The following is a 57,671-nucleotide window of genomic DNA, read 5'->3' as shown; positions in this document are numbered from 1 at the left end:
TCGTGCGCTGAAGCCATCAGATAAGCGCGGGTTGCACGTGTGCGGGTGGATTCGCTGGAATTGGCAAAAGCCTGCTCGACGAGGCGAATCGCTGTGCGTGCATCCTCGGCGAAATCCGGGTCACTATAGGTCTGCAACCAAGAATGGTAGGGGTGCTGCGCGTGATTGTGCTGGGCAATAGCCTCGCCGATCTCTGCATACAACCAGAAGCACGGCAGCACTGCGGCCACACCGACGGCGTAATCATCGGTAAACGTGCGGGCGACCAAAAAATCGGTGTAGGCCGCGGTAATCGGGGAGGGGTCCACCTTCGGGACGTCGAACGAGCGGTGTAACTCAGCTTCGACGGTCAGGCATTCCTGCGCCGCCTTCGCCCACCAGACTTGCTCGTCTGCGGTCGGCGCGATCGTCGACAAGCGAGCTAACGCGCGAGAATACAATTCCAAGTACAACGCATCTTGTGCCAGGTAGAATAAGAAATCGTCTTCAGAAAGCTCGCCGCTGGTTAACGCACTAATGAACGGCAAATCCATGATCTGGCGCCAGAGTGTGCCGGTCTTTTCCCACAGCTGGCTGGTGTGTGGGCCTTGTGCAGCAATGGCTGGAGCCGGTGTATCGTCGTTAAGCGGGAAAGTCCACGGTGTGGTATCCGCGTTAGCGGCGAAACGGCGCAGCTGATGGAAGTGATCCACCGGACCATTTCCCTTGCCGACGCCGAGTGCATCGGCAGCGGCAATGGCTTCGTGTAACCATTGCGTGGACCATTCGAGCGCGTTGTGTAGAGTCTCACCACCACCTAAGCGGGTAGCCAGGGCAGAAGACAAGGAACATCCGGTGCCATGTGTGTTTTTTGTGTCGACCCGGACTGCCGGAACGCGATGTACCGAGCCATCGCTGCTGACGGCCGCGTTATCAGCGATCGAACCATCCAGATGGCCGCCTTTCACAATGACGTTGACATCATGCGTTTTTGCAAACCTCTGGGCTTGTTCCACAGCAGCGTCGAAATTGGTAGCTTCGTCGTCTTTGACGAGCACGGCGAGTTCTTTCAGATTCGGCGTGATGACATCAACATGCTTGCAGAGCTCACGCACTTTGGCTTCGGCCTCGGACTGCAGCAACCGGTCACCGGAGCTAGCAACCATGACCGGGTCTAAGACCACTGTGATGTTACTACGGCCGCGTAGCCATTCAGAGACAGTATCAACGGTATCACTGTCGCCGAGCATGCCGATCTTCACGGCATCAAGCTCGACGTCATCAGTCACGCTAGCGAGTTGTTCGCGAAGAAAATCCTGCGGTGGGGTGTGAATACTACGTACACCCTGAGTATTTTGTGCTACCAGTGCGGTGACTACAGACATGCCGAAGCCACCGGCGGCGGCGATAGATTTGAGATCAGCGTGAACGCCGGCACCACCTGTGGGGTCGGTGCCAGCGATGGACAAGATACGAGCATTCGTCTTCATGTCCTCTAGACTAGCGAAATTCGTGGCGAATACTAGCCCGAAATCTTAGACAGATTCTCCATCCACGATCACTAGCTCGAGCTGCTAGCAGGAATTACTAGCCCTGCACGCGCTTGGTGTCTTTGACCTCGACTGGCTGTTCGTCATCGTCAGCGGTGGCCTTGCCCAATTTCAGCAAAGCGTTACGCCCGTGGCGCTGTTGTTCGGTGATCTCTAAGTTACCGCGGTTGCGGGAGACGACGTTGCTGGTCCAGTTCAACACCGTGAACAGGCGATTGCGCACACCGGTCAAGAACTGGGCGTGGACAACCAGCCACATGAGCCAGCCGATGAATCCGGTGATCTCGCTATTTTCCATCTTCACCACGGCGTTGCCGCGGTTGATGATAGCCATCGAACCTTTGTCGAAGTAGTCGAAGGCTTCCTTCGGATCCTGCTCAGAGTTGTCGCTGGTCTTAGCATCGATAAGCTTGGCGACGTGCTTACCGGTCTGGATCGCAACCTGGGCGACGCCTGGCAAGCGGTTCAACGACATCATGTCACCGATGAGGTAAACATTGTCGTACTCACCGACGGTGAGATCTTCGTTGACGGATACGCGGCCACCGCGGTCGAACTCGACGTCAGCCTGCTGTGCAACCATCTTGCCCAGTGGGGAAGCCTCGACACCGGCGGACCAGACCTTGGTGGGCGATTCAATGGTGTGCACGGAATCGTCGGTCATGTTCTTGTAGACAACCTTGTCGTCATCAACCTCGGAGACCATTGCGTTCAGGCGTACCTCGATGCCCTGCTTTTCCAAGGTGCGCTGCGCCTTTTTACCCAGCTTCTTGCCGAATGGCGGCAATACTTGCGGCGCGCCGTCGAGAAGAATGATCTTGGCGGATTCTGGCGAAATATTCTTGAAGGTGCCTTTCAAGCCACGCTTCGACAATTCTGCCAACTGACCAGCCAACTCAACACCAGTTGGGCCGGCGCCGATGATGACGAAGGTCAGTAAACGAGCACGCTCTTCTGGATCATCGGTCAACTCAGCGCGTTCGAACGCACCCAACAGGCGCGAACGAATCTCGAGGGCATCGTCAATGCTCTTCATTCCTGGTGCATACTGTGCGAAGTGGTTGTTGCCAAAGTAGCCTTGGTTGGAACCGGCGGCGACCACCAGGGAATCGTACGCAAAATCCTTGATGATATCGCCTTGGGAGGCAGTGACGGTCTGCTTTTCGATGTCGATGGCGGTGACCTCACCCCGGACCACGTCAACGTTGTTCTGCTTGCGCAACAGCTGACGGGTGGAAGGAGCGATCTCACCGGCGGAGACCAGGCCGGTCGCTACCTGGTAAAGCATTGGCTGGAATAGGTGGCTGTTGGTGCGGTCGATCAGGGTGATATCGACATCGGAATGAGCCAACCCCTGGACCGTGTTCAGGCCACCGAAGCCGGAGCCAATGACGACGACATGGTGACGATCACCTGCGGGACGGTGCGCTTGCGACATAGATACCTCTTCGTAGAAGTTGAGCAGTGTATTTGGATAAGTACACAGTTAAATATACGCCTATACAGTCTAGTGGCCAGAAACACTTTGCTAAAATCATTGGGACTTATTAATTCCGCCGTCGCCCAGACGCGTTTGCAAGGAGAGTGTGTGCACGAGCAACAATTGGCTCATCTTGCAGCGATCGATGCGCAGGCATGGCCGTCTATTGCCACAGTGCCAGGCGGATCACTATTGCCACTGCGTGCGCGAATTGCGGAGGCACATTTTGCGAAAGCTTGCCGCAACGCTGGGTTGGAATTGGACCCAGGCGCCCGACCCGACTTGATCATCGATCAGGAATCCTTGTTTGCACGCGTCGCGCAAGCAGGGTGGCTTGGATTCGTCGAATCATATTTGGCAGGAGAGTGGCGTACACCGGATTCCGCGGCACTAGTCAAAGTACTGACTCGGTTGCTCGCTACTGGCTATGCGCCACGCGGTAAGGTGCAGGTGCCTGTTGCACCGTATGACGGCGGACAGATCCCCGCGGACTTGGTGCGACTGTATTCCGATGAAAAAACCAGTAGTTTTGCCGGAATCTTTTCGACGGGCGTGGCGACGACGGTGCGGGATTCGATGACGAGTTACGTCCCAGCACAGCATGGTAATCACGGGCCCAAACACCATTTCATCGACATCACTACGATCTCGGAACCACAAGATGTCGAACGCGAAGATTTTCATGATTCCCAAGCACGCGCCGCGCAATTTTTGCTCAATGACCTAGGAGTAACAGCGTCAAGCCATCTTTTAGAATTTCCTGCCAACGGCTCCGTGCTTGCAGAAGTTGCTGGTCGACGTCGAGCGGTCGTCGATACGCTTAGCAATGATGCGGAGCATCTGGCAGCACTTCGCGATGATCTCGTGCTAGCCGGGGTAGAGGATTTCGTGCACACCCAGCACATTTCGAACCCGTTGCCAACACCGAGTGACTGGCAGGGCCGCTACGACGCCATCGCGTGCATGGAGGCATTCGAATACCTGTCGCGGACGGACCGCGTGTATCTCTTGCGGCACGCGGGGCGATTGCTTGCACCTGGCGGCAAACTAGGATTGCAAACTCTGGTCGCCACCGACGGTATGACAGCGTCTGCGCGCAATGCGCTACTAGCATTACGCGCGTATATCTGGCCTGGCTTGGATTATCTTGATACCACCGGCCACCACAAGTTATTCGACCAAAAATCGGGATTGCTTATTATTAAACAGACCCATTTTGGTTCGCATTACCGCAAATCGCTGCAGTTGCAGCGCAGTTTTTTCGAAGGCCACATGCGGGAAGCGGCGGCGAGCGGCTTCGATGTGGTCTACCGGCGTCTATGGGTATTTCAGCTGGCACTCCGCGAGACTTTGTTGGATCTAGGAATGCTCGATGCCGTGCAATTTACGGCGACCCACCGGCACCGCCGCGGGCGCCGTTAGCCAGTAACTGACGCGCCGCCCACGGACGCATCAGTGCTAACAGCTTCTACCAAAGCTATTTCTAGCGAGCTTCTAGCAAGCAGTAGATTAGTGCAGTGCTAATTCGCTCCACGGAGACTGCTTGGAGGCTAGGGCGCCGGCAGTCGATGCCATCATCCGTTGCTGTAGACCATCGACCTGCCCACTTTCACATAGACGGCCGACGAGGAAACCATCACCGAAATCACGCCAATCGGTGTGGTTGTTTTTCGCTTTGTCAGCGCCCACCGCCGCGAATTCATTGGCGTCGTCCTCAGTCAATAGTTTAGTGGCAAAGCCCATGGCTGCCAGACGTACGCCTTGCGCGATGCGCCAACCCGCTAATGAGCTGGGCAAAGTTTTCGGCAAAAACAGGTCAATGTCTTCGACCAACAGCAATTTCGCTAATTGTGCAGCGGTAGACGACACTGCTTTGTCGATATCTTCGCTAGTGTGCTCGGGCGCAGCTGCCTTGGCATATTTGCTTCGTAGGGCAGTGGTGATTTTCTCGAGCCCGTCAGCTCGGCGCTTTTCCACATCCCAATTGCGGACCTCTTGTAGCTCATCGAGGATCACGCGGTAGGCTTCGTGATCAGGTTCGTCGAGGTATTTCCCGATTGCAGTGCGCAAACTAGCCGCATCAGAAACATGGTGTTGGTTTTCCAAGTGCTGCCAAATTTCTTGCACGCGCTGCTCGTCGTAGGTAGCCGGTGCATCCAGAGGAATCTTGCTGCCCACCAGATACGGCGCCTGCAGCGACCATCCGAGGCGCAGATCGTCGGCAAGCGTACCCGTTACCGCAACGGGAAGCTGCTGTGCATTGGCCTGCATTGACGAAAAGATCTCTTCGTAGCTGTTGGACTTAATCGGGGGGAAAGTCTCGGTGTGCAAGGGAAGTTCTACCCATGGTGAGTCAGTGGCAGTGAGCAGGGCAGCAGCATTATGGAAGATAAACCGGAAGTGGTCACCAATCGTGCTGGCCAGCATGGCTTCGCCGTAGATCAGTGCCGCAACGTATTCTTCCCAGGTGTCGTACGTACGCGCGATACCGAGCACACACTTGACGATGATCGGGCGGACTTCGCTAGGCTTAATGAACCCGGCACCTGCCCCCAAGTTGAGTTGGCGCACCGCAGCAGCAAAATAGAACCCTGCCATACTGTCAGGCAGTCGTTGCGGGATCAACAGTTCCGCATCCGGGTTGAGCAGTGGTTTCAATAACCGCTGCGCCTCTTTTTCCAAGGTGGCGAAAGGGATTTCCGGCAGTGCGCCCGATAATTCATTAACCAGCACGCTGGTTTGGCCAGCGCGCTGTTCTAGCGGCAATTCACGGATCTCCTGCAGGATCTCCCGACCAGCCTCGTAGGCTTTGTCATGGGTGCGTTGCGAGGCCTGCTGCGCAGATTTCAACAGGTCTTCGCGGCTGTTAATGTTCCAGGCCTTGGACAAAAATTGCGCTAGTTGCGGATTTGCAGTGGCCTTGACGATCTTGCCCTCGTCGTCACGCTCGATTTTTGGCATGGCTGGCAGCGGCCCATCCGGAGCGATATTTGGACGCAAAAAATACGGTGCGACGACCGACCAGCCGCGGCGCAGCATTTCGTCTTGCACACCGGATTTCTTGATCTCGAAATCGAAACCGCGGGCCTGGGCTTTCGCGAGGTAATCCTCGTAGCTGGAGGCTTCGGACAGGGCAAGTGCGTCAATCTTTGGTTCAGCCATGCCTGTCATCATACCTGCGGCAATGGCATCCGTTTGCGGTTTTGACTTAGCTTATAGTTTCGATCAAGTAGTAGGTACCGATAATGAGAAAGACCGCTCCGGGCAGAAATTTCAGAGCAGGATGGTGCGCAGCTGGGATACGAGAGGCGGTTTTCATAACTACGGACATAGCTGAAAAGACCGCGAGGCTGACCAAGAGCAAGATCCCCAGCATACTTGCCTTGCCGCTCACTCCAGAGTAGTGGTTCATGAGTGGCGTGAAAAAAGAGCTGAAAAACACCAAGGCTTTTGGGTTCGAGAGATTCGTAATCAACCCCAAGCGGAACGCGCGGAACCAGACCGGGGCATGCTGGGCTGATGCTGTTGTTGATGTTGTTGATTCAGTCGCTGGTGTTGTGGGTGCAGCAGGTGTGGAGCCTGCTGGAACACGCAAGTCGGCAACACTCGATTCCGGTGAGGAACTGTTGACCATGGTGGCTTGTGTAGCCGCACGGCGTGCAGAAAGAACGCCTTTGATTGCGAGTAGTCCGAGCACGATCAGGACAGAGGATCCAAGCACAGGCAACATGACCGATAACGCCGGAATGGCCGTCAACAACGCTGTAATGCCGGCCAGTGACAATATCGACCAGGTAGCTACGCCAATGGTAGCGCCTGTAGCAGTAGCAAAACCGGCCCGATGACCATGCCGGGATACCTGTGTACCGATCGCGACGATATCAGGGCCGGGAAGTGCCATGACCGCAGCCCAGCTGAGAATATCTGTAAGCAAAAAAGCCCTCGATCCTCGAAGTGACATAATGTCAATTATCGGACATTTATAGAGGGCGATTATCGCTCGGCCGTTTTGGCAAAACTCAGCCGGATATCCACCGTGCCGGTTTCGGCAATCTTGGCGGCAATCAGATCCGGCGAATGCACTTCAAAGTCTTCGCGGTTGATCTCCACTTCGCCGGAGATGATCAGCAGATCTCCATCACGCAGTGCTTGGAACTGTGCCTCGACAGGTTCCGTGTGCTCCTTGATCGTGAGCTCGCCAGCCACAGTGACCTCGCCCGCGGTGCCATCTTCTGGCACCTGTGAGACATCCACCGGCTCGGTCAGTGTGAACGTGGACGTCGGGAACTTGCTGGTTTCAAACAGTTTGTCTTTCATGTTGACGTCCCGGACGTCCCGATCGGTCGTCAACTGGTCCATATCAACTTCCACAGTGGCTGATTCCAGCGTGGAGTTGCTAATTTTTGCTTGCCCAGTGACATAACCTGTGGAGCCAGAAGTCACCCGTTCATCGCCCGGCAGTATCTCCGAAAAGGTAAAACCCACCGAGGTAATATTCGGGTTCTTTCCTTCAACGACTTCCCAGTTGCCATCCACCGGAGTCGATGCGGCTGCTGCACCCGAATCACTTAAGGGTTCGGTCTTGACCCCGGGGCCGGTAATGATCCGGTACATCAGCGGGACCACGCTGAGAAGCGCCAAAAGGACAATGAGCGCGACGAAAATCACGATGATAGATTTACGGCGTTTCATGGGAGATTTTTTCATCATTACCTCAACTTCTCAATCGAACGCGCCAAATCAATTAACTCCGTGCATAGCTGCCCGAGCTCATCTGCAGAAGCATCCTCTGCCGCAGCCCACGCTATATCTTCCGCCGCACAGCGCAATTGAAACAGCGAATCATGCAGCATATCAGCTTTAGCTTTGCTCAATATTACGGCATCGGGAGCAATTTCCGTGCCGGATAAATTTTGACGTTGCTCGTAGGCCCGCTGCTTACAAGAACTACTGCAATACTTACGCGGACGCCCACGGCCTTGTGATGCAACCTCTCCGCCGCACCACTGGCATGGTTGAGGGCGAGTTTGTTGGTAGACAGACACAGACACCCTGTTCATTTTAGTCTATTGACGAAAAGAACCGCCAAAAACCGAAAAGTTCAGAAAAACATCGAAAAGCTGAGAAAAAATACAGAAAGATTTGGCAGGCAAGTAATATCCACAGAGCGGGAACAAATCAGTGTGTTTGTGCGTTATAGTGGTAGATCGTTATCCTGACGAGTCTTTGGCACTGTGTGGTGCCACAAGATTTGTTGATGCCCCCGGAATAATATAAGGATGTGTCCCACAATGGCAGATCGCGTATTGCGCGGCAGCCGCATGGGTGCCGTCAGCTACGAAACTGACCGCGACCATGACCTGGCACCACGCCAAATGGTGAAATACCGCACCGAAGACGGCGAAATTTACGAAGTGCCTTTTGCCGACGATGCGGAAATCCCCGAAGAGTGGCTGTGCAAAAACGGTAAATGGGGAACGCTAGTAGAAGGCGAAGGTGTCGAATCCAAGCCGGTCAAACCTCCTCGTACCCACTGGGACATGCTGTGTGAACGTCGCAGCATCGAAGAACTCGACAAATTGCTCGAAGAACGCATCGAACACCTGCGTAAGCGCCGCCGTACCGCAGCGAAACTGCTGAAAGAGCAAAAAGAACAGCAGGAAGCCGAGGGCAAGTAACCGTAAGTAACCGTCCGCTTGTGAGAGCTCACTGTTGAGAACCTGCGGCACAGTAAAGGCGCCAGCCCCACCCACTTATCAGTTCGTGGGGCTGGCGCCTTTGTGAATTCTAGTCCCTTTGTGCAATCTGGCGCGTTTTTGCAAACAGGCCACCGTATCTAAGCCTTTTTACGGCACTATTTGTAAAAAGGGCACAGTAAATAAAAAGAACACAGTAAATAGCGCGCAATCTTGGGTGAACGAAACTTCGGTGAGGTTAGCGCACTATCTTGTTAGCGCACTATCCTCTAGCGCAGTTGCTGTTTTACCTGTGCAGAAAAGTCCTTGAGCACTGCAGAGAATTTTCGCGCCGACGACGACACACGTGCTGGTGCCTGCGCCAACGAAGATTCGTGGAATTCGTGTGTCGCCAACGAAGCCACCGCGGAGCCCAGTTCCCGCACCTGTTTACTACGGTGCGCAACTCCCCACTTGGTCACCTCTGCTAGCGAATCCGTCACGAACGAACCATCGAGCTTGGATTCGCCATATTCCCGCTCGGTGAACGTGATAGGAACTTCGGCAATGACATACCCTGCCCGAATAGCGCGGCGAGCCAGATCGACTTGGAAAATATATCCGGCATTCGACAGCTCCTCGAGATCCAGTGCCTCGAGTACTTCCCGACGATAGGCCCGGTACCCGGCAGTCATATCAGACAGTCCAGCACCGAGGGCCAGGGAAATATACATATTGCCGCCGCGCGAGAGCCACTCACGATTTTTCGGCCAGTTGACTACTTCCCCGCCAGGTATATAGCGGGAGCCAATTACGGCGTCTTCCCCATTGTCGATAGCATTTAATAGCAGGTAGAGCTGTTCTGGTGCATGCGAGCCATCGGCATCCATTTCACACAAGACCTGATAGCCACGCTCCAGGCCCCAGTCAAAACCAGCGACGTAAGCGCCACATAATCCGCCTTTACCAGCGCGGTGTACCACGTGCACGTGGTCATCGGTGTTGGTGAGTTCGTCGGCAAGTTCACCCGTGCCATCCGGCGAATTATCGTCTACGATCAACACATCAACCTCAGGCTGTGCCGTGCGCAGGCGACCTACAATACGAGGTAAGTTTTCTTTTTCGTTGTAAGTCGGAATGATCACGAGAGTTTTCGCAGACGGTGCAGCGGACTCAGCCATGTCGGGTTACTCCTTCATGCGACGACGTATCACAGCAAGACTACCCAATACTACTCCAACTAAAACGAATGCCAGCTCAAGGACCTGCCCAAACCGTACTGCAGGGGTAACTCCCGAGCGCAGCGGCAAAGTATCGACGAGATGATTCGCCTCGAAAATTTCGGTATCAGCCAGGACTTTTCCTGCTGGATCAATCAGGGCAGATACCCCACTGGTGGCCGGCACGACCATTGCACGGTCGGTTTCAATCGCGCGCATACGCGACATCGCCAGTTGCTGGTAAGTCATGTCCGTAAAGCCAAAGGTTGCGTTATTGGTCGGGGAAGTCAGAATACTCGCGCCATTGTCAATCGAGCGCCGGAATGCCTCATCGAACGCGACCTCATAGCAGGTGGCAACACCCACGGCGAGATTGCGCTGACTTGTGGTCAGATCGACGGGTTCATCCGAGTCCCGTGCATTGGGCACATCAGTAGCACGGCCAGTGGGAATGTGCAGCACACCGTTGCCATTGCCGGGTACGAAATTACCGGCCATTTCCGCATATTCAGAAAGCTTTTCGAAGAAACTGCGCATCGGCAAAGTCTCGCCAAATGGTTGCAGGTAGACCTTGTCGTGGAACTCCCCTGGCGTCATCGTCGGTTGGCCACTCTGAGCATCTCTGTCAGGCAAAAACGTCTGCATGGTGTTATACGGATCGCCATCCCGGCGGGTAATTGTTCCGACGACAACCGGAGTATCAACAGCATCGACCGCACTGGCGATGACATTGTAGGCATCGCGGTCACTAAACGGATTCACATCAGAGGAATTTTCTGGCCAAATTACTAGATCCAGGTCTTGCTTTTCGGCAGCGAGTTTTTTGGTTTCGCGAACGTGATTATGCAATACCGCACTGCGTTGCGCGGCAAAATCCAGGCCCAAGCGCGGAACATTGCCCTGAATTGCCGCCACGTTGATGCTGTCGAAGGTGTTGTCCGGCCGATTAAGCTGGAAAGTCGCGACTACCCCGCCGAGCAACGGCAGAATAACGATCACGACGCTTGTCACCCGCACACTGGTCACACGAGCGTTGGTACTAACAGTCGTTAACAACTGCGTGGCACACAATTGTGCAACACCAACCCCAATCAGCACCGCAGCAACCGTGACCAGGGCCGGACCACCCCACTGTGCGAGTCCCGCGAGTGGCCCGTCAACCTGGCCCCATGCCAGACGAACCCACGCGAAGCCACCAAACGGCAACGAGCTGCGAGCAAACTCGATCGCCAAGTACCAGAATGGAAACGCCAGAAAACCCCATGGTGAGCGTGCCAAGGCGATGCCACCCAGACCAGTCAGGATCGCATAGAGCGAACATGCCACGGCCAAAGCAATATAGGGTGGATTGCCGACGAACTCACCGATCCAGGGTAGCAAGAGCAGGTAGCAGGCCATGCCATGAACGAATCCCAGCAATGCACCCTGTGCCATCGTGGGGCGCGTCTTAGTAGACTGCGGCCATGGAAGCAGAGCAAAATAGAATAAACCAGCTGCGAAAATACCGGCGGGCCACCAGCCGAGTGGTTCATAAGAAGTAAAAGCTGCAGCGCCTGAGACTGCAGCCAGAATTAAACGGAGAATGAGAGCAAGCATCGAGTTCTAGTTATCCGAGTTCTTGTTGCCAGATTCGTCGCTGGCCCCGGTGTTCTTATCGTGTTCGTGGCGCTTGTCCTTGTTATTACTGTCGTTGTCATCGCTGTCTTTGTCTTCGTTGTCATCGCTATCGGTGCTAGCGTTTTCTGAGTTGTTGCTGCCGGTAGCAAAATCCTCCGGACTCATTGACTCTGCCCATTGACGCAATTCATCTTCGTTAAGCACGCCATCGCTTGTCGGCGCCGTCGTATCAGAGTCAGTACTAGTCGACGAACCACGAGTACGGCCGTCAGCGAAACCAAAGGTGCCATAACTAGCATGCTTACGCCCTGTCGGGGAAGCTTCAAAGAAACGAACACCAAACTTTTCGACGCTGCGTTGCATCCGCCCCAGCAAAAACCCTCGAATAATCGGCCGGGTTAGCGGAAACACCAGCAAAAGGCCAAGCAACGCTGTTGCAAAACCCGGCACCGCGAGCAAGAAGGCCCCAGCTAAGGTCAAACCTATATCACCAGCGGATTTCCCTGCTTGGCGTAAATCCGGGGCAGCGTGCGAATCGTCGGCAAGCGACTCATCGCGTTGCGCCCGCAAACGTTGCACCAACGACGCTTGGGTCGCTGCGATGCGGCGAACCTCGATACGCGTGATGACGATTCCCAAAACCACCGTGGCCAACAACGCCACCATCGCCCAACCGAAACCAAGGAGACTAGCGACCGCCCAAAAAGCCAAGATTTCGGAAAGTATATAGAAAAAGAACATCACTACTGGCATGTCCACTACCCTACCGGGAAGCTGCTAGCTGCCAATAGCCACCACGCCGCGGTTAATTGCACCAATTGCCTGTCCGGCCATGCGCTTAATATCACCGCTATAGCCAGTCTTTGCGACCTGCTGCAACAGGTCGATGACTTGTCTACACCAGCGGACAAAATCACCAGGCGTCAGCTCAGCGCCGGATTCAGCGGCTGCGGCCAGACAATACCCGAGCGGAGCACCCGCACACCACTGGTGGATCGCGATGCTAAAACCAGGCTCTGGTTCCCGAGTATTCGGGAGACCGTGTCGGGCCTCGTCGGCAATGAGCTCCTCCCACAAACGCATGGTGTGCTCCATCGCAGTGGTCATCTCATCAGTCACGCCTTCGAATACCTGCCCACCAGTGGCGCGGCGGTTCTCAAAGGTGCACATTGATACCACCCCGGCTAGTTCTGCTGGGTCGAGATTCTGCCAAATCCCGCGCTTGAGACACTGCGCAACTAACAAATCCGAAGCATTATGCACTTGGGCAAGCTTCTCGCCCTCCGCACTCACTGTGGGTTCACCGTCGATAACGTCCACGTAGTCAAGTTCAGTGAGCAGATCGACGATGCGCCGCAGCATATCACCGAGGGTTTCTGTGGCCTTATCAACGGTGTCCTGCAGCCGCTCAAGTTCGCCTTTCCGGCGCACATATTTTTGCGCTAGCTGGGTGAGTTGTTCGCGCTCCAGCGCTGGCCAAGCATGAGCCGGGTGTTCTTTCATCGCTGTGCGAATCTTTGTGATGCGTTGCGTATCGCGCACCCGCGCGCGCAGTTTCATCTTCTTCGGGCGCGGGTATTTTTCTTTCGCGAACTTGTCGACGACAACGTGATTGTGTCGCCGGGGGTTTTTCACAGCTTTCGGCGGTAGCTTCATGCGGCCTATGATCGCTGGTGGATTCTCAAAGCCAGTGGAATCAATACGCGCCGACCAGCCTTTTTCGGTGGTGATCCATGGACGCGGGTCAGCAGTCTGATTAGCAGGAGTATTGACAACTGCCAAGACCGGCCGTTTCTTGCTTGGTAACGCAATCACGTCACCGATCTGCAGCTTCGCCAAAATGGCGCGGGTTTCGTCATTGCGTTCTTCCTTAGCCCGGGTTTTCGCAGACTTCTCTTCTACGCTGAGCCGTTTCCGCAGTTCTACGTACTCGGATAGCAAATGTGCGGGATCTTCGTCGTCAGTCGAAGGCGGTGCAAAGGCCGCGATTGCGTCGTTAAGCTGTTCTCGTAGCTTGTCGACACGATGGACTGCGCGTTCGATCTCGCGGGTTTCTTCCACCACCGAACCGTCAGCTTGATACTGGGCAAACGACTTTTCCAACAGGCGTAATGCATCGTCCATGCCCAAGTTATTGAGCAGGTTGATGGCCATGTTATAACCGGGCTCAAACGTGGAAATCAGCGGATAGGTGCGGGTTGAGGCAAGCCCCGCCACCTGTTGCGGATCCATCGCCGGTGCCCACTGCACGATCGCATTACCAATCGTGTCGATACCGCGTCGACCCGCACGGCCAGTGAGCTGAGTGTACTGGCCAGGGGTAAGGTCTACGTGAGCTTCACCGTTAAATTTTATGAGTTTTTCTAGTACGACACTGCGCGCCGGCATATTGATGCCGAGTGCAAGCGTTTCAGTAGCAAAGACCGCACGTACCAGGCCGCGGACAAACAATTCTTCCACAATATGCCGGAAGGCAGGGAGCATGCCCGCGTGGTGAGCAGCGAAACCTCGAATCAGTGCTTTGCGCCACTGTGAAAATCGCAGAATCTCAAGATCTTCCTGTGGGATTCCTTCCACACCGGTATCGATGACTTCCGCGATGGTGCGCTGTTCATCTTCGTTGGTAAGCACCATTTTTAAGCGCAAGCACTGGTGCAGTGCACCGTCACAGCCCGCCCGGGAGAAGATGAAAATAATTGCCGGCAACATATTTTGTCCCTGCAAAATACGCAGAACCTCTGGCCTGCCTAGCGGACGGTACTTATCCTGTGGGCGGACAATACCGCTGCGAGACGAACTCGAGCCTTTTGCAGAGCGGGAACGAAATCCTTGTCCAGCCTGGAAATCGGCCCTGCCATCATCGGCATCGCCCGCTTCTAAACGCGCAACACGGCGCTGCAACTCCGGATTGACCTTTGCAGCTCTTTCCGCAAAATCATCGCCCGCAATGCCCGATCCAGGCGCAAACAGTGGGTAGACCTTCTGTCCGAGCAACATCCATTGTTCAAGAGGCACAGGCCGGGTATCCGAAACGATCACTTCGGTATCTCCGCGGACAGCAGAAAGCCAGCGGCCAAACTCCTCTGAATTCGAGACCGTAGCCGATAGGCCAATGATCGAGATATGTTCTTCGAGGTTCAGGATGACTTCTTCCCACACCGCGCCGCGGGCTTGATCAGCCAGGAAGTGGATCTCATCCATCACGACGTGTGTGAGCCGATCAAGAGCTGGAGACTTCGCATAAATCATGTTGCGCAAGACCTCGGTGGTCATCACGACGATTTCGGCATCTGGCTGAATTGAGACGTCACCAGTGAGTAATCCCACAGCATCTGGGCCGTGGACGTCGACGAGATCATGGAATTTCTGGTTGCTGAGTGCCTTGATTGGTGTCGTGTAGAAGCACTTTGTCCCGCGGGATAGCGCCAACGACACCGCAAATTCACCAACAACGGTTTTTCCTGCCCCAGTTGGAGCACAAACAAGAACGCCTTGGCCGTTTTCGACGGCCTCGCACCCTTGAATCTGGAAAAGATCGAGCTCGTAATCCAATTGACTGCGGAAGGTCTCAAAATGGGTGCTCATCATAATTCCCCAGGCTACAAAATATCGTCGAAGCTAGAACCGTGACCCCGCGAATTGTGCATGCTGCGTTGCTGCTGCGAATATTGCTGTGTTGGCTGGCTTTGCCCCGCAGCCCGTTCGGGCGTGTGCTCTGGAACACTCTGCGCGGAGTGCGGTGCGTACACACGAGGCGAAGTTCCGCTGTCGGAAGAGACAGATTCCGGCTGTGCAACGGGGCCTGACACACTAGCCCGTTCGGGATGATAATCCAGCGGAGAAGCTTCCTCATCGGACAGTCCGGACCAGTCTGCTTCGTTTTTTGCACGGCGTTTGTCGTTGATTCGGCAGAACTGGAAGGCCAACTCAACCAGCAAAATAATCGCTATGGCCAAAATCGTCAGCGAATATGGGTCTTGTGCTGGAGTGATAAGCGCAGAAAAAATGAAGATCGCTACGATGGTGTGCCGACGCTTCGTTCGCACTGTCTCGTAGCGCAATACCCCCACTAGATTGAGCATGACAATGACCAACGGGATTTCAAAGCTGACGCCGAAAATGACCATGATCGCGACCACAAAGCTGAAATATTCTTGCCCGGTCAGCGCTGCGGTTTGGAAATCGGAACCGATTGTCAGCAGGTAGTTCAGCCCGATTGACAGCGAGAAGTATGCCAACACGGTTCCAGCTAGAAACAGCACCACCGCGATGGTGACAAAGCTGATGGTCCAACGGCGCTCATTACGCAATAACCCGGGAGTGATGAACTTCCAGATTTGGTACAGCCATACCGGAGCCGCCAACACTGCGCCTGCTAGCGCGCCGATCTTCAGGCGTAGCATAAACATTTCCATCGCACTCGTCGCCAACAGACGACACTCCCCCGAGGAAGTGAAATCTGCCCGAAGTTCCGGGTCAACGCCACAGTAGGGGCCACGCAAAATTTCACCCAACGGCGGGATCGGGCCAGGGGCATTTTGGTACCAAATAAATCCTATGACAGCACCAGAGATCACGGCCAACGTGGAAATGATGACCCTTCGGCGAAGCTCCTTCAGATGTTCCACCAACGACATATCGCCGGTTGGGGATTTTTTCTTCCTCTTGGAGTTTTTCCGCATGGAACGCAGCCGTGATACTAGTGTGGTACCGCCGCGTACGGCACGCGCAGAACGCCCGGGCTGGGGCGCTTCCGGGCGTGATGATCCGGCAGCAGCCGGTTGTGAATGGGGATGCGGTGACGTCATAAGCTAAACCAGTTGAACGAAGCGCGGTATCAGTGCAACCATGAGGCAGCTACCGGCGGCTAGTTAGTTTTGCGACCGTGGCTGGTTTTGTGGTTTATTCCAGAAATCTTCAGCGTCCATCCGTGGCTGTTGTTGGTGCTGCGATGGCTGCTGAGGTTGGGCACCCTGTTGGCTAATCGCCTGCTGCGGCTGCTGAGTCTGTTGCGCCTGCTGATTCCGACCATTCTGGTACTCGGCATCGTCGTTGCTCATTTCGCGCATTTCCGATTTCAAAATACGCGTAGAACGGCCTACCGAACGCGCCAAATCTGGTAGCTTCTTAGCGCCGAATAGCAACAGGATGATGACCAAGATCAACAAAATTTGGGTGGGGCTGATACTCATCAATCGCGCCTTTCTCAACGTCACAGCTATCGCGTTCATTGAGTGCAATAGCCGGGCGAGTCATTAAGATTTATCCGTATCAACCATACTATAACGCTGCAATGCCGCCTGGGCTTGTGCACGCACCGCGTCGGCAAGTTCATCCGGGGCTAGCACACGCAGATGATCAGCGTGGCTCAATGCGAAACGCGCAAACCACCCGGTGCTACCCACCGGCATGGTGGCACGGACCCAATCATGTGTGTCACCGTCTACTTCGTCTTCCCGCCGCATGTCATATTCGTCCAGCATCCATAATGCATCCGGGGCGATTGCAACTGTAGCCCTGGTGGAATCACGGAATCCGAATGGATCATCGCTCGAAAAATCCAATTTTGCTGCACGCGGCCGCGCCGTTTCTGCCAAAATTTCCACGTTGCGCATGCGGTCAATTCGGAAATTGCGGTGCTCGCCATAATCTTCCACATAAGCGGTTAAATAGGCGGCATCACCGCGGATAAAAATTCGAGCAGGATCAACCGTGCGGGAACTCGTGCTGTTTGACGAGGCTGACCAGTAGTCAAAGCGCACACGCTTTTTCGTGCTCAACGCCTGTGATAGCTGAGATTGCGTGTCTTCGGTAGCAGAAGAATGCTCGATAATGCTGTCGTAGATGGCACGCGAACGATCATCCATAATCGAGCGTAGTTTTTCAGCTGCTGACACTACTGCGGAACGATCCACCAGCCCTGGCATCGTTTCCAGCACTTCGACTGTGAGCAACAGCGCCCCGGCTTCCGTCGGTGTCAGCCGCAGCGAGGAATCCATTCCTTGATCATCGTGAATAACGACGCCGGTGGTCAGTTCGTAGCTCAAATCAATGAGATCCTGCGTCTGCGAGCTGATTCCGCTGCAGTGCAAACGGCCCAGCGCCCGTACCAATTCATCCGGAGTCAATCCTAAGTCTTTAGCTGCCTCAAAAATACTGCGGTCTGGGTGTGCCTTAAAGTAGGGCACTAAATTCAACGATTGCACTAATGCCGCGAGTTTTTCTGGTGAATCTGTGTGCTTCGTCTTTTTCATCCCTGACTCGCTTTCTGCAATAACTGGTAGACCTGCTCGCGAAGATCCATAGGGGCTTCCACGACCGCTTCTGCGGCATACGCAGCACACGTGCGCAACAACCAGTCACGATCTGCTCCGGTGATGGTCACAACTAGATCCCCACCGTTGAGATCCCCACCGTTGTCTGGAGCTTCACGCACCGACGACGCCGCTTGTTCTAGTGGCGGCGCAGCTTGGCGACGGGTGCGAATCGTCGCATTCACGGTATCTCGTGCGGCGAATGTTTTCTCTACGATCTCGCGCAGTGAACCGCTAGGTTCGGTGTGCGTGGCAGCCTGGCGAGAACGACGAATATCACTGATGCGGGTGGACCGAAAAGAACGCTCTGCCTGCCGGTCCACGTCCCATCCGACAACATAAAGACGGTTCCGACGCGGCACCAGGCCCCACAAATCCATGGTGCGGCGCTGTGGCTGCGCACCAGAATGGTGCTGATAATAAAAACTTACCCGTAATTTATGCGCTACCCCGGTTAAAATTGCCCGTAGTACTTCAGGGTCCAAACGGGTGATGTCGTTGTCAGCGATGAATCCTGCACCCGGGCTAATATCGCGGTGCGCACCTGATGCCGCGAGCTTCGTCCAACCAGCAGTGCTGAGTGCACCCAAGCCGCCCTCGCGCCCGACCTCGCTCGCAATTCCCAGCACGGTAGCCTCCTGGGGGCTAAAAGACACCTCCGGCAACCGGTAGGACTCCGGGTTCAGCCGGTACGTCGGACCATCCGCGCCGTCACCGGCAGAACTATCGATGTACACCCCGGCGCGTGCCAGCGTCGCAACATCGCGCTGCAATTGCACACGGAAGCTATGCTTATTTTCGTGGTAGCCGGCGACGTTGGCGTGAATCCAATCTGCACTGCGGTCTGGGTTGCCACCAGATTGTGCGGCACCCTGCAGCGCAAAAGTAAGGTTCGTCAGCCGCTCTACAGCCGCATCGTAGCGCGGACCGGTCTCTCTGCGCGGGGCGGGCGTTGCAGCTGCTGCCATGGTGATTACTCCGTATCGTTGTCGCCCCTGTTCATCAAAGCAAGCAATTCCTCGAGTTCGGGGCTGTCAGTAGCGAATGGATCACCAAAAGTATATTCCAGCCGAGCCGGTTCTGTGATCTTCATCCGAGACCAATCCACAGCAAACTCGGTCTCGGTTTCCCGCGCCCGGTCCAAAAATTTTCCACGCTGGTGCGCGCGAGTGGTGGCCGGCGGGGTATCCATGGCCGCGGTAATCGCCTCATCCGTCGTCCATCGCTCTACCCTGCCTTTATCCTGTAAGACCTGGAAAATTCCCCGACCAGGGCGGATATCGTGCATGGCGAGGTCAATTTGCGCGAGCTTCGGATGCGACCAATCATCACCGAGCCGGGCCCGGTAGTGGTCAAATAATTCTTTTTTGATTACCCAGTCGAGCTCACGATTGACCTGAGAGAAATCTTGCGACTCCAGGGCGTCAAGTGCCCGGCGCCAAAGATCGACGACACGGTGCATTTCGCTGGTGGCTGAGCCTCCATGTCCAGCATCGTCCAGATAATCGTCGCGGATTTCCAACCAGTCAGCCGCGTGGGCGCACAATGCTTGTTGGATTTCCAACGCGGTTACGGTCCCGCCGTTTTTTAAGCGGAGTTGCGTGCGACCACTCAGATCACGGGAAATCTCGCGGATTTGTCCGATCGGATCTGCCAGCTCGAAGTCCGGAAGCTCGCGTTCAGCTTCGATCATTTCCAGCACTAGCAACGCGGAGCCTACTTTTAAGGCAAACGTCGGCTCGGAGAGGTTGGTATCGCCGCCGATGACGTGCAAACGCCGGTAGCGTTGCGAGTCCGCATGAGCCTCGTCGCGGGAATTAATCATTGGACGCGCCCGGGTGGTCGCCGAGGATACGCCTTCCCACACTTGATCCGCTCGCTGTGAAAGTACGAAGCGTGCTGGGTGTTCATCGGTTTCTGGCTCAATCAAGCCAGCCCCACAGATCAATTGCCTGGTCACCATCAACGGTTCCAGTGCCCGTCCGATCGCTCGGAGCACCATGGACCGAGAAATCAGATAATTCTCGTGGCATCCGTAGGAGTTGCCGTGCGAGTCTAGGTTGTTTTTGAACAAATAAATATGCTTGCCGACGCCGTCGCGCAGAAGTTTCTGCTCTGCACGCTGAGCCAGCTCATCGAGAATGCGGTCGCCGGCACGCTCATAATTCAATAACTGGGTGATGCTGTCGCATTCTGCGGTGGCAATTTCCGGGTGGGCTCCCATGTCCAAATACAACCGAGAACCATTCGTGCTAAAGATGTTTGAACTGCCGTGTTCGTCTACAATCGGTTCAAAAAGATAACGCGCAACCTCAGCTGCCTCCAGCGTATGGGTGCCGTTGGCTGCAGTCGCGGTAATCCCGTATTCGGTTTCCACGCCCATGATGCGTCGGGTAAATACGGAATTCACTGTCCACCCTTTTGCACGTAGGAACGGACGAATTCTTCTGCGTTTGCCTCCAACAAGCCATCGATTTCATCGAGAAGATCATCGGTGCCAGAGGTAGAAATTTGTGCTTGGCCACCGACGAAATCGTCGTTGTCGGTACCATCATCGCCTGTGGAATGAGCAGTGTGTGAAGCTTGTGCACTGGAATTGTGTTGTGGGTTCGTGGCCATAATAATTCTCTTTCGTCTTTGTCGTTGTGCTGTGTATCTGTGCTGTGTATCGTTTTGGCGTTTGGCGCAGGTGTGCGCCGGTGCTTGGATACCGGTATTTCCAACAAACGTTAGCCGGTTTTTTGTACGCGGTTGAGCCGTCGAGCCGCTTCGGGCGCATTTGCTGAGCTGCTGATGATCTCTTCAGCTGCTGCTTTATTCAATCCGGTGAGATCCGTCAGGTCCACAAAGACCTCGCCGCCGGGGCTTTCTGCATCAGCGAAATGCAGTTCCTGCCAGTTTGCGGCTACCAACTCATCGGTGAAGCGTTCGATCATGCGTCCGCGGGTCCAGGCTCGTGACTCTGCAGGTGGCGTTGCCATCGCAGCATTGATGTCATCGTCGCTGGCTAACGTTCGCATCCGGCCTTTTCGCACCAGCGCGTGGTAGAGAGACTTCGCGGGGTCGACATCGGTGTATTGCAAGTCAATGAGCGCGATTTTCGGATCATTCACCGCGACACCACGGTCGAGGTAGCCCTTGATCAACGCGTATTTTGCGGTCCAATCCAGCAGGTGGGAAGTCGACAGCGGATCGTCGGCAAGCAAATCTAGGACTTCTTCCCACAACTCCAGCACTGTCGTGTCGACCGCGGACGGACCGGTAGCGGTGTGCTCTGTGGCAACTTCCCGCACACGATTGAGGTATTCACGCTGGATCTCAATTGCTGTGGCTTCGGAACCGTCGGCCAGCGTGATTTTATGGGTCAGACTCACATCATGGCTCACCGCAGAAATCTCAGCTACCGGATCCGCCGGGCGCAAATCAGTAAAGCGCACGCCCGCGTCAATAGTATCCAAGACCAACGCCGTGGTCCCTAGTTTCAGAAGCGTTGCGGTCTGCGACATATTCGCATCTCCGGTGATCACATGCAGGCGGCCGTGAGTCTCGGCATCGGTGTGCGGCTCATCGCGCGTATTGATCAAACCGCGGTTCAGTGTGGTTTCTAAAGAGATTTCCTGCTCGATATAATCCGCGCGCTGCGAAATTTGGAACCCCGGGGTTTCGCCACGCTGCCCCAGCCCAACGCGGCCGGCACCGATCATGATGATGCGGGTGACAAAAAACGGGATGAGACCGTCTGCAATGTCGGCGAAATCCGTGGTACGTGGGTACAAGTAGTTTTCGTGCGAACCATACGACGCGCCCTTGCCGTCCACATTATTCTTGTAGATTTTCAACGGTGGACACGCGCCGTGATTGGCTAGGGCCGAAGTGCCGCTTTCGGTAAAAGTTGCCACGTCATTGATGGCTTGCAACGCGATGCGGTCGCCAGCTTGGTCGTAGATCATGGCCTGCCAGGCATCACAGCATTCTGGCGACGAGTACTCGGGGTGGGCGTGATCGACGTAAAAGCGCGCACCGCTGTGCGTCACGACGTTCGCCACGCCTAAGGTCTCCGGATCCACCATGGAGCCGGTTCGGTAACGCTGCCGATCACCACCGCGGGTGTCACGGGTGGGATGCTCAGCGGCAAAATCCCAGCGCGACCGGGTTCCAATATTCCGGAGTGCGTAGCTCACCACGGCATGCGTGGAGGTCACAATTGGGCTGAGCTTGGGCTGCGTTGGCGTGGAAATACCGTATTCGGTTTCGGTACCCATGAACCGATGAAAATTTTTGGTGCTGTTCATTTTCCTTATTCCGGCCTATCAGTTTCTGGCAGAACGGTGGCTCCGACGACTACTCCGCGGGCAGCGTCCCGATTGGCTATGCCAGGCTCCGCGCGGAGACTACAGACTGTGATAGCTTCACGATACGGTTCCATTCTTCCGGATTCGCCGTATTTGGCAGATCCTCGCTCTCATCTTGTTCTGTGCGCACCGCTTGTTGAATATGCCGTAGAGAAATACCGTGCTCTCCAGCGGAACCGGAAGCGATATAATCCTTGATCGCGAGTTTTTTCGCGCGATCGACCACGTTGGCAATCAAGGCTCCAGAGACGAAATCACCGTAGTGCAATACCGTGGTGCTGCCATCGCGAAGAGTAAGCTCCACGAACGGGCGTGGGGCATACAACGCGTCCACCGCTCCGTCGATAAGCACAGTGAGCGGATCGGTGTGCGGGACGCCTTCGTGCAGATAGCGGCTGATAATATCTGGCGCTTCTTGCTTACTAGGGCGCGAGATGCGCACCTTGATATCCAAACGGCCTGGCCGCAGCAACGCGGGATCGATAAGCTCTTCCCGGTTGGTAGCACCGACCACGATGACGTTATCGAGGCCTTCCACCCCATCAATTTCGGTAAGCAGCTGCGGCACCGCTGTGGTTTCGATATCCGAGGACACGCCAGTACCACGGGTCCGGAAAATCGATTCCATTTCGTCGAAAAAGACAATCACCGGTGCCCCGTCAGAGGCCAGCTCGCGGGCACGTTCAAAAATTAATCGGATAACGCGTTCGGTTTCTCCCACGTATTTATTGAGAAGCTCCGGACCCTTGACGTTTAAGAAATACGATGCCGAGCCATCCCCGACGCGTGATGCCAGCGAATGCGCTACTGCCTTAGCAATCAAGGTTTTACCGCAGCCCGGCGGGCCATACAGCAGCACGCCTTTTGGCGGGTGTAATTGATAATCGCGGTAGAGTTCCGGATGATCAAATGGCATCTCGACGGCATCGCGGACTTGCTCAATCTGAGCATCCAAACCACCGATATCGTCGTAGGTGACATCAGGGATTTCTTCTAGAGCTAGTTGGGTTACTTCGGCCTGCGAAATGCGCTCAAAAGCAAACCCAGACTTGATGTCGGCCAGCACACTGTCGCCGGCACGAACGCTTCCAACCAACGGCGTTGCCAAATGAATCACGTGTGTATCGCCCTGCGGCGTAGACGCTAAAACGCGGACGTCTCCGTCTCCATCTGCATCGCCATCGACGAACTCACTAACGCGCATCACAACACCATCGGAAGTAAAACCGCAATCTTCAACGATGACACTTGCCTCACCCAGCCGGACTTGCGCGCCGGCGGGGATTTCGTGTTCCAGCAGTGGCGAGACGTTGACGCGTAAACGACGCGTCGAGGTAAACACGTCGGCTTCCCGCCGGTTACCTGGGGCGTAGCGCAAAAACACTCCATACGTGGACACCGGCTCTTGCAAAGCGTTGAGCTCAGTGGTCAGCTGGGCCAATTTATCGCGTGAAGACTTCAGCAGAGTCGCTAGTTTTTCGTTCCGTTTGCGCAACTCGCGCACGTCGCGGCGAAGCTGTAGCTGTGGGTCCGGGGTTGTCTTCGTCATACGACTGACCGAACCTCCCTTCTGCAGATATGGTGCATAAAGTTGTGCACTTAACGGTTGTGTCGCGCTAATCTGGTTCCCGACCACTGTGAATTTCTAGAAGTGAATTTCTAGGAATTTCTGGGCCGCAACCATGTGTTTCTTTAGGCAAAGCCTAACAAACCAGGCTAGGAATGGCTACGTTAAGGCAAGCTAGTACGCGAAAAGTTAGCGTCGCGCCTTGCGTTTGGGCCGTGGCGGTACGACTCCATCGGCAAGCCGCCTGGTCATGATCAGAAACGCGGTGTGTGCATTCATACGATGTTCTGGCCGTGTCGCTAGCCCTTCGACCTTCCAGTCACGCACCAGTGATTCCCATGCGCGTGGTTCGGTGAAGCATTGTTGCTCGCGAATACCTTCCATGACCTTCATCAATTGCGGGACTGTGGCGACATACGTAATGAATACTCCGCCCGGCACCAACATCTTCTTTACTGTGGTGAGCATTTCCCAAGGCTCCAACATATCCAGCACGATGCGATCTACTGGGCCGTCGGTATCTTCTGGCGTCAGCTCCTGGAAGTCACCTAACCGCGGGCTCCACCATTCAGGCTGTTCACCAAAATATTCTTTGACGTTGTCAATGGCGTAGCCAATATGATCTTCGCGCAACTCGTAGGAGTACACGTGGCCTTCCGGGCCTACTGCACGGAGTAACGCCATCGACAGCGCACCAGAGCCTGCACCAGCTTCCAAGACCTTTGCCCCACGGAAAATATCGCCCTCGATGAGGATTTGAGCGGCATCTTTCGGGTAAATTACCTGCGCGCCGCGCGGCATCGACAGCACATGGTCCACCATCAAATGGCGGAACATCAAAAACTGGCCACCCATCGTCGAGGTGATCACCGAGCCTTCATCCATGCCGACGATATCGTCGTGTTCGATGATGCCTTGGTGCGAGTGAAACTTGTTGCCCTCTCTAAGGTACAAAGTAAAGTGTCTCCGCTTCGCATCGGTGAGCTGTACGCGATCACCGTATTTAAACGGACCAGAATATGCCATTAAGCAGCCTTTCTTTTAGATTGTTCAGCGCTAGTTAATCAGGTAGGCCTCGAGTGCTTGCGACAGCCACAATTGATCTTGCACGCCAATCATTTCCCGCGCCGAGTGCATCGACAACATTGGCACTCCTACATCGACGGTATCGATACCCAATGCCGTCGCCGTAGCTGGGCCAATCGTAGAACCACACGGCACTGCGTTGTTACTCACATAATTTTGGATCGGGACCATCGCAGCCCGGCACGCATTTTCCCACAATGCAATCGTGCGAGCGTTCGACGCATAGCGCTGCTTCGAATTGATTTTGGTGACCGGACCGCCACCTATAATCGGTGGATTATGTGGATCATGCTTGTCCGCATAATTCGGGTGAATCGAATGCGCTGCATCTGCAGACACGCACGACGAACGACGCAGCATTTGTAAATAGCTTTCACGGTCTGCACCCAACGCGGTCGCGGTGCGCTCTAGGACTTCCGACAAAATGGGGCCTTGTGCACCGGTCGTCGAGGCAGAACCGATTTCTTCATGGTCGAAAGCTGCCAAGACTGCAATATCCGAGCCGAAATCACCAGAAGCAATGGCACGTTGCAGCGCAGTCAGACTAGCAAACACGCTGGAAAGATTATCCATGCGGGAAGAAGCCAGTAGGTCTGCCTGCGCACCAAATAATCCAGCCGGCTGCGATGGGGCTGTGATCAAACCCCAGGACGCAATATCTGATTCGGCAATCCCCAGTTGATCCGCTAATACTTCCGAAATACCAGTGTGGCTGGCTTGGTCCTGGATAGCGCTACTGGCGGCGTCGGCAAGCCCGATAATGGGGTGCAGGTGTTTTTGCTTGTCGACGCTGAACTCTTTCGAACCATCGAGGTGAATCGCCAAATGCGGAATCCGCAACAGTGGTCCGGTATTCACCAACCGCTCGGAACCGTCGGTCAGAATTACCTGGCCTGCCAGGGTGAGCTCCCGGTCAAACCAGGAAGAAATAATCGGCCCACCGTAGACTTCCACACCCAACTGGTGCCAGCCATGCTGCGTGCTATCAGGCTGTGGTTTCAGGGTGAATCCTGGAGAATCAGTATGCGAACCGATGATCCGGAAACCGGAATTCGTTCCCGCATCCTCCGGTACGTACCATGCCATGACTGCGCCATCACGCACGATGACATGCCCTCCCGGGCTAGCATCCCAGGGCTGATCTTCCTCATGCTTTTGGAACCCAGATGCTACAAGCTGCTCAGCGACCCGATACGCCGCATGAAACGAACTCGGCGCAGCATCCAGAAACTCCATGAACTGGTTAATCTCGTTCATCATTACTCACACACTTTCAGGTCACACGCGCTAATCTTTCCGTCTCACCCAGCTTAGTGGTAACCCAGGTGCACCGTTTAAGCTGGATTACATTATGAGCACCACGAGCACACCGAAAAATTCCCAAGGTTCTCGAAAACCAAAACCACTAGCGCTGTCCCCATCACGGGCTGGTGACTATCAACAGTGCCCGTTGCTGTACCGCTTACGCGCGATTGATAGATTGCCGGAACCCAAAACTTTGGCCCAGGTCAAAGGTACTTTGGTGCACTCAGTTTTAGAGGATATGCACAAGCTGCCAGCTAACGAGCGCACGTACCCCGCCGCTGTGAAAATACTCAAACCGAATTGGGAAAAGATGCGTTCTGCCGACGATGAGCTTATAGATTTAGTGCCAGAAGCAGAAACCTACGATTTCTTAGTGGAATGTCGCAGCCTGGTAAAAGGCTATTTTCAGATGGAAAACCCGCAAGGTTTCGATGCGGAATCGGTGGAGATGTATGTCGATACCGTGCTGCCTAATGGTGTCCCGGTGCGTGGGTTCATTGACCGAGTGGATAGAGCGCCAACTGGTGAAGTCCGCGTGGTCGACTACAAAACCGGCAAGAAGCCAATCCCCCGGTTTTCCCACAACGCGCGATTTCAAATGCTGTTTTACGCGCTGGTGTACTGGCGCCTACGCGCAACAATCCCGCACCAATTACGGCTGATGTATATCAAGGTTATTGACGATATGGTGCTTGCGCCTTCCCAAGAAGAACTCGAATTTTTCGAGCGGGACCTGGGAGAATTATGGGCCAAAATTGAAAGAGATGGGCGTAGCGGACACTTCCGCACCAAAACCTCAAAGCTATGCGGCTGGTGCCCGCACCAAAAACTTTGCCCGGAGTTTGGGGGAACTCCTCCCCCGTATCCCGGTTGGCCTGGATCAACCGCCGATTAATCCACGGGCTACTGCTCACCCCCGGCGCATCCGCAGCCCATGAATTCGCCTAGTCTAAGACAGACCGCTGATGACGCCGTCGTCACTAATATCGATGGCTTCTGCCGCCGGGCGTTTCGGCAGTCCAGGCATGGTCATGACCTCACCTGTCAAAGCCAGGACAAATCCGGCACCGGTACGCGGCAATAGTTTGCGCACGTGCAGCGTATGACCCTTCGGTGCACCAAGCTGGGAAGGATCATCGCTGAAAGAATACTGCGTTTTCGAGATACAAACCGGCAAATGATCCCATCCGCATTCACGTAAATAATTCAGGTCTTTGCGTGCATTAACTGAGTACTCGACGTTGCTTGCTCCGTAGACCTGTTTTGCGATGGTTGCGATTGATTCCTCCACGCCCTTCGCAGGGTCATACAGGGTTGTGCTCTGACCATTGAGGTTTGCCAACACCTTTTCTGCAAGGTCCTTCGCACCGGCACCGCCATGAGCAAATACGGTGGATTCAGCCAACTCCACATCAAACTTCTGCGCCCAGTCATGCATAAACGCAATTTCTTCAGCGGAATCCGAACCAAAGATATTCAGCGCCACTACCGGGTTTACGCCGAATTGGCGTACGTTATTAACATGTTGCTCTAGGTTGGCCACGCCTTCTGCCAGAGCTTCCACATTAGATTCTTCGAGGTCAGTTTTCGCTACACCACCGTTGAATTTCAGTGAGCGAATCGTAGCGACGACAACGGCAGCATCGACATTCAAATCAGCGTGGCGGGCCTTAATATCGAAGAATTTTTCGGCACCCAAGTCAGATCCGAACCCGGCCTCTGTCAACACGATATCGGCTTGGTTGAGCGCTACTTTTGTCGCGAGAACGCTGTTGCAGCCGTGGGCGATATTACCGAACGGTCCTGTGTGTACCAGTGCTGGAACTCCCCCGAGCGTCTGTACCAAGTTTGGTTGCAGTGCGTCTTTCAGCAGCACGGTCAGTGCACCGTCTGCGCCGAGTTCCCGTGCAGTCACCGGTTTTTTGTCGTAGCTGTAGCCGACGGTGATATCGCCTAGACTCTTACGTAAATCGGCCAAATCAGTAGACAGACCAACCACGGCCATGATCTCTGAGGCTGCGGTAATCGTGAATCCAGATTCCCGTGGGGATCCGTTGCCTGGCCCACCCAGCCCGGTGACGACGGAACGCAGCGAGCGGTCATTGACGTCTTCGCAGCGCTGCCACGTGACGCGACCCGGATCAATGCCTAGCTCATTTCCTTGGTGAATATGGTTATCGATCAAGGCAGCCAGCGTGTTGTTAGCTGATGTGATCGCGTGAAAGTCCCCATTGAAGTGCAGGTTGATTTCGTCCATGGGCACAATCTGGGAATAACCCCCCCGGCAGCCCCGCCTTTAATACCCATGACAGGCCCTAGCGACGGTTCTCGGATAGCTACCATGGCGTTCTTGCCGGCTTGAGAAAGCGCGTCGGTGAGACCGATCAGCGTGGTCGACTTTCCTTCGCCGGCTGGTGTAGGCGAGACACCGGTGACCAGCACAAGTTTGCCGTTTTCTCGGCTCCAATCTAGCTTACTGGTGTCAATCTTGGCTTTCTTCTCGCCATACGGAACTAGGGCTTCAGCAGGAATGCCTGCCTTATGTGCAATGTCCGTGATGGGCTCTAGCGGGTGATGGTTTGCGATTTCAACATCGGTAGGGATAGAACTCATGCCCACCACTGTAGCCGCTGTGGGCTTCAGTGATGGGCATTCTATTCGTGGTATGACTCGATGGTCGCAGCCTGGTACTTTCTAGTCGTCCAAATAGAGTTTACCGCGGAATTCTGGATGCATCAGGTTTTCCTTAGACAAAACCCGGTCGACGGTTTCTTCGTCCAAGAGCCCTTTCTCCAACACCAATTCGCGGACAGATTTGCCGGTCTTCGCTGCCTCTTTACCGATGAGATCACCTTGATGGTGGCCGATCAGCGGGTTCAGGTACGTGACGATACCAATGGAGTTTTCTACATACTCACGGCACACATCCGCATTAGCGGTGATACCGTCTACACACTTTTCGCGCAAAGCATCCACGGCGTTGCCCAAGATACGTACGGACTGGAACAGTGCCTCACCCATGACTGGTTCCATGACATTAAGCTGCAACTGGCCTGCTTCAGAAGCCATCGATACAGTGAGATCGTTACCGAATACTTTGAAGACGGTTTGGTTGACAACTTCCGGAATAACCGGGTTGACCTTCGCAGGCATAATCGACGAACCAGCCTGACGTTCCGGCAAATTGATCTCATTCAAACCAGTACGAGGACCCGAGGACAGCAAGCGCAAGTCATTGCTAATCTTGCCCAGCTTGGAGGCCGCACGCTTGACTGCCGAATGCGCCAGCACGTAGGCGCCGGTATCCGAGGTTGCTTCGATGAGGTCACGGGCCGTCTTTAATTCCAGGCCAGAAACCTCCGAGAGTGCGGCGGTGACTTGGTGCCGGTATCCCGCAGGAGTGTTGACTCCAGTTCCGATTGCCGTAGCGCCCAAGTTGATTTCCAACAGGCGCTCCTGAGCCTCGCGTAATACCGATTGCTCTTCTGCCAAGTTGGCACCAAAAGCGCGGAACTCGTCGCCAAGCGTCATAGGAACGGCATCCTGCAGTTGGGTACGGCCCATCTTCAGAATGTCGGAAAATTCATGCGCCTTCTTGGTAAACGACTGCTCCAATTTGCCAATCTGGTTGATCAAACGATCCAGAACCGCGATCAGGCCCAAACGGAAACCGGTTGGGTATGCGTCGTTAGTGGACTGCGACATGTTGACATCGTCGTTGGGGTTGATGACATCGTAGGCACCTTTGTCTTCGCCCAGGTACTCCAGAGCCAAGTTGGTAACAACCTCGTTAGTATTCATGTTTAGCGAGGTTCCGGCACCGCCCTGGAAAACATCCAACGGGAATTGATCCATGCACCGGCCTTCTTCCAAGATCTGGTCACAGGCCCAGATGATGGCTTCTGCTTTTTTCTTCGGCAGCGTATGCAGACGACGGTTGGCCATAGCCGCGGCTTTTTTCACCATGACCATGCCGCGAATGAACTCGGGAACATTGTTGATAGTTACCCACGAGATCTGGAAGTTATCGATTGCACGCATTGTGTGCACGCCATAATAAACATCGTTGGGAACTTCCATCTCGCCGAGCAGGTCGCGCTCAATACGAGTTTTCTTCTTCGATGTCGTTGCTTGTGAATTCGACGCTTGTGAATTCGACGAACTCGTTGATTTCGTTTCTGGTTTGTTGACTGCGCTAGCGTCGGTATTTGTCTTGCTGCTATCTGTGCTTTCGCCCGGCTTCTTGCTTTCGTCCGACTTCTTGGCCATCTGAGAGTCACTCCTTTTGCGCGTGTTACGCCATAATTCGTGCTGTAGTTAGTGAGGACAACAATTACTAAGGGCTGCTTTGTGCCCGTTGCCTACCCCAGAGTACCTGCGGAACTACATACGCGCGATGCGTAAATCGGAAGCCAGAATAGCTTCGGCTCCCACCGCAGAAATTTGATCCATAAGATTGTTGGCTTGCTTGCGTGGAACCAGCGCGCGTACCGCTACCCAGTTCTCGCGTGCCAGTGGAGACACCGTTGGGCCAGTCAATCCCGGGGTAAATTTCGCAGCTTCGTCCAGGTTGTCACGCGAGATATTGTAGTCAATCATCACATAATTCTGCGCATGCAAAATTCCCTGGATCCGGGAGAGTAAAATCTTCTGTTCGTCAGTAATTTCTGCCCCGCGGCGTGAAATGACCACTGCCTCGGATTCGATAATCGGCTCCCCAAATGCCCGCAGTCCCTGCTGGCGTAAAGTATTGCCCGTCGAGACCACATCGGCGATGGCATCGGCAACGCCCAATTTAATCGAGATTTCTACCGCACCATCCAAGCGGATAACTTCTGCGTCTATACCGCGCTGCGCCAGGTAATCCCGCACCAAGTTCGGATAAGACGTCGCAATCCGCTTTCCGGTAAGCTGTTCGACCTTCCACTCTTCGTTATTCGGAGCCGCGAAGAAAAAACGAGAATCACCGAACCCCAGCGGCAATACCTCGTCGACTGCTGCCCGTGAATCCGCAGCTAGGTCACGTCCGGTAATTCCCAGATCCAGCTGGCCGTTAGCAACATAGATGGCGATGTCTTTTGGACGCAGAAAGAAAAATTCGATGTTGTGCTCGGTATCGGCGACCGCCAATGCTTTGCTATAACCGCGGGTTTTGTATCCCGCTTCTTTCAAAATGGATTGTGCCGCGTCGGAAAGCGATCCTTTATTGGGAACAGCGATTTTGATCATGAGAGTTTACTAGCCTCGAAGTTGTGCTCAATGTTGATTAGAGATAGCGGTAAATATCGTCTGGATTGAGACCGCGGGCGACCATCATAACCTGCGTCCAGTACAGTAACTGGGAAATTTCCTCCGACAGTTCCTCATCCGATTGGTATTCCGCGGCAATCCAGACTTCGCCGGCTTCTTCAATAACTTTTTTGCCGATGTGATGCACGCCAGCATCGAGGGCTTGGACAGTCCCCGATCCTTCGGGGCGCTGCTGTGCTTTCTGGGCAAGTTCTGCATGCAACTCGTCAAAATTCTTCACGACGGCCATTCTAGTGCATAACCGGTGTTAACGGAGTGAAATACCAAACAGTGCATCGAGCGCCGACACGACAAGTTCGGCAGCCTGAGGATCATCGTCACCGTCGCGGTTATTTTCTGCCCAAGCGTCAACAGCCCGCAATGCGCCAGGTGAATCGAGGTCATCAGCGATGCGCTCACGGATTGTGCGCACCAGAGCTTCTGCCTGCTCCAAATCGCCTGGTTGGTGCAGTGCGTCTCGCCAAATGGCAAGACGCTGCTCGCTTTCGGCCAACACCTCATCGGACCAATCCCGGTCACTCCGGTAATGCTGGGAATACACGCCCACACGGATGGCAGATGGCTCGTGTCCGTTGGCGGTGAGTTTGTGAATAAAGACTAAGTTGCCCAATGATTTCGACATCTTGGTCCCGTCTAACCCAATCATGCCCGCGTGGACATAATGGCCTGCCATACGATCGACGTCGTAAGCTGCTTCGATGTGAGCTGCAGAAAATTCATGGTGCGGGAAAACCAGGTCTGAGCCGCCTCCCTGGATGTCGAAACGCGCTCCCAAACGGTTCGCAGCGATAGCCGCGCATTCGATATGCCAACCCGGGCGGCCGCGACCAAACGGCGCCTCCCAGGACGGTTCGCCCTCTCGTTCGGCCTTCCAAATCAGTGCATCGAGCTCATCACGTTTACCAGGGCGTTCCGGATCCCCACCGCGTTCGGCAAAGACTTCCATCATGTCCTCGCGGTTGAAGTTCGATTCATAGCCGAACTGCTCAGTAGCGGTGACCGGAGCATAAATATCCGGGTATTCACCATCGATGACATAAGCCTTGCCCTGATCAAGCAGGCGTCCGACGATGTCAATAATCTCGTCGACGGTTTCCGAAACTGACATGAAATCGTGAGGCGGGATAATTCCTAGCTGTTCCATGTCCGAGCGGAACAAATTAGTTTGCTCTTCGCCCAGTTCACGCCAGTCCTGGTTATCACGTTCGGCGCGCTCAAAGAGAGGATCGTCGACATCCGTGACGTTTTGTACAAAATGTACCGAGCGCCCGTTGTCCAATAGTGCGCGATACACAAGGTCGAAAGTCAAATAGGTTGCTGCGTGCCCTAAATGCGTTGAATCATAAGGGGTGATACCACAGACATACATTCCCGCAGGCCCCTCGGCGTTGTAGAAACTAACCTCACGGATGCGTTGGTCCGCAGTGTCATAAAGCTTGAGCGGCACAGGTTTGCCGTGGCGCGCTGGAATGGATGGGACAGTAGGAAAAGGCCAAGATTTCATAACCCCCTACTGTAATGCTGTTTAGACCGGTTGCAGAACTCCCAACCCCAATAACAGCATGACCAGCAAACCCAGTGGAATACGGTAGGCAGCAAACCACGCAAACGAGTGGTTGGCGACGAACTTCAGCAGCCAAGCAATCGCAGCATAACCAACCAAGCCAGCCACTAATGTGCCGACGGCTAGCTGCACACCACTCGCAGCTTGCCCTGAAGCAGGACCAAAGGCGTCGGGAAGCGAAAACAGGCCGGATGCCATGACAGCGGGAATCGCCAGCAGAAAGCTAAAGCGAGTGGCTACTTCACGGTCCAAGTTCAAAAACAGACCGGCGGAAATCGTGCCGCCAGAACGGGAAACTCCTGGGATCAGTGCGAGACATTGCGCCAACCCCATGATGATGGCATCACGGAAGTTCAGCTCACCACTGCCACGAGTCTTTTTGCCCCAACGCTCTGCCGCAATAAACACAAACGAAAACAGAATCAGCACGGCTGCGGTAATCCACAGGTTGCGCAGCGAATCACGAATGAAGTCTTTCGCCAGATAGCCGATGACGCCAATCGGAACCGAGCCGACGATGATCATCCACCCCATTTTCCAGTCCGCGCCACGGGAGCTCTTGTCGACGAGCCCGCGCAACCAACCACGCACGATCTGGACAATTTCGCGCCAGAAAAAGATCACGACGGCGATCTCCGTGCCCAATTGAATGACGGCCGTAAAAGACGCACCGGCGTCGGCTTCCCAGAAGAACTCGGAGAAGATCCGCAGATGGCCGGACGATGATACAGGGAGAAATTCAGTTAAGCCTTGGAGGATGGATAAAACAATGACCTGGATCCACGTCATATCTACCGCGTCGGCTGCTGCTGTAGCCTCAGCCGCGTGGCTGGCAGTACCGGTGGCTAAATCGCTCGTAATCACGGCTACCAGACTATACCCGTAGGCAACCCCTCCCCTCGTGCCGTAGCGTTCGGCGGCACTAGCCTGCGCTGATAGACTAAACAGCTGTGAATATTCGATTTCGGTCGGCGCATTTTCGTCCCTACGCATTCTCTGTTTGTGCCTTAGCAGCCAGCGCAATTCTAGTTGCCTGTGCGGATAATCCGGCGTTACCGGGGGCAGATGTCCCAGACATGGGACAGGCTACCCCGGTGCCAAGCTCGGATCAGGCGGATACCACAGAACTAGCTGGCGAGGTGATTACGCGGCCAGAGTTCGATGCGGTTTCGGATATGGCAGTCGTCGGCAAGAATCTGGCCCTGCGCACAGATGATTCGTTGTGGCTGGGAACGGTTGATGAGCTTGCCGATTCCGGCACCACCGTCGATATTGCCGCAGAGTGTGGTGAGCTTACAGCTACTGAACAGCACTTCATTCTGGCTTGTGGCGATTCTGTGCACGTTTTTTCCGCCGGTGAGTCAAACGGCGAGGAGATTACGCCCGAGGTTGAATTTCCAGTTACTGCCGCAACCCGGATGAACAATGGCGATCTCGTGGTTGCTTCCGACGAATCAGCAGAGGTAGCAATCGTTTCACCGCGTGGTGAGGTCATGAGTACATTTACCGCAGCTGCCCCTACTGATGAACTCGTGCATGTGGAGTCAGAATCACACGGCGAACAGCTGGTACGTACGTGGCGCGAGGACACTACAATCCAAAACCTGGACTGGCGTAATGAGCGCGGCGGCGGCACCCTGCGCGTGGGGCTCGGAGTCGGCGAAATTGCAGTCGGCGATGACGGGCTCGTTTTGGCAGCCGATACCCGGGGTAATCAACTGGCAGTGTATACCGCGCTAGATGTCATCCGTCTGCACCAGACCACGCCTGTACCAGCAGGCCCGTGGTCCGTTGCCTGGGACAGCAAACGGGATCTGGCGTGGGCGGCATCCACGGAGCACAACCTGTTGACTGCCTTCCGTATTTCGAGCGGTATCCCGCAGCACGCCGCCCAACTGAAAACTCTTGCCGACGCTCAGTCGCTGGTGATCACCGATGATGGGACGCTCGTGCTGGCCTCGGCGACCGGGCACGGTATCCAAGTCATCACGAAGCCTGAGGTGGCGCAACCAGAGCTATCCGACCAACATGAGGAGAACGCAGAGTAATGGCTCCACAATTTGGGCAAGCGCGTACAACGATGCGCTCGGCGGTGACCAGCCTCCGCTCGGTGGCTTACAACGCGGCTTATCGCGCAGCATTGCGTGTGATGTTCCGCATAGATCCGGAACGCATACATCACGGTGCCAACAACGTGATGACCGTGGTGAATTCTTCCCGATTGCTCCGGAAAGGGCTGGCGACGGTCTTCAGCACTAATGATCCCCGCCTAGCTCAAGAGGTATTCGGCGTGCACTTCCCGCGCCCCCTCGGATTAGCCGCGGGGTTTGATAAAAACGCGCGCGCCGCTAAAGCTTGGTCAGCTATCGGTTTTGGCTACGCGGAATTAGGCACTGTCACTGCTGCCGCGCAACCGGGAAACCCACAGCCTCGTTTGTTCCGTTTGAAAAAAGACCGCGCCATCCTCAACCGCATGGGCTTTAATAACGACGGTGCAGCCCAAGCAGCGCAGAATTTGCGTGGGCATGTTACCAGTAGCGACGCTGCACAGCGCGGTGTCATTGGTATCAATATCGGGAAAACGAAAAAGACTCCGGTGGAAAACGCCGCCGATGATTACCGACGCTCCGCTTCTGTCCTGGGATCCGCTGCGGATTATTTGGTCGTTAACGTTTCCTCGCCTAACACGCCTGGGCTGCGTGACTTACAGGCAGTAGAATCACTGCGGCCGATTTTACAAGCCGTAAAAGATGTGTGCACCAGCCCAGTGCTGTTGAAGATTGCCCCAGATCTTTCTGACGCTGATGTTGATGCGTGTGCAGACCTCGCGGTGGAACTAGGGCTGGCGGGCATTATCGCAACGAATACGACGATTTCGCGTGAAGGCCTACACACTTCCGTTGCTGAGGTTACGGCTGCGGGCGCCGGTGGAATCTCTGGCCCGCCCGTCGCGAAGCGTTCCCTCGAAATCTTGCATAGGTTGCATAATCGCGTTGGCGACAAGCTCGTACTGGTCTCGGTTGGTGGCATCACCACGCCGCGACAAGCTTGGGAGCGCATCACAGCAGGCGCGAGTCTCCTGCAAGGGTATACCGGTCTGATTTATGGCGGTCCGGGCTGGATCTCCGGTATCCACCGTGGGCTGCTACGTCAACTTGATGTGCATGGCCTGGACAATATCTCTATGGCTGTTGGATCTGGGCTGGAGTGGCGTGAGAATTAAGCTTTCGGCATGATCGAACGGCGCAACACCAGTGCGCACACAAGAGCCAGCACTGCGTACATGAATAACCAGTGCTGCCCCATAAGACCAAGTGCCGTATTTGGTAAGAACTGGCTGGCGATGATGAGTGCTACGGCGACAGAAAGTGCGACGACCTGAGCCGCACTGGGCTTTTGCGCGCGATTGACGGTGGCAAAAGCCCCGAATAACACGGCTGCCGCACAAATTCCTAAAAACGCTGGGGTGACAGCAAACGGAACCGCCCAGCCGTCGGAGAGCCACGCGATGACACCAAAAATTGCGAGCGTAACCGCAAGCGCAAGAAAAGCGCCGCCGGCCCGCAAAGCCAGCGGCACAGTAACTTCGCGTCCAGCGGAGTTAGGGTTTTGTGAGGAAGAGTTTTTCGCTGCCATAAACCAACAGCATAGTGGTCTTTTTACTTGGTTTCGGCCCAACCCCACAGGATTGCGCGGCCAATTGCATGGAAATGCAGGTTGAAGCCCAACACGGTAGGTGTTGCATCAGCAGGAATATCCAATTCTTCGGTGTCTACCGCGTGCACCGCATACAAGTAACGGTGTGGGCCGTGGCCCTCGGGTGGTTGCGCTCCGAAGTGGGTACGCGAGCCGGAATCGTTGGTCAGCGACGTGACGCCGTCGATACCCAAGTTTTCTGCGGCACCAGCATTAGTTGGCAACTCGGCGACGTCAGCAGGAATGTTGAAGGCGGCCCAGTGCCAGAAACCGGACGCTGTTGGTGCATCTGGGTCAAAGCAGGTAACTGCTAAAGACTTGGTGCCCTCCGGCAAGTTTGACCACGCCAGTTGCGGTGATTCGCTGCTTGGTGCACGAAACTTCTCGGGAATCTCGTCGCCGTCGACAAGATCTGTAGATGTCAGCGTGAATGAAGGAAGATCATTCAGTGGCGCGTATGGATCGGGGCCGGGGAAACGGGAATCGTTTGCATAATCGCTCATAACTCCATTTGTACCTGAATGCAGCAGAATTCTCTGGTTTATAACGCCAGAAAACAAAAACGAGCCCGGTTCCGTAGGTCGAGGTTAATAAACTAGATTTAGCTTGTGTACCTGCAGATTTGCGATTATTTACCCTCGCCTATTATAGTAAGTCAGCGTTGCCAAGTTAAAAGTTAAGCAGACCAACTTTCCTGGAAAGTTAAGTCTTGCGGATACTTTTTATTGCACCCTGCCCGGGTGGCGGAATGGCAGACGCGCTGGCTTGAGGTGTCAGTGTCCTATTAACGGACGTGCGGGTTCAAGTCCCGCTCCGGGCACACTGTGTTGTCTCGAGACATCGTTCCACTTTTGACGATGTCTCGAGATTTTTCTTTTATCAATGCGATAGCTGCCCGACTTGGGCACTAGCTCACGATCTTTCGATCGTGATAGCTACCTGCGCATAGCATGTAATGGTGCCACCAGCGGAACACCATTGTGCAGCACAATATCTGCCTCCACGTGGTATACAGCTTCAACTAACTCGCGGTTGAGAACATCCTTCGGATGCCCCTGGGCACGAATACAGCCGTCTTTGAGTACCACCAGGGTGTCGCACATTCGCGCAGCAAGGTTGATGTCGTGAATGGCGATGAGACCCAAGCTACCCTCCCGCCGCGATTTCGCACGTACTTGAGACAGCACAAACAGTTGATGGTGAAGATCCAAAGCAGAAGTAGGCTCATCCAACAGCATTAAGCCAGGCCGACCAACCAGCATTTGTGCCAGAGCTACCAGTTGGCGTTGCCCTCCCGACAACTCATTGAGATACCGAGACGCGATGTCATCAAGACCGAGTTCGTGAATCACCTCACCAGTCCGGAGGACCGGGTCTTTGCAGGTTCCGCGTCGTGCAGCGATAAGTACGGCTTCAAACGCACGTAAAGCCGCAGTACTTGGCAGATCTTGTGGCACATAGCCGGTGAGCTGCCGCTTTCTCTTTCCCCGAGGCGCGGCCCCATCGACCTGAAAGTCAACGTGCCCTGTATAGCCGCGGTGGACGTCGGCAAGCGTTTTGATCAGCGTCGTCTTACCAGAGGCATTCGGACCGAGAAGTCCAACGATTTGCCCTCCGGTCAAGCGTGCAACATTGACATCATGCAGCACTCGATGCGAGCCGTATGAGGCGCTCAATCCGGAAATTTCTAGCGATACTTCCTGCTGACCGGGTTCAGTAGCGGCTGATTGTGCAGTTGTTAGCTCCACAGCGCTCTCCTTTTAGCCATGACAATCGCGATAAAGAATGGCACACCAAGCAGCGAAGTTACGATCCCGATCGGAATAGCCAGCCCCGGCTTCACGATCAGACTCAGCGCGTGCGCGGTACACATGACCGCTGCTCCAGCAGCCATAGAAGCAGGCAGAAAATACCGTTGATCTTCCCCTACCAGCATGCGAGCGATATGGGGGCCCACCAGACCAATAAAGCCGATGATTCCGGCAAAGGCGACCGTGGTTGCTGCCACTAGGGAGACGACGACCAACACAATCACGCGCAAGGCAGAAGTGTTCACGCCCATTGCCGCTGCACGGGCATCCCCTAATCGGAGCGCCGTCAATTGCCAGGACAACGCCCAAAGAATGGGAAGCGCAACCACCAATACTCCGGCTAACACTGCATTTCCGGTCCAACTTGCGCGGGTCAATGACCCCATCGACCAAAACACGATTTGTTGTAAGGCTTCTGCTGATGAGCGATATTGAATCAACGCCAACATAGCTTGGAAGAAAAATACCAAGCCGATCCCGAGCAACACCATTGTTTCTGCACGTACGCCCCGCAAAACTGCGGCTATGACGATGATGCCAGTAGCGATCACGGACGATAACCATGCAACCAGCGCGAGATTTAGCTGTGGCTGCGCGATAATCTGCCACTGCAACACGATCGCGCTAGCACCACCGAACGCTGCGGCAGCAGAAATGCCTAGCGTAAATGGCTCCGCGAGCGGGTTATTAAGAATCGTCTGCATTTCAGCACCTGCCAAAGACAGACTCACCCCGATCAACAAGGCCATCACTGCCATCGGCAGTCGTAACCGCCACAGGACGGTATGCGTTTGCTCATCCAAACTCGATGGGTTGATGATTCCCGTGATCACTTCGCCGGGGCTGATATTGATCGCACCGACAAAATTGCTCGTCACAAAGGCAGCAAGAGCGATGAAGCACAAAGCAGAGACAATACCGATGCGCTGCCAGGTCAGTTTCTTATGTTGCCTACCCAGCTCTACAACCGCGTGGTCCGTTGCTACTGTGCGTGGCGCCGCGGAGTCTTGGGCTGAGTCTGATGTTGCTGAAGTATCGTTCTTCGCGGCTGATTTTTTCGCGTTTATCATCATTAATTAGTAATAAACAGGGTGCCTTCGCCAGAAATTGGCGAGTATTTCTTTTGCGATTCCAGCCATTCCTGCTCAACATCGATGTCTTCGTAGGCGTCTGGATTGATCCACTGTGCGATCTGCAATAGTGCCAAATAGTTGAATGGAGAGTTATAGAACTGGTGCCACAAAGCGTGCAATTGGTTGTCTTGGACTGCACGCAGGTTGTCAAAGCCAGGCTGTACTTCCGGCAATTTTGCGATGCTGGCTTTTGCCTCGGATTCCTCGATACCGTAGCCAACGGCCGCATAGCCTACGGGATTGCCTTCATCGTCTTTCTTTTCGGACCAGTCACCGCCGGTAGCGATGATCATATCTGGATCGGATTCCAGGACTTTTTCGGGTGTCAGTGCACCGGATTCACCCTCGATGACGTGATCTCCGACGTTGTCTCCACCAGCGGTGTTAACCAATTGCGAGATATTCGAATCATTCCACGAGCCACAGCAATCTAGTACGCCGGCTGCGCGCCATACAAAGGTCTTTGGTTTTTCTTCAACTTTTTCCGCGCGTTCTTGCACCAAATCGACAGTTTCTTGCCAGTCCTTATTGAATTCGGCCGCGCGCTCTTCTTGGTTAAAAATTTGGCCGAACAATTCCATCGATCTCGTGGTGTTCTGCAATGGTTTTGCACGGAAATCTGTGACGACGTACTCGATGCCCACTTCATCCATTTTTGTAGTCAAACCGGCTTTTTCAGAGGCCTCATACGTGTCCATTGATAGGATGACCAAATCTGGTGCCATGCTCAACAGGTTTTCTACGGTGACATCCCCCTTGGCCAATCCACCGATTTCAGGGATCTCACTGACTTCTGGAAGCTTTTCTTCTAGGCGCTCATAGTAGTCTGGAACATTTTGCTTCAGGTCGGTGCCAATGCCAACGATCTTGTCCAACGGATTTTCGGTGTTCACAATGCCTGTTGCAAACAGGGAGCGTCCTTCACCCAGGATGATGCGCTCTGGGTCTTCTTCCAGGGTCACTTCACGGCCGGCGATATCTGTCAGCGTCAGAGCACCGTTGTTCGCGTCATCGTTGCCATTACCGTTGTCTGAATCACCATTTGCTTGGCTAGCTTGCTCGGTGCTGCAGGCCACAAGAACGGTTGCGGAAACAACGCCAGCCGCCAGCGCCGTCAAGATTCTTTTCGTTTTAAAGGACATAACTCTCCTTGTACATGGCTCATCAACCAGAAGTTATATAAGGACAGGCAAATATTAACAATTAAGGCAAGGGTCAACAATTTATTTTGTTTTGTTTTTGCACACATGATCTAAGTCATACGATCGGTTTTGCTCCAACGATCACGGACAGCAACTAGACTGAATACCCATGGATTCAGAACGAACCCACCCAGAACACCAGCCGCGAGCAAACAAAGCCACAGGCTCTCGACGACGCACCCCATGGCTCAGAAGTTTTCTGCATTTTTGCGCCACCATTCGTCGTGATGCCTGGGATTCAATTCGCCGCTGGTCACTCGCACGCATGCTTACCGTCGGCGCGATTGCTATTGGTTTGGTTGTGTTGTTTATCGTCATCGACTTTCCCACGCTGACCTCCTTGCGTGAATCAGCCGAATCTGCAGGTCGCGGTTTCATGATTCTGTTCTGGCTGGGTTATGTCTTTTTCACACAATTCCCCCTACCTCGGACGGTATGGACGGTAGCGTCAGGAATTTTGTACGGTCCGTGGGTTGGGCTCATCATTGCATTAACCGCGTTGACTGCCTCCGCGACAATTTCACTGCTCCTCGTTCGCTGGCTGCTCGGCGACTGGATGGCTCCCCGGCTCAAACACCCCGCGGTCGCCGGCATCAATTATCGGTTGCGCAAACGTGGCTGGCTGGCAGTCGCATCCTTACGTCTTATTGCAGGCGTGCCTTTTTCGCTAGTCAATTACACTGCAGCACTGACATCGATCCCCTTTTTCCCCTTTGTGCTCGCCACACTCGTTGGATCCGCACCAGGAACCGTCGTCGGAGTGTTGTTCGGGGACACGTTGATTGCCGGAACCAACCCACTTGTCATCGTTCTATTGGTTGCTATCGCGGTGGTCGGCATTGGCGGTTTGATTCTCGATGCTCGTATGCCCGTACACACCCGCACAGTAATCAAGTCTGAGGTATAGACTAACCTCAGGATTCATCGACTTTTCAGGAGGATCATGCTCGCCGTCCATGCCCGTTACCGCGGCAGCGCACCCCGACGCGCTGATTTAGTCCAGCGCTCTGCCGCAGCATTATCGAATCTGGACGGAGTGGATGGATTCGAGGTCATTAGTGTAGAAGACATCGCTTCCGCTATGGCAGAGCCTTCCACCGTGTGTGATATCACGATGGCTTTGCTTGCCGACGGCGAATGGGCCGTGGGAATTGGGATTGCGCACGATGTCGGTGAGGCACTGTCTGCTGCACGGCGCGCACTGCCGAGAAATACTCGCGCCGGAACCGTGCGCGCTGATGTTGTTTCAGCACCACCTGCGACCGCTGAAGACATCGCGGCCTGCTTTGCCTTACTGGGACAAGTGTTGAACAAGCGCACCTACGAAGGTAGAGAAGCCACCGCAATGGTCCGGCGCGGATTGAGCCAGAATGAGGCCGCCGAACGACTCGGAATTTCCAAACAGGCCATTTCGCAGCGCCTGCAAGCAGCCGGCTGGGCTGCAGAATCTGCCGGCTGGCGCTTGGCGGTCAATTTATTATCTACAGCAAATCAGATTTCTGCAGATCAGGGTTAGTTACGAAATCCACCAAACGTTCAACGGCACCGATCAACGAGATGTCGATGTCGCGAAACGAATGTACAGAGTTATAGATCCGATGCCACGCCTCTTTCGGGTCAGGCCACCCCACGGCATCACACACGCCGGTTTTCCAGTCTTGCCCTCGGGGAACCTGCGGCCACTTCCGTAGTCCCACGCGCTCAGGCTTGACCGCTTCCCAAATATCGACATATGGGTGGCCAGTAACCAAAACGTGCGGACCGACGTCTTCTGTTAACCGTGCCTCCTTCGTGCCAGCAATTAAGTGGTCGGCTAGCACGCCGATGCGGCGCTGCGCGTTCGGTTGAAATTCCGCAAGCCGTTCTGCAAGATTATCGAGCCCTTCTAGATATTCCACCACGACGCCTTCGACGCGTAAATCATGCCCCCAAATCTTTTCGACGAGTGCTGCGTCGTGGATGCCCTCTACCCAGATACGAGATGGGGCTGCGATTTTTGCACTGACATTCTGTACCCGGCGAGACCCAGAATTCGAATGAGTTGCTGTCTGGGCGGCAGGTTGCTGCATGGCTTTCGATAGGTTTACCCGCCGACCTTCAAACATGAATCCACCTGGAATAATGGGAAACACTCGTCGCGTTCCGTGGCGATCTTCGAGTCGCGCGAGGTGCCCGGAAAATGTTTTGTCGATATCAATAAGCGCGCCGACAAAATCTTCTCCAACAACCTCGAGAACCATCCCTGGTTGTGCTGGCAGGTCCGGAAAAGTGGGTGCCTGCCTACGCTTGTGACCTTGCAAGATATCACCGCTATACCGCTTACTGCTCATAATTTGCCAGTGTATCTATTACTATGGCCGACGATGTCTATCCGCGCCGAAGTTTATTCCCCCGTACAAAACGCTGCAGTGTGGCTCGCAGCCTGGTTATATGGCTATGAATCAAGCGATGCGACCATCGATGCATTGCAAGAGCTTGGCGGCAAGAACACTGTAGAAGGTACCGCCATTATCGAGTTATTGTCCGGGCTGCGTGCAGCAACCACGGACATACTGACAAACCCCGAACCTGTACTCAAGCTCGTGCTAGCAGGCCCTGGTGAACCACCGGCGCTCCCCATCGCTGGAGAATCGGCCCAGAATTTCGCACAAAATCCTGCCTCCGGAGCGATTGTGGTCACAGACAATGACCCAGCGTTGCACCATGTACTTATTCCACGGTACGCCAATGGGCACACTGACTGGACTTGGGTTCGAGAAACCCAACCGATTCCGGCCAGTTCAGGCTTACTTGCCGGTGATGCGGATTATTATCTCAGCCAGGCAACCAATGCTGCGGCTGAATTGATTGAGCAATCCGGACATATCCCGGCAGACCTGCCAAATGCCCGCATGACCGTGGGAACTCTTGCAGATTTCTACGATATCCCGGGTTTGCCCGGGTCTGTACCTCCCCGGGTTGCGAAGTTATTCGCGCGTGCCGATACCGTTGCCGCAACTATCGAAATGCTGACAGACAAACTAGGCGATCACAGCCTTGATCCCTACCTCTTCGGGCTTTTCCGCTATCTGCGCCAAGCCCGCATGGCAGGGGTTGAACGTGCGTGCGCAGAATTCGCGCGCCGCTAGCCTTATTTGCTCCAAATATCGCAACATCCAGGGGCGCATGGCGCGCCGTTATCAGTGCTGCCCTGCACCGTCACCTTGCCGAGCTTCTCGACGATTTCTCCAGCTGCAGACTCTGCAGCAATATCGACAACCATTTCGGCAAATTGCTGCGTCAGTCCTGCGGTGCGCGCACGCTCAACGTGCACGTCTTTGTCGTGCGCCGCTTCTACAAGCTCGGTATCCAGATCCCACATAACCTCCATGTGGTCGGTAATAAAGCCAATCGCGCACACGACTACGGCTTTGATGCCTCGGTTATCCGCCAGATACTCGGTATGGTCGACGATGTCTGGTTCTAGCCACGGCACACGCGGATCACCAGAGCGCGATTGCCACACCAGATCGTAATCCTCAATACCAGCTTCGGCAGCCGCCAACCGAGCAGCTTCTGCTACCTGTCGCGAGTACAGGTTTTTATCGCCGTCAGCACCACCAACGTCGTCATGGCGGTTGGGAACTGAGTGCGCAGTAAATAGCATGCGGGTGTGTTCGCGGCGTTCGGCTGGGATATTGGCATAGGCTTGGGCGATCGCAGCCGCGGTTTCAGAAATGAAGGCTGGGTGGGAAAAGAATTGACGAATCTTGGTGAAGTGAACCTCAGGTAGATTCTGTTCCGCTAAGTGTTCGCGAATCCGTTTAATATCTTCGTTATATTGTCGGCAAGCAGAGTACCCGCCCCATGCGGAAGTGGCGAGCACCAACACTTTTCGATGACCGTCACGAGCGATCTGCTCAGCGGCATCCTCGCCAAATGGGTGCCAGTTACGGTTGCCGAAATATACCGGCAAGTTAATTTCGCGCCGGGCAAGAACGTCTTCTAGGTTTGCGATAAGCTCACGATTTTGCGCATTGATGGGACTAATTCCATCGAAATTAAAGTAGTGTTCGCCGACTTCTTCTAGACGCTCACGTGGAATTCCGCGTCCTCGAGTGACGTTTTCTAGAAACGGCACAACCTCGTCGTTTCCTTCGGGGCCGCCAAAGGAAAGGACTAGGAGTGCATCATAGTCAGTCAAAGGGTGCAAATCAGTCATGTCTTTAGACTAGCAAGGCAGATTTTGGTGGTGGTCGTTTTGCACGACTAGCCCAATAACCGCACCGCGTTTTCGGTCATACCGGTGTGACGCACCGGAACTTCGCGAACGTGTGAGCCGGAATGAGGAGCCTCGATCATCATGCCGTCGCCGGAATAAATCGCGACATGCTGTGATCCACCTGGTCCATAGAAGATCAGGTCACCTGGTTGCAGATTCGACGTAGATACGTGAGTGCCGTGGCGGTACTGACCACCGCTATAGTGCGGCAGCGAAATACCTACACCTGCAAAGGCGTACTGCACCAATCCGGAACAGTCGAAGCCTACCTTGCCGTAATCACCGTTGATGTCTGCATGTCCGCCATCGCGGATACCTGCAGTTGGCCCTTGCGCATTGCCACCGCCCCAGGCGTAATCGACACCCAGCTGGGAACGTGCACGAGACAGTATCGCTTGTGCCTGCTGTGATGGAGCTACCTCTGCAAAACCTGCAGAAACATCTTCTGACACAGACTCATTAGTGCTGAGTTCTTCTAATACACCACTGAGTTCTTCCGCAACGTCACTACCACTATCTGTTGATTGTGGTGTGGCGTCAGCTGCAGATTCAGCAGTGTGTTGGGAGCTTGCTTGCCCAACGGATTGCTGCTCTGGGCCCGCAGCTGAAACGGCTTCCCCTTCCGTTTCAGCATTGGCGCCAGTAGCCGTCTCCGCTGTCGTTGTTTCTTCAGTCGTTGTTTCCTGAGTTGTCGTTGGTGGTTGGATCTCAGAACCACCAACTGTTTGTAATGCAGGTATCGGCGAAGGTGGATCCTGTGCGTTGTCTTCAATTCTGTTGCTGTCCTGCGAGACTGAATCTAAAGCTGTGTGCTCCGGTAGATATTCACTGACAGTCTCAGCAGCTTGATTGATTAACTCATGCAATTCAGCTGAGACGTCACCATTCTGCTCGGATTGTCCAGCCTGCCCTGTTTCAGCGGGTGATTCGTCATTACCGTTGTCGTTTGTGTCTACGGTGAGATCAAGTGCACTATCCGCAGTAGAACGAGAGGCTATGTTAGCTGACGCATGCTCTGAAAAAGCGTCGTCTGCACCGGTATTCCCAATTGTGTGGTTATTGCTGGCACCTCGCGCTGAGGCAAGCTCTTCCTGGGCTTGTTCTCGTTCTTGCGCGACCTGTTTGCGCTGTTGTTGCGCTTGCCCGATTTTGGCTCTGGTTTGCTCCAATAGTTCGCGCGCATCTGATTCTGCGGTAGCAGCTTGTTCTACACGGGCTTCGGCTAACTCATGCGTTTTCCGTAGCTGGGATTCCTTATTGGCTTTCTCAGTACGTACTCGGTCAAGCTCATCGATAGTCGTAAGCTTTTCTTCACTTTGTGCGCGTAGCATCGATTTGCGGTAGAGCTCATCATCGCGGTGATCACTCCCGCTGATTACATGCAACCCGGACGAACCAGCCGCGCGCCGATATTTGGCGCGTGAAAGCTCATCCAACTCCTCCTGCGCACTTGCAATCTCAGCCTGGGCGTCGGCAAGCTCTTGTTGTGCCGCTGAAACCCCCCGCTGCGCTTGAGTGGCTTTGGATCGAGAATCCTGCAAAATAGCGAGCGCTTCGTTGACGGATTCGCCCAGAGCACCAATTCTAAGATCCAAGTTGTTGAGGTCCGCATCGGCCTCGGTGATTGTGGAAATCAGTTCAGAGACCGCAGGCTGCAACTGATCTTTCGGCGTTGCCTGCGCAAAAGCTGAGGACCCAAACAATGAAAGCGATGCGGTGCATGCGATAGCTGCACTAAAACTGCCTACGCGAAAGACACGCCGGTGAGACGATGAAGGCACGACACACTCCTGACAGGCATAGTCAAGCATTGAAACCTGACTCTGCGCGGAAATCTACGACAGTGGGTACCGACACACGGGCCTAGCGAAGCAAGAATCAGGCAGAAACTCACCGTCGCAAACAACGGTGAATGAAAGACTGAATCAGCCGCATCCTTCTGGCCATCGTTGCTCCTGGCGTGCCTCCCCACATGCCCGTGCTGACGAGTAGTCAAGGATCAAGACTGTATTCAGAATTTCCGGTGTGTCTCCACCATGAGTTCAAACCTCAGTGCTATGGCTCGTGAGCCAATAGCCAAACCATATGCCACACGACGCAACAGGGGCACATGTATTCACAATTCTCCCGCGCATTAAGTCAAGTATTGAGGCCGGACTAACCTGATGGCCTGCAGAAAGAAGCATCAACTTTTTTCATGTGTCGTTTATCACAATATCAGCGACACGCAGGAAATGGACTCAATTACGTAACGATTTGGTTACCAACAACCACGATGCAGTCAAGGCTGTAGCAATGACTACTGCGAGTACGATAGCGACAGGGCCCCATTGGATCGGGGCACCTGAAAGCACATCGACAAAGTTGTGGAACCCAGTACTGGTTTGCACATGAGCAAAAGCTGATTCTGCTGCTTCCAGTTCAGCACGCGAATAAAGCTCACTCACTGCTGCTCCAGCAGTCGGAGTGCGCACCACTATGGTCTCAATTTCGGTATTTAGTTGCAGCTCCTGAGCTACGTCGCGCAAGTCCGCAGCCTTGCCAACCGGAACGTCGATAAGTGCTAGCCCAAAATCTGCTCCACCATAAACGCCTGAGCCGCTTTCTTGATTACTCACGCTTAGAACATCCAGTAGTTCCGATTCCTGCATCCGCCCAAATTCAGCATTCGGGCCAATAGCTAACTGATCTTCACGCAACTGTGCAGAGAGGTCAGCTATGTCAACACCGGAAGGGATCATGGTAAATACTTTCTGCTTAATCTTTCTGGGGGTAATAAGGGGTGCTTCGGACAGGTATTGATGGCGTATATTCCCTCACTAACTGTCATATTGCCATGGCGCAGTACAAACAGACTAAAAACAGAACAGCTGTACTGTTATACTTTTGGCAGGACGAGGGATCGTCAACCTACACTGGGTCAATGAACCCTGAGTTCTAGACCTTTGAGGTCTGACAGATTTGCACAACAAGGAAATGGAGCTCCCCGTGACTGAAAGCTTGAACTCCTTCGACGCTAAGAAGAAGCTAGAGGTCGGAGATAAGTCATATGACTACTTCTCGCTCGACGCAGTAGACGGACTGAAGAAGTTGCCGTACGCACTCAAGGTGCTGGCAGAAAACCTTCTTCGTACCGAAGACGGTAAGAACGTCAATAAAGATCACATCAAGGCTATCGCTAACTGGGATCCAAAGGCGGAACCAGATACAGAAATCCAGTTCACCCCTGCTCGCGTGTTGATGCAGGACTTCACTGGTGTTCCGTGTGTCGTTGACTTGGCTACCATGCGTGAGGCCGTATCGAACTTGGGCGGCAGCGCAGACCAGGTTAATCCACTGAACCCAGCTGAAATGGTTATTGACCACTCCGTTATCACCGAAGCATTCGGTGATGCGGATGCACTGACCAAGAACGTTGCCATCGAATATGAGCGCAACGAAGAGCGCTACCAGTTCTTGCGCTGGGGTGCAGAGAACTTTTCGAACTTCCGCGTTGTTCCTCCGGGAACCGGTATTGTCCACCAGGTCAACATTGAATACCTGGGCCGCGTAGTCTTTGACAATGATGGATTGGCATATCCAGATACCTGTATCGGTACTGACTCCCACACCACCATGGAAAACGGCCTGGGCATCTTGGGCTGGGGCGTAGGTGGTATCGAGGCCGAGGCTGCAATGCTGGGACAGCCAGTATCGATGCTGATTCCAAAGGTTGTTGGTTTCAAGCTTACCGGCGAAATTCCAGTCGGCGTTACCGCTACCGACGTTGTTCTTACCATCACCGACATGTTGCGTGAGCACGGCGTTGTTCAGAAGATCGTCGAGTTCTACGGCAATGGCGTGAAATCCATCCCACTGGCTAACCGCGCAACTATCGGTAACATGTCGCCAGAATTCGGCTCCACCTCTGCGATCTTCCCGATCGACGAAGAGACCACTAAGTACATGGAGCTGACCGGTCGCCCGCAGGAGCAGATCGACCGCGTTGAAGCTTATGCCAAGGCCCAGGGCATGTGGTTGGAAGAAGACGACGAAGAAGCTGAGTACTCCGAGTACATCGAGCTCGATCTTTCCACTGTTAAGCCGTCCATTGCCGGACCGAAGCGCCCACAGGATCGCATCGAGTTGGACAAGGCAAAAGAGCAGTTCCGCAAGGATCTAGTCAACTACACTGACGACGAAGTTTTGGAAGAAGGCAAGAAGCCTGAGGTTCGTCGCATGGACGCCGAAGGCGGCGTGCAAAGCTACGTCGATGCCGACATCACCGATGGTCACAATGTTTCCCGTAAGGGTCAGGGTGAAGACGCTTCCGCTGGCGGCGAAGGCCGTCCGTCCCATCCAACGGTTGTTACCTCACCAGCCGGCGGTGAATACACCCTGGACCACGGTATGGTCGCTATTGCTTCCATTACCTCGTGTACCAACACTTCTAACCCATCGGTCATGATCGGTGCCGGTTTGATCGCCCGCAAGGCAAACGAACTGGGCCTCACCTCCAAGCCATGGGTTAAGACCATTTGTGCTCCTGGTTCCCAGGTTGTTGATGGATATTACAAGCGCGCAGATCTCTGGAAGGACCTGGAAGCTCTCGGTTTCTACCTATCCGGGTTCGGTTGCACCTCGTGTATTGGTAACTCCGGCCCACTGCCAGAAGAAATCTCCGATGCCATCAACTCCGAAGACTTGGCGGCCACCGCAGTATTGTCCGGTAACCGCAACTTCGAAGGTCGCATCTCGCCAGACGTCAAGATGAACTACCTGGCTTCGCCAATGATGGTCATCGCATATGCCATCGCCGGCACCATGGACTTCGACTTCGATGAGCAGCCACTGGGCCAAGATAAAGAAGGCAACGATGTCTTCCTGAAGGACATCTGGCCTTCCCCAGAAGAGATCGAAGAGACGATCGAGGCCTCAATCTCTCGCGAAATGTACGAAGCTGACTACGCTGACGTCTTCAAGGGCGACGAACAGTGGCAGAACCTGGACATCCCGAAGGGCGAGACTTTCGAGTGGGATGATGCTTCGACGTATATCCGCAAGGCTCCATACTTCGACGATATGCCGACCGAGCCTGCCGATGTCGAAGACATCAAGGGCGCCCGTGTGTTGGTCAAGCTCGGCGATTCGGTCACCACCGACCACATCTCGCCTGCTTCTGCTATCAAACCAGGTACCCCTGCCGCGCAATACCTGGAAGAAAATGGTGTTGAACGTCAGGACTTTAACTCGCTCGGTTCCCGTCGTGGTAACCACGAAGTCATGGTTCGCGGTACCTTCGCGAACATCCGTATGCGCAACCAGCTGGTTGAGGAATCCGGCGGTTACACCTTGGACTTCACTAAGGAAGACAAGCCACAAGCCTTCATCTACGATGCAGCTCAGAACTATAAGGAAGAAGACACCCCTCTAGTCGTTCTGGGTGGTAAGGAATACGGCACCGGTTCTTCGCGCGACTGGGCAGCAAAGGGTACCTTACTGCTGGGCGTGCGTGCCGTCATTACTGAATCCTTCGAGCGTATCCACCGCTCGAACCTGATCGGTATGGGTGTTGCACCACTGCAGTTCCCAGATGGTGAATCACACGAGTCGCTGGGGCTCACCGGTCACGAGACCTTCGACATCGAAGGCCTGACCGAGTTCAACAACGGCTCGATCCCGAAGACCGTCAAGGTTACCGCTCACAAGGAAGACGGTGAGACCGTCGAGTTCGACGCGAATGTACGCATCGACACCCCAGGTGAGGCCGAGTACTACCGCCACGGAGGAATCCTGCAGTACGTACTCCGTCAGATGGTTAAATCCTAACCATAATGCTTCGCGGGGCTGCATGAAGTCTCGCTGCGAGTAGTCCCCTCTTCGGAGGCACTCGCAGCCAGGCCCTGCAGCCCCGTTTTGGCATTCCCGGTCAGAAAGGTTGCTTCCTCTATGCCAGTCATGAGCGAAAATGAGCTTAATCGTCGCCGCCAAGAAATCCTTGTGGGTGCGCGTAAGTGTTTTGCCGAATACGGCTACGAGGGAGCAACTGTGCGTCGTCTAGAACAAGCGACCGGGAAATCCCGGGGCGCAATCTTCCACCACTTTTCTGATAAAGAAAATTTGTTTCTTTCGTTAGCCAGAGAAGATGCTGCACGACAAGCCGAAGTCGTCGCCCGGGAAGGACTCGTGGAAGTTATGCGCGATATCGTACGGCACCCAGATAGATATGACTGGCTGGCTACTCGTCTCGAGATTTCTAAGATGCTGCGGACCGATGCTTCGTTTCGCGCACGCTGGCAGGAACATCAGGCAGTCCTCGACCAAGCCGTGCATGATCGTTTGGCGAAAAATGCGGCTGAAGGACGTATGCGCATCGACGTTCCCATTGATACGCTGAAATATTTTCTAGAAATGGTCATGGACGGGTTGATCACCCGTAACGCAATGGGAATGTCCACCGATGAAGCCGTTTTGGACATTGCAGAACAGGCTATCCGACGCGATGCTAATGAGCATTAAGCGATAAGGTATAACAGTAGCCACTATGGTTAATCTTCTCTTGGTCTCATTACGTTATGGAGAGACCGCCCCGGCGGTTGCCGCTGCTGAATATCGTGACATCTGTGAATCCACTGGGCTTAGTCAAGAACAAACCTCGCACCTGGTTATTGATTCCACAAACGTGGAACTCCCCGATTTAGCTAATTTCGATGGAGTTATCGTTGGTGGTAGTTCACTCAATATCACCAACGAAACTTGGGATGATTGGCAACTCCATATTCACCGACAACTGGAGATACTTACAGATGCAGACATTCCAGTCTTTTTGATTTGTTTTGGTGCTTCCTGGCTAGCACACCACGTCGGCGGAACCGTGGGGCATTCGCACGCTGAAACGTCCGGAGAGACCATCGTGCAGCTTACGCATGACGCTGCCAAAGACGTGCTCGCACGACACTTGCCGCAGAATTTTACGTCTCTGACTGGCCATACCGAAGCCGTCGAAAACCTGCCTGCGGCAGATAATATTACGGTTCTTGCCGACGGCCCGACGTGCCCCGTACAGTTAATTCGCGTCGGTGATTCAACCTGGGCAAGCCAATTTCACGCTGAAATGGATGCCGTAGCCATGAGAAACCGAATGGATTTTTTCTACGACTACGGCTATTTCTCCCCCGACGATTACCTGGATATTGTCAACAGCTTGCCGTCAATTGACACGAAATGGAGCAATGAGTTGCTCGCTATCTTCGTGCGGTACTGCGCAACACGCGCAGCTTCCAGCTAAATGGAGCTCACTGGATCGTTGCCATCATGGAAGGCAATGAAGTCCTGGTTTGGCAGCTCCGTCCGACCAGCCAGCTCGAAGATCACCTGACCGACGAGCTCACGGGAGGTTTTTTCCCCGGCTTTTTCTGGCGTGTTTTCGGTGACGGTAATGCCCTGCGCCGGATCCAGGGTCAGCAACGTCGGGGCTAGGATAATGTAATTTAAATCAGAATCCAGCAGGCGCTTGTCGACGGTCTTCTTCGACTCCACGTATGCCAGCCATGCGCCTTGATCGTCGGTTTCGTTGTCCAACGACCCCATGTAGGACACCATGATGAGCCGCGGCGCGCGATCTTTACCAACCTCATTCTGGACTTTTTCCAAGCCCTTGATGCATTCCAAAGCAGCATCGCGGTCCACGGCATAGGTGACGTCGGCACCGGCACGCCCGCCGTTACCTGCGGTCCACACCACGACATCAAAATCACGAACCAGCGCTGCCCACTGATCCGCAGACACAGTAGTCACGTCTTGGACCAACGGTATTGCGCCGTTATCCCGCGCCTCTTCTGCTTTTTCTTCACGACGCAGCATCGCGGTGATCTCGTAATCGTTCGAGTATTGGGGAATGGCAATGCTGGCAACTTTGCCAGATCCACCGATGACCAATACTCGTGTGTTTGTGGTAGTTACGTTCTTTTGCGGCTGAGTTGCTGTCATGTACACAATTCTACGCTTCGTCGTGAGCTTTTTGCCCCGGCTAAAAAGAATGCTGAATAGGCAGTTAAGATGAGTAGCATGTATGCCATCATGACCGTGACCGGCGCGGACAACACCGGAATTATCGCCTCTGTCAGCACCGCTCTCGCAGAGTTGAACGTTAATATCGTCGACGTTTCACAAACCCTTATGTCTGGTTATTTCACGATGATTCTGCGCGTGGAATTCGATGATGAAGCCCTATCAATCCCTGAAATTCAACAGCGCATGGAAGCCGTAGAAAAAGAGACCCACCAGGTTATTCGCATCCAGGCGGAGTCGCTGTTTACCGCAATCAACGAAATTTAGCACCACCTAGCGCAGGGAAAATCCACTATGCCTTTTTCTTTTAAGAATGCCCAGATCGTCGATACGATCGAGATGATCGAAAAATATCGTCTCGATATTCGTACCGTGACCATGGGCATTTCCCTACTCGGTTGCACTCGCCCGACGATGTCCGCCACCTGTGATGCCGTGTATGACCGAATCGTTACTCGCGCATCACGCTTGGTCGCAGTGTGCGAAGGTATTGAAGCCGAACTGGGAATTCCGATCGTCAATAAGCGCATTTCGGTTACTCCGATTTCGTTGATAGCCGCCGGTGTTGAGGGCAACCCCGCCGATATAGCCCACGCACTCAACAAAGCTGCCAATGAAGTCGGCGTGAACTTTATCGGTGGTTACTCCGCGCTTGTCGAAAAAGGAACCACCGAAGCTGACCGCCGACTCATCGAGTCCATTCCGGAAGCTCTGTCGCAATCAGAAGTGGTATGCGGATCAGTGAACATCGCATCCTCCCGCGCGGGCATCAATATGGATGCTGCCCGACACATGGGTGAGGTTATTAAATCCGCCGCCGAATTAAGCAAGGATGATTCTGCGATCGCCTGCGCGAAATTAGTGGTCTTCGCCAACGCGGTCGGCGATAACCCGTTTATGGCCGGTGCTTTTCACGGTGTGGAAGAACCAGATTGTGTGGTCTCCGTTGGTGTTTCCGGTCCAGGTGTCGTCGATCGTGCTCTGGGCAACCTTGAGGGGGCCAGCTTGGACGAGGTAGCAGAAGAAATCAAAAAAGCCGCCTTCAAAATCACCCGCGCCGGTCAACTAGTTGGCAATTTGGCTTCACAACGGTTGGGCGTTCCGTTCGGCATCGTTGACCTGTCACTGGCTCCGACCGCGGAACTTGGTGACAGCGTCGCACACATTCTGGAGCACATGGGCCTGGAGCAAGTCGGGACCCACGGCACAACCGCTGCCCTGGCATTGCTGAACGACGCGGTGAAGAAAGGCGGCATGATGGCGTGCTCGCGTGTCGGCGGCTTATCAGGGTCGTTCATTCCTGTCTCTGAGGACAAAGGAATGATCGACGCTGTGCGTGCCGGCAGCATCAGCATGGACAAATTGGAAGCAATGACCGCAATTTGTTCGGTCGGTTTCGATATGATTGCACTTCCTGGTGCCACGTCGGCAGAAACTATAGCAGGCATGATCGCAGATGAGGCCGCAATTGGTGTGATGAACCATAAGACCACGGCGGTGCGTGTTATTCCTGTACCTGGTGCTGCGGTAGGCGACGAAGTTGATTTCGGTGGTCTTCTCGGCTACGCACCGATCATTCCGGTCAACACCGTCGGCAACCGCGAGTTCATCCACCGTGGTGGGTTCATCCCGGCCCCGGTACACGGATTCCGCAACTAGCAGTTGGGCTATCGGGCCTGCCAGATTGGCAGGCCATGACGCCACTACACACTAGCCAACTATGCAGACAGTTCCTTGCGTTGTGGAAGCCGGGAGTTGCCGAGGTCAACGCGGCGGCCTTCCTCACTGCCCGCGTGCATTGCTTCTGGATCTATCGCCCGCGAATTCTGTCGGCCATTGCGCAATACCAAGCCTGCCTCGTGGACATAGTCGTGCATGAGTTTTTCTGCAGCACTAGCGTCATCAAGCAATGCGACCTCTGCTCCCTGGCCAACTTGGGACGCAGTGTCCTGGTCAGCCTGCTCAAGCAAATCAAAGACGCTACTTGAAAACCCCATCATCCAGGAAGTTTTCAAGCGTTTCGTGTGCGCGGCATCGTGCGCGCCGTGATTCGCAGCGTATTGTGTTGATCCCGCCGACATGTGCAAGTTAAGCATTGGAAAGAGCATTTTCACCCTCTCGAGATGCCGGGGCACACCAAAAACCAATCCGAAAGAGTTGTGCCGCCCGGTGCCGCTACGCTCATAAAGGACCCGACAATGCAGAGCACTAGCGATATGTGCAAGCAGCTCTCGCTGCTGCGGCTTATAGCTACCAGTTAATTCCCATTCCCACGCGGTCTGGCCTGCCGAGTCCGCATCTGCTTGCTTGCGTACATCATCGGGATCTAAAGCGTATTTTGCTGCCAACTCAAAAGCTTTCACCCGGCACAAATCGCCTTCCGGTGTTCCTTCACAGGCAGCAGCACGGTCCAGCAAGCTTTTAATGCGGTTCCGATATTTATCGAGACTCAATGGATAGTCCTTTCTCGTGTCCTATCCCAATAGACTGTGCGCACCAGGCTGTGGTTCCATGACCACAAAATCACACACATATCCCGAGCGGTTGTGCGAGCTTAGGCCAATTCCACGATCTCCATATATTCGTCACTCCACATATCTTCGTCACCGTCTGGCATGATGATGACCCGCTCCGGTTCCAGTGCTTTGACCGCGCCGGGGTCGTGGGTAACCAAGACCACTGCACCAGTATAAGTCGCCAAAGCATCCAATACCTGTTCCCGCGATATCGGGTCCAGGTTGTTGGTGGGCTCATCCAACAACAAAACATTCGCCCGGGAAGAAACTAAGGTTGCAAGCGATAAACGCGTCTTCTCACCGCCGGAAAGTGTACCTGCGGGTTGTTCCAGTTTGTCACCAGAGAACATGAAAGCACCGAGCAGACTGCGAAGCTCCTGCTCATGGGCGTCAGGGCAGGCAGAAATTGTGTTTTCCCAGACTGTCCGATCAGGATCAATGGTGTCGTGTTCTTGGGCGAAATAACCAATGCGTAAGCCATGTCCGGTGACGATTCCGCCTTCGCCGTCGGTGCGTTCCTCGCCAGCAAGTAATTTCAACAATGTAGTTTTACCTGCGCCGTTGTACCCAAGAACGACGACGCGGGAGCCTTTATCAATCGCGAGATCGACACCAGCGAAAACTTCCAACGAACCATACATTTTGGTCAGTCCCGTCGCATGCATCGGGGTCTTGCCGCACGGAGCTGGCTCTGGGAACTTAATGGATGCGACCTTATCGTCTTGGCGGACCTCATCCAGATTGCCCATCATTCGTTCTGCACGAGCAAGCATTTGTTTTGCAGCGGCCGCTTTCGTAGCTTTGGCACCCAATTTTGCTGCTTGTTTTTGCAGCGCCGACGCTTTCTTTTCGGCATTCGCCCGCTCACGTCGACGGCGTGCTTCATCGGTGGCACGGGCGTCAAGATATTTCTCATATCCCATGTTGTACACATCGGCTTCCGAGCGCACAGCATCCAAAAACCACACTTTGTTGCAGACGTCGCGAAGCAGCTCAACGTCGTGACTAATCATGACCAAGCCACCTTCGTGCTTCGCCAAAAACGAACGCAACCAAGAAATGGAGTCAGCATCCAAATGGTTGGTTGGCTCATCGAGCAGCAACGTGGTTTGTGACTTTCCTGCCCCGCTGGTGGCAGCAAACAGAATCTGCGCCAACTCTACACGACGACGCTGACCACCCGACAACGTCTTGAGTGGCTGGTCCAAAATTCGTTGTTCGAGACCCAAGTTGTCGCAGATCGTGGCTGCTTCCGAGTCCGCTTCATAACCACCGAGGCTGTGGTACCGTTCTTCCAATTTGGAGAACTTGGTGATGGCTTTGTCTCGCTTGTCATCATCCAAGGTGGTTTCCATGATCTGCTGTTGTTTATCCAAGGACTTGCGCAGCTCATCAAGACCACGCGCTGACAGAACGCGGTCGCGAGCAGTCTGCTCGATGTTTCCCTCGCGAGAATCTTGCGGAAGGTAGCCGATATCTCCGGAAATGCGTACTTCACCAGCATAGGGTTGGGTTTCTCCTGAAAGAATGCGCATGGTGGTGGTTTTTCCCGCACCATTGCGGCCGATCAATCCGATGCGATCCCCCGGCTGCACCCGAAGATGCTGGCCAGGAGCATGCAATAAAGTACGGGCACCGGCGCGGACTTCGAGGTCTTGGCTAACAATCACGACCAGCCAGTTTAGCAGTCGCCACGGTTTATTAATAACCGTAGTGAGCTGGAAGTTTGGCGCGATATATCGAACAAACGCTATAGTGAAAACGTTGCCGCAGATCCCTGATCGGATTGCTAGGCAGCAACGGGCTGTAGCGCAGTTTGGTAGCGCACCACACTGGGGGTGTGGGGGTCGCAGGTTCAAATCCTGTCAGTCCGACAAAATACCTGTTCAGGTTATATTTCAAACTTCGGGTTAAACGACAAAAAGTGTGTTTTTACGGCGTGTCGCCAATTCCCTAGATCGGGCCTTTCCGGATACCGATTGAG

Annotated in this window: 49 protein-coding genes, 2 tRNA genes and 2 pseudogenes (1 of these 53 running past the window's edge); 15 read left to right on the top strand and 38 right to left on the bottom strand. The window is 54.4% G+C overall.

The features are described 5' to 3' along the window. Together QP888_RS08070 and QP888_RS08065 are read right to left on the bottom strand one after the other, a co-directional pair. Positions 1 to 1,472 (bottom strand): annotated as a pseudogene (locus tag QP888_RS08070) (bifunctional hydroxymethylpyrimidine kinase/phosphomethylpyrimidine kinase) (its annotated part extends 40 nt beyond the left edge of the window); the annotation flags it as partial. 94 nt (positions 1,473 to 1,566) lie between these two features. After that, complete coding sequence (locus QP888_RS08065) at positions 1,567 to 2,967, bottom strand: NAD(P)/FAD-dependent oxidoreductase (protein ID WP_284813021.1); 1,401 nt, start codon at positions 2,965 to 2,967, stop codon at positions 1,567 to 1,569. Positions 2,968 to 3,117: 150 nt separating this feature from the next. Here QP888_RS08065 and QP888_RS08060 point away from each other — a divergent pair, with 150 nt between their 5' ends. Further along, the gene (locus QP888_RS08060; RefSeq protein ID WP_284813019.1) at positions 3,118 to 4,431 is read left to right on the top strand and encodes an SAM-dependent methyltransferase; all 1,314 of its coding nucleotides are present in this window, start codon (positions 3,118 to 3,120) and stop codon (positions 4,429 to 4,431) included. 87 nt (positions 4,432 to 4,518) lie between these two features. Here QP888_RS08060 and QP888_RS08055 read toward each other — a convergent pair whose 3' ends face one another. Genes QP888_RS08055 through QP888_RS08040 form a run of 4 tightly spaced genes read right to left on the bottom strand, consistent with a single transcriptional unit; the run spans position 4,519 to position 8,069 of the window. Beyond that, on the bottom strand, positions 4,519 to 6,171 hold the full coding sequence (locus tag QP888_RS08055; RefSeq protein ID WP_284813018.1) for a DUF1266 domain-containing protein: 1,653 nt from the start codon (positions 6,169 to 6,171) through the stop codon (positions 4,519 to 4,521). Positions 6,172 to 6,217: 46 nt separating this feature from the next. Further along, entirely contained in the window at positions 6,218 to 6,943 is a 726-nt protein-coding gene (locus QP888_RS08050) for a LysE family translocator (RefSeq protein WP_284813016.1), read from the bottom strand. 59 nt (positions 6,944 to 7,002) lie between these two features. Continuing rightward, positions 7,003 to 7,701 carry a YceI family protein gene (locus QP888_RS08045; protein WP_284813015.1) on the bottom strand — a complete coding sequence of 233 codons (699 nt, stop codon included), beginning with the start codon at positions 7,699 to 7,701 and terminating at the stop codon, positions 7,003 to 7,005. Between the two features lie 17 nt (positions 7,702 to 7,718). Next, the gene (locus QP888_RS08040; protein ID WP_284813014.1) at positions 7,719 to 8,069 is read right to left on the bottom strand and encodes a hypothetical protein; all 351 of its coding nucleotides are present in this window, start codon (positions 8,067 to 8,069) and stop codon (positions 7,719 to 7,721) included. A gap of 231 nt (positions 8,070 to 8,300) precedes the next feature. Between QP888_RS08040 and QP888_RS08035 the strand changes: the two genes are divergently transcribed. Further along, the gene (locus tag QP888_RS08035) at positions 8,301 to 8,687 is read left to right on the top strand and encodes an RNA polymerase-binding protein RbpA (protein ID WP_018119523.1); all 387 of its coding nucleotides are present in this window, start codon (positions 8,301 to 8,303) and stop codon (positions 8,685 to 8,687) included. Between the two features lie 287 nt (positions 8,688 to 8,974). On the opposite strand, the gene QP888_RS08030 is transcribed toward QP888_RS08035, so the two are convergent. From QP888_RS08030 to QP888_RS07965, 14 genes are all read right to left on the bottom strand, one after another. Further along, positions 8,975 to 9,865, bottom strand: a complete 891-nt coding sequence (locus tag QP888_RS08030; RefSeq protein ID WP_284813013.1) for a polyprenol monophosphomannose synthase — start codon at positions 9,863 to 9,865, stop codon at positions 8,975 to 8,977. 6 nt (positions 9,866 to 9,871) lie between these two features. Then, positions 9,872 to 11,500, bottom strand: a complete 1,629-nt coding sequence (gene lnt, locus QP888_RS08025; protein ID WP_284813012.1) for an apolipoprotein N-acyltransferase — start codon at positions 11,498 to 11,500, stop codon at positions 9,872 to 9,874. Between the two features lie 6 nt (positions 11,501 to 11,506). Beyond that, positions 11,507 to 12,274: an FxsA family protein gene (locus QP888_RS08020; RefSeq protein ID WP_284813011.1), complete on the bottom strand. Its 768-nt coding sequence runs from the start codon at positions 12,272 to 12,274 to the stop codon at positions 11,507 to 11,509. Positions 12,275 to 12,298: 24 nt separating this feature from the next. Beyond that, a complete protein-coding gene (locus QP888_RS08015) occupies positions 12,299 to 15,109 on the bottom strand; it encodes a DEAD/DEAH box helicase (protein WP_284813010.1) in 2,811 nt (936 codons plus the stop codon). A gap of 11 nt (positions 15,110 to 15,120) precedes the next feature. Then, a complete protein-coding gene (gene tatC / locus QP888_RS08010) occupies positions 15,121 to 16,158 on the bottom strand; it encodes a twin-arginine translocase subunit TatC (RefSeq protein WP_502869164.1) in 1,038 nt (345 codons plus the stop codon). Between the two features lie 234 nt (positions 16,159 to 16,392). Beyond that, positions 16,393 to 16,713 (bottom strand): Sec-independent protein translocase subunit TatA, encoded by a 321-nt coding sequence (gene tatA, locus QP888_RS08005; protein WP_284813009.1) that lies wholly within the window; start codon positions 16,711 to 16,713, stop codon positions 16,393 to 16,395. 63 nt (positions 16,714 to 16,776) lie between these two features. Next, positions 16,777 to 17,775 carry a helix-turn-helix transcriptional regulator gene (locus QP888_RS08000; protein WP_284813008.1) on the bottom strand — a complete coding sequence of 333 codons (999 nt, stop codon included), beginning with the start codon at positions 17,773 to 17,775 and terminating at the stop codon, positions 16,777 to 16,779. Beyond that, complete coding sequence (locus QP888_RS07995) at positions 17,772 to 18,803, bottom strand: helix-turn-helix transcriptional regulator (RefSeq protein ID WP_284813007.1); 1,032 nt, start codon at positions 18,801 to 18,803, stop codon at positions 17,772 to 17,774. The genes QP888_RS08000 and QP888_RS07995 overlap by 4 nt, the downstream gene beginning before the upstream one ends. A gap of 5 nt (positions 18,804 to 18,808) precedes the next feature. Continuing rightward, the gene (pafA, locus tag QP888_RS07990) at positions 18,809 to 20,245 is read right to left on the bottom strand and encodes a Pup--protein ligase (RefSeq protein WP_284813005.1); all 1,437 of its coding nucleotides are present in this window, start codon (positions 20,243 to 20,245) and stop codon (positions 18,809 to 18,811) included. After that, positions 20,242 to 20,454, bottom strand: a complete 213-nt coding sequence (locus QP888_RS07985; RefSeq protein ID WP_284813004.1) for a ubiquitin-like protein Pup — start codon at positions 20,452 to 20,454, stop codon at positions 20,242 to 20,244. Before QP888_RS07985 ends, pafA begins: the two co-directional genes overlap by 4 nt. A gap of 110 nt (positions 20,455 to 20,564) precedes the next feature. Next, on the bottom strand, positions 20,565 to 22,127 hold the full coding sequence (gene dop, locus QP888_RS07980; RefSeq protein ID WP_284813003.1) for a depupylase/deamidase Dop: 1,563 nt from the start codon (positions 22,125 to 22,127) through the stop codon (positions 20,565 to 20,567). 76 nt (positions 22,128 to 22,203) lie between these two features. Further along, positions 22,204 to 23,736, bottom strand: a complete 1,533-nt coding sequence (gene arc, locus QP888_RS07975) for a proteasome ATPase (RefSeq protein WP_284813002.1) — start codon at positions 23,734 to 23,736, stop codon at positions 22,204 to 22,206. Positions 23,737 to 23,943: 207 nt separating this feature from the next. Continuing rightward, positions 23,944 to 24,780 (bottom strand): tRNA (adenine-N1)-methyltransferase, encoded by an 837-nt coding sequence (locus tag QP888_RS07970; protein WP_284813001.1) that lies wholly within the window; start codon positions 24,778 to 24,780, stop codon positions 23,944 to 23,946. Between the two features lie 30 nt (positions 24,781 to 24,810). Further along, positions 24,811 to 26,097 carry a M18 family aminopeptidase gene (locus QP888_RS07965; RefSeq protein WP_284813078.1) on the bottom strand — a complete coding sequence of 429 codons (1,287 nt, stop codon included), beginning with the start codon at positions 26,095 to 26,097 and terminating at the stop codon, positions 24,811 to 24,813. A gap of 94 nt (positions 26,098 to 26,191) precedes the next feature. On the opposite strand from QP888_RS07965, the gene QP888_RS07960 reads away from it, so the two are divergent. Further along, positions 26,192 to 27,040, top strand: coding sequence for a RecB family exonuclease (locus QP888_RS07960; RefSeq protein WP_284813000.1), 849 nt, complete (start codon positions 26,192 to 26,194; stop codon positions 27,038 to 27,040). A 54-nt stretch (positions 27,041 to 27,094) separates the two neighbouring features. On the opposite strand, the pseudogene QP888_RS07955 reads toward QP888_RS07960, so the two are convergent. From QP888_RS07955 to QP888_RS07930, 6 genes and pseudogenes are all read right to left on the bottom strand, one after another. Then, a pseudogene (locus tag QP888_RS07955) lies at positions 27,095 to 28,749 on the bottom strand (formate--tetrahydrofolate ligase). Positions 28,750 to 28,839: 90 nt separating this feature from the next. Beyond that, a complete protein-coding gene (aspA, locus tag QP888_RS07950) occupies positions 28,840 to 30,414 on the bottom strand; it encodes an aspartate ammonia-lyase (RefSeq protein WP_284812998.1) in 1,575 nt (524 codons plus the stop codon). Between the two features lie 114 nt (positions 30,415 to 30,528). Further along, positions 30,529 to 31,374 (bottom strand): ATP phosphoribosyltransferase, encoded by an 846-nt coding sequence (gene hisG, locus QP888_RS07945; protein WP_284812996.1) that lies wholly within the window; start codon positions 31,372 to 31,374, stop codon positions 30,529 to 30,531. A gap of 37 nt (positions 31,375 to 31,411) precedes the next feature. Next, a complete protein-coding gene (locus tag QP888_RS07940) occupies positions 31,412 to 31,684 on the bottom strand; it encodes a phosphoribosyl-ATP diphosphatase (RefSeq protein WP_284812995.1) in 273 nt (90 codons plus the stop codon). Positions 31,685 to 31,702: 18 nt separating this feature from the next. Next, a complete protein-coding gene (gene mshC / locus QP888_RS07935; RefSeq protein WP_284812993.1) occupies positions 31,703 to 32,959 on the bottom strand; it encodes a cysteine--1-D-myo-inosityl 2-amino-2-deoxy-alpha-D-glucopyranoside ligase in 1,257 nt (418 codons plus the stop codon). Positions 32,960 to 32,980: 21 nt separating this feature from the next. Next, positions 32,981 to 33,808 (bottom strand): undecaprenyl-diphosphate phosphatase, encoded by an 828-nt coding sequence (locus tag QP888_RS07930; RefSeq protein WP_284813077.1) that lies wholly within the window; start codon positions 33,806 to 33,808, stop codon positions 32,981 to 32,983. Positions 33,809 to 33,969: 161 nt separating this feature from the next. Here QP888_RS07930 and QP888_RS07925 point away from each other — a divergent pair, with 161 nt between their 5' ends. After that, positions 33,970 to 35,067, top strand: coding sequence for a YncE family protein (locus QP888_RS07925; protein WP_284812992.1), 1,098 nt, complete (start codon positions 33,970 to 33,972; stop codon positions 35,065 to 35,067). Next, positions 35,067 to 36,242: a quinone-dependent dihydroorotate dehydrogenase gene (locus QP888_RS07920; RefSeq protein WP_502869156.1), complete on the top strand. Its 1,176-nt coding sequence runs from the start codon at positions 35,067 to 35,069 to the stop codon at positions 36,240 to 36,242. The genes QP888_RS07925 and QP888_RS07920 overlap by 1 nt, the downstream gene beginning before the upstream one ends. On the opposite strand, the gene QP888_RS07915 is transcribed toward QP888_RS07920, so the two are convergent. Together QP888_RS07915 and QP888_RS07910 are read right to left on the bottom strand one after the other, a co-directional pair. Continuing rightward, entirely contained in the window at positions 36,239 to 36,655 is a 417-nt protein-coding gene (locus QP888_RS07915) for a hypothetical protein (protein WP_284812991.1), read from the bottom strand. The two genes, QP888_RS07920 and QP888_RS07915, sit on opposite strands and share 4 nt — an antisense overlap. A 23-nt stretch (positions 36,656 to 36,678) precedes the next feature. Beyond that, on the bottom strand, positions 36,679 to 37,218 hold the full coding sequence (locus QP888_RS07910; protein WP_284812990.1) for a YbhB/YbcL family Raf kinase inhibitor-like protein: 540 nt from the start codon (positions 37,216 to 37,218) through the stop codon (positions 36,679 to 36,681). Between the two features lie 231 nt (positions 37,219 to 37,449). On the opposite strand from QP888_RS07910, the gene QP888_RS07905 reads away from it, so the two are divergent. Beyond that, positions 37,450 to 37,535, top strand: a tRNA-Leu gene (locus QP888_RS07905). A gap of 115 nt (positions 37,536 to 37,650) precedes the next feature. Here QP888_RS07905 and QP888_RS07900 read toward each other — a convergent pair. From QP888_RS07900 to QP888_RS07890, 3 genes are read right to left on the bottom strand one after another with little or no spacing between them, the layout of a single operon-like run. Beyond that, the gene (locus tag QP888_RS07900) at positions 37,651 to 38,463 is read right to left on the bottom strand and encodes an ABC transporter ATP-binding protein (RefSeq protein WP_284812988.1); all 813 of its coding nucleotides are present in this window, start codon (positions 38,461 to 38,463) and stop codon (positions 37,651 to 37,653) included. Beyond that, the gene (locus QP888_RS07895) at positions 38,454 to 39,599 is read right to left on the bottom strand and encodes a FecCD family ABC transporter permease (protein ID WP_284812987.1); all 1,146 of its coding nucleotides are present in this window, start codon (positions 39,597 to 39,599) and stop codon (positions 38,454 to 38,456) included. The genes QP888_RS07900 and QP888_RS07895 overlap by 10 nt, the downstream gene beginning before the upstream one ends. Then, a complete protein-coding gene (locus QP888_RS07890; RefSeq protein WP_284812986.1) occupies positions 39,599 to 40,801 on the bottom strand; it encodes an ABC transporter substrate-binding protein in 1,203 nt (400 codons plus the stop codon). The genes QP888_RS07895 and QP888_RS07890 overlap by 1 nt, the downstream gene beginning before the upstream one ends. A gap of 259 nt (positions 40,802 to 41,060) precedes the next feature. Between QP888_RS07890 and QP888_RS07885 the strand changes: the two genes are divergently transcribed. After that, positions 41,061 to 41,768 carry a TVP38/TMEM64 family protein gene (locus QP888_RS07885; protein ID WP_284813075.1) on the top strand — a complete coding sequence of 236 codons (708 nt, stop codon included), beginning with the start codon at positions 41,061 to 41,063 and terminating at the stop codon, positions 41,766 to 41,768. A 36-nt stretch (positions 41,769 to 41,804) separates the two neighbouring features. Continuing rightward, positions 41,805 to 42,377: a helix-turn-helix domain-containing protein gene (locus tag QP888_RS07880; RefSeq protein ID WP_284812985.1), complete on the top strand. Its 573-nt coding sequence runs from the start codon at positions 41,805 to 41,807 to the stop codon at positions 42,375 to 42,377. Here the strand turns inward: QP888_RS07880 and QP888_RS07875 are convergent. Continuing rightward, positions 42,343 to 43,191 (bottom strand): DUF3097 domain-containing protein, encoded by an 849-nt coding sequence (locus tag QP888_RS07875; protein WP_284812984.1) that lies wholly within the window; start codon positions 43,189 to 43,191, stop codon positions 42,343 to 42,345. The two genes, QP888_RS07880 and QP888_RS07875, sit on opposite strands and share 35 nt — an antisense overlap. Positions 43,192 to 43,224: 33 nt before the next feature. Between QP888_RS07875 and QP888_RS07870 the strand changes: the two genes are divergently transcribed. Then, on the top strand, positions 43,225 to 43,989 hold the full coding sequence (locus QP888_RS07870; protein ID WP_284812983.1) for an Rv1486c family protein: 765 nt from the start codon (positions 43,225 to 43,227) through the stop codon (positions 43,987 to 43,989). 2 nt (positions 43,990 to 43,991) lie between these two features. Here QP888_RS07870 and QP888_RS07865 read toward each other — a convergent pair whose 3' ends face one another. The 3 genes from QP888_RS07865 to QP888_RS07855 all read right to left on the bottom strand — a co-directional run bounded on the left by QP888_RS07865 (position 43,992) and on the right by QP888_RS07855 (position 47,863). Further along, on the bottom strand, positions 43,992 to 45,062 hold the full coding sequence (locus tag QP888_RS07865) for a ferrochelatase (RefSeq protein ID WP_284812982.1): 1,071 nt from the start codon (positions 45,060 to 45,062) through the stop codon (positions 43,992 to 43,994). A gap of 47 nt (positions 45,063 to 45,109) precedes the next feature. Further along, entirely contained in the window at positions 45,110 to 46,903 is a 1,794-nt protein-coding gene (locus tag QP888_RS07860; RefSeq protein ID WP_284812980.1) for a DIP1281 family NlpC/P60 protein, read from the bottom strand. Positions 46,904 to 47,362: 459 nt separating this feature from the next. Further along, entirely contained in the window at positions 47,363 to 47,863 is a 501-nt protein-coding gene (locus tag QP888_RS07855) for an Rv1476 family membrane protein (protein ID WP_284812979.1), read from the bottom strand. Between the two features lie 247 nt (positions 47,864 to 48,110). Between QP888_RS07855 and can the strand changes: the two genes are divergently transcribed. From can to QP888_RS07840, 3 genes are all read left to right on the top strand, one after another. Next, complete coding sequence (gene can, locus QP888_RS07850) at positions 48,111 to 50,930, top strand: aconitate hydratase (protein WP_284812978.1); 2,820 nt, start codon at positions 48,111 to 48,113, stop codon at positions 50,928 to 50,930. Between the two features lie 120 nt (positions 50,931 to 51,050). Continuing rightward, a complete protein-coding gene (locus QP888_RS07845; RefSeq protein WP_284812977.1) occupies positions 51,051 to 51,620 on the top strand; it encodes a TetR/AcrR family transcriptional regulator in 570 nt (189 codons plus the stop codon). Positions 51,621 to 51,645: 25 nt separating this feature from the next. Then, positions 51,646 to 52,389, top strand: a complete 744-nt coding sequence (locus tag QP888_RS07840; RefSeq protein WP_284812975.1) for a glutamine amidotransferase-related protein — start codon at positions 51,646 to 51,648, stop codon at positions 52,387 to 52,389. On the opposite strand, the gene QP888_RS07835 is transcribed toward QP888_RS07840, so the two are convergent. Further along, positions 52,386 to 53,090, bottom strand: a complete 705-nt coding sequence (locus QP888_RS07835; protein ID WP_284812974.1) for an SDR family oxidoreductase — start codon at positions 53,088 to 53,090, stop codon at positions 52,386 to 52,388. The genes QP888_RS07840 and QP888_RS07835 overlap by 4 nt on opposite strands. A 78-nt stretch (positions 53,091 to 53,168) precedes the next feature. Here QP888_RS07835 and QP888_RS07830 point away from each other — a divergent pair, with 78 nt between their 5' ends. After that, a complete protein-coding gene (locus QP888_RS07830) occupies positions 53,169 to 53,438 on the top strand; it encodes an ACT domain-containing protein (RefSeq protein WP_018119563.1) in 270 nt (89 codons plus the stop codon). A gap of 27 nt (positions 53,439 to 53,465) precedes the next feature. Next, a complete protein-coding gene (locus tag QP888_RS07825) occupies positions 53,466 to 54,830 on the top strand; it encodes a PFL family protein (protein ID WP_284812973.1) in 1,365 nt (454 codons plus the stop codon). Positions 54,831 to 54,889: 59 nt separating this feature from the next. Here the strand turns inward: QP888_RS07825 and QP888_RS07820 are convergent, their stop codons facing one another. Together QP888_RS07820 and QP888_RS07815 are read right to left on the bottom strand one after the other, a co-directional pair. Continuing rightward, a complete protein-coding gene (locus QP888_RS07820; RefSeq protein WP_284812972.1) occupies positions 54,890 to 55,624 on the bottom strand; it encodes a DUF7168 domain-containing protein in 735 nt (244 codons plus the stop codon). Between the two features lie 101 nt (positions 55,625 to 55,725). Next, positions 55,726 to 57,357, bottom strand: coding sequence for an ABC-F family ATP-binding cassette domain-containing protein (locus tag QP888_RS07815; RefSeq protein ID WP_034646078.1), 1,632 nt, complete (start codon positions 57,355 to 57,357; stop codon positions 55,726 to 55,728). Positions 57,358 to 57,487: 130 nt separating this feature from the next. Between QP888_RS07815 and QP888_RS07810 the strand changes: the two genes are divergently transcribed. Continuing rightward, positions 57,488 to 57,561: transfer RNA gene (locus QP888_RS07810), tRNA-Pro, on the top strand. Positions 57,562 to 57,671: the final 110 nt, after the last annotated feature.

The organism is Corynebacterium sp. MSK297, assembly GCF_030232885.1.
Classification (GTDB): Bacteria; Actinomycetota; Actinomycetes; order Mycobacteriales; family Mycobacteriaceae; genus Corynebacterium.
Note: the sequence above shows the minus strand (reverse complement) of the source record. Positions and strands in the feature narration are given on the sequence as shown.

Coding starts and splice junctions, on each gene's coding strand:
- QP888_RS07920 (WP_502869156.1), top strand. CDS start 35,067: ATGGCTCCACAATTTGGGCAAGCGCGTACAACGATGCGCTCGGCGGTG.
- QP888_RS07840 (WP_284812975.1), top strand. CDS start 51,646: ATGGTTAATCTTCTCTTGGTCTCATTACGTTATGGAGAGACCGCCCCG.
- QP888_RS08055 (WP_284813018.1), bottom strand. CDS start 6,171: ATGGCTGAACCAAAGATTGACGCACTTGCCCTGTCCGAAGCCTCCAGC.
- QP888_RS07845 (WP_284812977.1), top strand. CDS start 51,051: ATGCCAGTCATGAGCGAAAATGAGCTTAATCGTCGCCGCCAAGAAATC.
- QP888_RS08030 (WP_284813013.1), bottom strand. CDS start 9,865: ATGGCTGAGTCCGCTGCACCGTCTGCGAAAACTCTCGTGATCATTCCG.
- QP888_RS07910 (WP_284812990.1), bottom strand. CDS start 37,218: ATGAGCGATTATGCAAACGATTCCCGTTTCCCCGGCCCCGATCCATAC.
- dop (WP_284813003.1), bottom strand. CDS start 22,127: ATGAACAGCACCAAAAATTTTCATCGGTTCATGGGTACCGAAACCGAA.
- QP888_RS07875 (WP_284812984.1), bottom strand. CDS start 43,191: ATGAGCAGTAAGCGGTATAGCGGTGATATCTTGCAAGGTCACAAGCGT.
- QP888_RS08065 (WP_284813021.1), bottom strand. CDS start 2,967: ATGTCGCAAGCGCACCGTCCCGCAGGTGATCGTCACCATGTCGTCGTC.
- QP888_RS07995 (WP_284813007.1), bottom strand. CDS start 18,803: ATGGCAGCAGCTGCAACGCCCGCCCCGCGCAGAGAGACCGGTCCGCGC.
- QP888_RS07965 (WP_284813078.1), bottom strand. CDS start 26,097: ATGAACGAGATTAACCAGTTCATGGAGTTTCTGGATGCTGCGCCGAGT.
- QP888_RS08040 (WP_284813014.1), bottom strand. CDS start 8,069: ATGAACAGGGTGTCTGTGTCTGTCTACCAACAAACTCGCCCTCAACCA.
- QP888_RS07855 (WP_284812979.1), bottom strand. CDS start 47,863: ATGATCCCTTCCGGTGTTGACATAGCTGACCTCTCTGCACAGTTGCGT.
- QP888_RS08045 (WP_284813015.1), bottom strand. CDS start 7,701: ATGAAACGCCGTAAATCTATCATCGTGATTTTCGTCGCGCTCATTGTC.
- QP888_RS07985 (WP_284813004.1), bottom strand. CDS start 20,454: ATGGCCACGAACCCACAACACAATTCCAGTGCACAAGCTTCACACACT.
- arc (WP_284813002.1), bottom strand. CDS start 23,736: ATGACGAAGACAACCCCGGACCCACAGCTACAGCTTCGCCGCGACGTG.
- QP888_RS07940 (WP_284812995.1), bottom strand. CDS start 31,684: ATGGCCGTCGTGAAGAATTTTGACGAGTTGCATGCAGAACTTGCCCAG.
- QP888_RS07930 (WP_284813077.1), bottom strand. CDS start 33,808: ATGACGTGGATCCAGGTCATTGTTTTATCCATCCTCCAAGGCTTAACT.
- QP888_RS07970 (WP_284813001.1), bottom strand. CDS start 24,780: ATGGCATATTCTGGTCCGTTTAAATACGGTGATCGCGTACAGCTCACC.
- QP888_RS08000 (WP_284813008.1), bottom strand. CDS start 17,775: ATGAAAAAGACGAAGCACACAGATTCACCAGAAAAACTCGCGGCATTA.
- aspA (WP_284812998.1), bottom strand. CDS start 30,414: ATGGCCAAGAAGTCGGACGAAAGCAAGAAGCCGGGCGAAAGCACAGAT.
- QP888_RS08035 (WP_018119523.1), top strand. CDS start 8,301: ATGGCAGATCGCGTATTGCGCGGCAGCCGCATGGGTGCCGTCAGCTAC.
- QP888_RS07830 (WP_018119563.1), top strand. CDS start 53,169: ATGTATGCCATCATGACCGTGACCGGCGCGGACAACACCGGAATTATC.
- QP888_RS07960 (WP_284813000.1), top strand. CDS start 26,192: ATGAGCACCACGAGCACACCGAAAAATTCCCAAGGTTCTCGAAAACCA.
- QP888_RS07890 (WP_284812986.1), bottom strand. CDS start 40,801: ATGTCCTTTAAAACGAAAAGAATCTTGACGGCGCTGGCGGCTGGCGTT.
- mshC (WP_284812993.1), bottom strand. CDS start 32,959: ATGAAATCTTGGCCTTTTCCTACTGTCCCATCCATTCCAGCGCGCCAC.
- hisG (WP_284812996.1), bottom strand. CDS start 31,374: ATGATCAAAATCGCTGTTCCCAATAAAGGATCGCTTTCCGACGCGGCA.
- QP888_RS07825 (WP_284812973.1), top strand. CDS start 53,466: ATGCCTTTTTCTTTTAAGAATGCCCAGATCGTCGATACGATCGAGATG.
- QP888_RS07880 (WP_284812985.1), top strand. CDS start 41,805: ATGCTCGCCGTCCATGCCCGTTACCGCGGCAGCGCACCCCGACGCGCT.
- tatC (WP_502869164.1), bottom strand. CDS start 16,158: ATGTCGTTGGTGGAACATCTGAAGGAGCTTCGCCGAAGGGTCATCATT.
- QP888_RS07870 (WP_284812983.1), top strand. CDS start 43,225: ATGTCTATCCGCGCCGAAGTTTATTCCCCCGTACAAAACGCTGCAGTG.
- QP888_RS08015 (WP_284813010.1), bottom strand. CDS start 15,109: ATGATGAGCACCCATTTTGAGACCTTCCGCAGTCAATTGGATTACGAG.
- QP888_RS07865 (WP_284812982.1), bottom strand. CDS start 45,062: ATGACTGATTTGCACCCTTTGACTGACTATGATGCACTCCTAGTCCTT.
- QP888_RS08020 (WP_284813011.1), bottom strand. CDS start 12,274: ATGCCAGTAGTGATGTTCTTTTTCTATATACTTTCCGAAATCTTGGCT.
- QP888_RS07895 (WP_284812987.1), bottom strand. CDS start 39,599: ATGATGATAAACGCGAAAAAATCAGCCGCGAAGAACGATACTTCAGCA.
- tatA (WP_284813009.1), bottom strand. CDS start 16,713: ATGAGTATCAGCCCCACCCAAATTTTGTTGATCTTGGTCATCATCCTG.
- QP888_RS07915 (WP_284812991.1), bottom strand. CDS start 36,655: ATGGCAGCGAAAAACTCTTCCTCACAAAACCCTAACTCCGCTGGACGC.
- lnt (WP_284813012.1), bottom strand. CDS start 11,500: ATGCTTGCTCTCATTCTCCGTTTAATTCTGGCTGCAGTCTCAGGCGCT.
- QP888_RS07835 (WP_284812974.1), bottom strand. CDS start 53,090: ATGACAGCAACTCAGCCGCAAAAGAACGTAACTACCACAAACACACGA.